Raw genomic sequence first — 57,671 nt, 5'->3', positions numbered from 1 at the left:
CCGTGATCGGGTGGGTGGAGGGCAGCTGGTCGGCGCGGTACGCCCAGGACTTGCGGTTGTTGGCGAAGGTGACCCAGCCGTTGGTGAAGCGGGTCGCCTCGACCATCGAGAACGAGCCCATGAAGTCGGCGAACGACTCCTTCAGCCACAGGTCGTCCCACCACACCATGGTCACGAGGTCGCCGAACCACATGTGCGCCATCTCGTGCAGGATGACGTTGGCCCGCCGCTCGTACGACGCTTGCGTGACCTTGCCGCGGAAGATGAACTCCTCGCGGAAGGTGACCAGCCCGGGGTTCTCCATCGCGCCGAGGTTGTACTCGGGCACGAACGCCTGGTCGTACTTCCCGAACGGGTACGGGTAGTCGAAGTGGTCGTGGAAGAAGTCCAGGCCCTGCTTGGTGATCAGGAAGACGTCGTCGGAGTCGAAGTAGGGGGCGAGACCCTTGCGGCACATCGCGCCGAGCGGGATCTCCAGCCGCGTACCGTCCTCGAAGACCCGCTCGTAGGTGTCCCTGACGTAGTGGTACGGGCCCGCGACGATCGCCGTGATGTACGTCGAGATCGGCTTGGTCTCGGCGAACCGCCACACCCCGTCCGTCCGCTCACCGACGCCGTTGCTCCACACGACCCATCCCTCCGGCGCCCGCACCTCGAAGCGGAAGGGGGCCTTGAGGTCGGGCTGCTCGAAGTTCGCGAAGACCCGGCGGGAGTCGGCGGGCTCGTACTGGGTGTAGAGGTAGACCTCGCCGTCCTCGGGGTCGACGAAGCGGTGCATGCCCTCGCCGGTGCGGGAGTAGGCGCACCGGGCGTCGACCACCAGCTCGTTCTCGGCGGCCAGGTCGTCGAGAACGATCCGGGAGCCGTCGAAGACCTCGCGCGGGTCGAGATCCTTGCCGTTGAGGGAGACGGCCGTCACACTCGGCGCGATCAGATCGGCGAAGCTGGTGGCGCCCGGGTCGGCGCACCGGAAACGGATCGTCGTCACCGACCGGAAGGTGCGCGGCTCGTCACCGGAGTCGCCGACGGCGGACCGCAGGTCGAGCGACACCTCGTACCCGTCGACGGACAGCAGCGCGGCCCGCTCCTGGGCCTCGTCGCGGGACAGATTCTCACCGGGCACGGGCGGCACTCCCTCGGGGGCGGTGTTCAGTATGCGGACAGGCCCGATCCTGCCATGCGCCACGGGAATGGCCGGGTCGGTCCTCGGTGTTGCCGCGTTGTTGCCCTGTAAACCCGTCGCGCACCACCGCCTCCTGAGGAGAACCATGTCCGAGCAGTCCTCGCAGACCTCCGGCAAGACCCCCGTCGACTTCTGGTTCGACCCCCTGTGCCCCTGGGCCTGGATGACCTCGCGGTGGGTCCTGGAGGTGGAGAAGGTCCGGGACATCGAGGTCCGCTGGCACCTGATGAGCCTCGCCGTGCTGAACGAGCCCAAGATCGACGAGCTGCCCGAGGAGTACCGCGAGCTGCTGGAGAAGAAGGCCTGGGGTCCGGTACGGGTCGTCATAGCCGCCCAGCAGGAGCACGGTGCCGAGGTGCTCGGCGACCTCTACACCGCGCTCGGCACGCGCTTCCACAACCAGGGCGAGGGCCCGGAGAAGGAGACGGTCGCCGCCGCCCTGAAGGACGTCGGCCTGCCCGAGTCCCTCATGGACCACTGGGACTCCACCCCGTACGAGGCCGAACTGCGCGCCTCCCACAAGGAGGGCATCGACAAGGTCGGCCAGGACGTCGGCACCCCCGTCATCGCCGTCCCCGGCGCCGACGGCGAGCAGATCGCCTTCTTCGGCCCCGTCGTCACCCCCGCCCCCCAGGGCGAGGAAGCCGCCAGGCTCTGGGACGGCACCCTCCTCGTGGCCTCGGTCCCCGGCTTCTACGAACTCAAGCGCTCCCGCACCCAGGGCCCGGACTTCAGCAACCTGGTCTGACGGCCCGGCTCACCTGAAGGACTCGGGGAGGGAGAACCCCTCGCTCTGGTTGCCGTACGGCTGGACGAACAGGCAGCGGCCCTTCTCGCCATGGTTGCCGCAGCGCCACCAGCCGGCCGGGTTCTTCCCCAGGGACCTCAGGTGCTCCTGCACTTCCTTGTCGACCTCGTGGAACGGCAGGGGCTTGCTTCCTCCGCAAGGGGGGCAGTGCTTGTAACTCGGCATACGACCTCCCGGTCCGGTCGGCCGGATCGGGAATCCGGCCGGAAAACGGGAGCATAGGGCGAAAGTTCGGGAAAGCGTCAGACCGGAATGCGTCCCGCCGTGGCGTTTTCCGGCAACCAGGTAAGGCGAGAACCCCCGCGAGTCACGTCCTCGCGGGGGTTCTTCCTTTTTCCGCCTGCCCGGTGAAGGGTGAGAAGACGATCACGAGCAGGACATCTTCGGTACTGCCTCAGGGGCTGAGCAGCAGCACGTCCGCCCGGGACTTGGCGGCCTGGTGACGCCGGGCCACGTCCTGCCAGTTGACGACGGCCCACATCGCCTCGATGAAGTCGACCTTCTGGTTCTTGTACTGGAGGTAGAAGGCGTGCTCCCAGGCGTCGAAGACGAGGATCGGGATGGAGCCCTGGCCGACGTTGCCCTGGTGGTCGTAGACCTGCTCGACGATGAGGCGCCCGCTGAGCGGTTCGTAGGCGAGGACGCCCCAGCCGGAGCCCTGGGTGGTGGCGGACGCCTTGGTCAGCTGGGCCTTGAACGCGGCGAAGGAGCCGAACGACTCGGCGATCGCGTCCGCCAGCTCGCCCACGCCGTCCTTCTCCAGCGGCTCGCCCCCGCCGTCACCGGTCATGTTCTGCCAGTAGATCGAGTGCAGGATGTGCCCGGAGAGATGGAAGGCCAGGTTCTTCTCCAGACCGTTGATCGCCCCCCAGGTCTCCTTGTCCCGCGCCTCGGCCAGCTGCTCCAGCGTGTCGTTGGCCCCTTTGACGTACGCCGCGTGGTGCTTGTCGTGGTGCAGCTCGATGATCTCGGGGCTGATCACGGGAGCGAGCGCGGAGTAGTCGTACGGCAGTTCGGGCAGCGTGTAGACGGGCATGGGGGTCCCCTCCGCCCTCTTATTGCAAATTACTTGCAAGTGCACGCTAGCAGCAAGAGACTGGGATGGCATGCCCGGACATGCGAAAGGGCCCTCGCGCGAACCGACCGTCCGTCCTCCGCGCGAGGCCCTGCGTCATCGGCGACGCGTCGGCGTGCGACGCGCACCGGCTGTGGCTACGCCGCTACCGCCGTGTAGTGCGTCGCGTCCCCCTCGATCGAGTAGCTCTCCTTGCCCTCGATGCCCACCGGTACGTCACCGGCGAGGGTCACCCGGTGCAGCCGGCGCGGCAGCCCGTCGTAGTTGTCGATGGCGTAGTGCTGGGTGATGCGGTTGTCGAAGACGACCAGCTGATTCTCGGACCAGCGCCAGCGCAGCACGTTCTCCGGCCGGGTCACGTACGACTGGAGCAGATCGAGGACCTTGCGGGACTCGCCCGCGGACAGCCCCACGATCCGCTGCGCGAACCCGCCGATGAACAGCCCCCGTTCACCGGTCAGGGGGTGGACGCGGACCACGGGGTGGACCGTGCGGTACTTGATCGAGGTGAACTGGGCGCGCTGCTCGGCCCGCTCCGCGTCGATCTCCTCGTCGGGCACGGCGTAGTCGTAGTCGTTGGTGTGCTCCGCCCACAGACCGTCGGCCAGCCGCCGCAGCGGCTCGGGCAGGTCGCGGTAGGCCGCCGCCGCGTTCGCGATCAGGGTCTCGCCGCCGTACGGCGGGATCGTGATGCTGCGCAGGGTGGTGGCCTGCGGCGGGTTGAGGACGAACGTGACGTCGGTGTGCCAGTGGTTGGCGCGGCCCCGCTCGCTGTCCACGGGCAGGACGTTCGCGGCCCCCTCGACAGCGGGCACGGTGGGATGGGCGGTGGTGATGTCGCCGAAGTGGCGGACGAAGGCCTGATGGCTCGCGTCGTCGAGGTTCACCTCGTCGAACACGAGGGCCTTGTGGACGTTGAGGGCCTCGCGGACGGCGGCGACCGTCTCCTTGTCGAGGGGCCGGGAGATGTCGACGCCGGCGACACGGGCGCCGATGCGGGCGGTGACCTTCTGGATCTCGATGGACATGCGCGGTCCTTTCAGACGAGGGTCGGTGCGGGTGCGGGTGCGGGTGCGGGTGCGGGTGCGGGTGCGGGTGCGGGTACGGGTACGGGTACGGATGGCGCGGGTGCTGATGCGCTGACGTGCTGGTTCGCGGGGCGTGGGAGGCCGTACCGCTCCCGCAGGGTCCGGCGCGGGCCGTACTCCGTGCGGAGCAGGCCCCGGGTGCGCAGGATCGGGACGACGTGGTCGACGAAGGCGTCGAGGCCGGACGGCAGGACCGCGGGCATGATGTTGAAGCCGTCGGCGGCCCCCCGCGTGAACCAGCTCTCGATCTTGTCGGCGACCTGCTCGGGCGTCCCGGCGAAGGTGAGATGCCCTCGTCCGCCGCCCAGCCGCCCGATCAGCTGCCGCACGGTGAGCCGTTCGCGGCGGGCCAGCCCCACGACGAGCGTGTACCGGCTCTTGGCACCCTCGACGGCGCTCTCGGGCGGCAGATCGGCGGGCAGCGGTGCGTCCAGGTCCAGTGATCCGAGGGGGAGTTGAAGGAGCCGCTCCAGGTTCGCCACCCCGTGCCGGTGCACGATGTGCTCCTCCAGGGCCCGCTCGGCCGCCCGCGCCTCGGCCTGAGTCGACCCGAGCACGGGGACGATCCCGGGCAGCACCTTGATGTGCTCGGGGTCCCGGCCGGCCGCGACCGTACGGGACTTGAGGTCGGCGTAGAAGGCCCGCGCGTCCTCGATGGTCTGCTGCGCGGTGAACACGGCCTCCGCGTACCGCGCCGCGAACGCCTTGCCGTCCTCGCTGGACCCCGCCTGTACGAGCAGCGGGTACCCCTGCGGCGTACGAGGGACGTTGAGCGGCCCCTCGACACTGAAGTACGTCCCCTTGTGCCGGGGCGGATGGATCTTCGTGTCGTCGCCCCAGACACCGGTCTCCTTGTCGGCGACGATCGCGTCGTCCTCCCAGCTGTCCCAGAGCTTCAGGGCCACCTCGACGAACTCGGCGGCCCGCGCGTACCGCTGGGCGTGCGCGGGCTCGGCGTCGAGACCGAAGTTGCGGGCGGCCTCGGCACCGGCGGTGGTGACGATGTTCCAGCCGGCCCGGCCGCCGCTGATGATGTCGAGCGAGGCGAACTTGCGGGCCAGGTTGTACGGGGAGTTGTACGAGGTGGAGGCGGTGGCGACCAGTCCGATGTGCTCGGTGGCCGTCGCCAGCGCGGTCAGCAGGGTGAGCGGCTCAAGGGCGCCCGCCGGACGCTGGCCCACACTGCCCCACAGCTGAGGCCCGTCGGCCAGGAAGAGCGAGTCGAACGTACCCCGCTCCGCGGTCCGCGCCAGCCGTACGTAGTGGTCCAGCTCGACGTGCGCGTACGGGTCGGACTCCGGCAGCCGCCAGGAGGCCTCGTGGTGGCCGGTGTTCATCAGGAAGGCGTTGAGGTGCAGCTGCCTCGTCGGCTGTCTTGTCGTCACTGGTGGTCCTCCGTCACGCCGAGCGCTGCCAGCAGCCGCTCGCGGTACTCGCCCAGCAGGGGGTCCCGGTACGAGCGCGGGTGCGGGCGGTCGATGGTCAGGTCGAGGCCGATACGGCCCTGTTCGAGCACGAGCACCCGGTCGGCGAGCACGATCGCCTCGTCCACGTCGTGGGTGACGAGCAGGACGGAGGGCCTGTGGTGTTCCCACAGCTGCCTCAGCAGGGAGTGCATCCGGATCCGGGTGAGCGCGTCGAGGGCGCCGAACGGCTCGTCGGCGAGGAGCAGTTCGGGCTCCCGGACGAGGGAGCGGGCGAGTGTCGTGCGCTGGGCCTCACCGCCGGAGAGCTCGTTCGGCCAGGCGCGCTCACGGCCCTTCAGGCCCACCTCGGCGAGTGCCGCGCGGCCCTTGTCGGCGGCCTCCTTGCCCTCCGTGCCGAGCAGCACGTTGTCGAGGACCCGGCGCCAGGGCAGCAGCCGGGAGTCCTGGAAGACGACGGACACCCTGCTCGGCGCGGTGAGCCGACCGCTGCCCGCCACCTCGTGGTCGAGCCCGGCCACCGCCCGCAGCAGTGTGCTCTTGCCGGAGCCGCTGTGCCCGAGCAGCGCGACGAACTGTCCGGCCGGGATGTCGAGATCGACACCGTCGAGGATCTTGCGCCCGTCGAACGACCGGGTGAGCTCCCGGAGTTGTACGGCGGGCCGGGCGGCCGTGGTGGTGGCCGTGGCCGTCGCTGTGGCCGTGATCGTCGGCGTGGCCGTCGGCGGCTCGGGGGTGCTCTGCCGCTCGGGGGCGGTCGCCCGCCCGGTGGTCGTCAGCCGCTCAGCGTGCGTCGCCATGACAGCACCCTCCGTTCGATGAGACGGCCCGCGCTGTCGGAGACCAGACCGAAGATCCCGTAGACGACCAGGCCGACGAGGATGACGTCGCTCTGGCCGTAGTTCTGGGCCTGGAACATCATGTAGCCGAGTCCGTTGGTGGCGTTGATCTGCTCCAGGACGACCAGGCCGAGCCAGGAGCCGGTCACCCCGAGCCGCAGGCCCACGAAGAAGCCGGGCAGCGCGCCGGGGATGACGATCCGCCGGACGAACTCCAGCCTCGACGGGCCCTGCACCTCGGCGAGTTCGACGAAGCGGCTGTCGATCCCTGCGAGCGCGGCATGGGTGTTGAGGTAGATCGGGATGTAGACGACGATGGCGATGATCGCGATCTTGAAGGTCTCGCCGATGCCCAGCCAGAGGATGAACAGGGGGATCAGACCCAGGGTCGGGATGGCCCGGTTGAGCTGCACGGTTCCGTCGATCAGCGCCTCGCCGACCCGGCTGAGCCCGGAGGCCAGGGCGAGTACGACACCGGCGGTCAGCCCGATCGCTAATCCGGACCCGGCTCGCTGCAGCGAGGCCACGATGTCGGTCGTCAGTGTCCCCTCGGTCCACAGCCGGATGCCGGCCTCCAGCACCGTCCAGGGCGCCGGCATCGCGGCCGGGTCCAGTTGCCCGGCGGCGGAGGCGACCGCCCACAGGGTGAGGAACAACACCGGACCGACGAGCCGCGAGGCGGGCAGCCTCCTGCCGGGGGAGAGCCGTCGGCGCCTGCGGACCTGGGACATCTTCCCGGTGACGCCGACGGCGGTCGTGGCGACCGGGGCGGCACTCGTGGTCACGGCGCTCACTTCCGGTACTCCACGGTCACGGCCTTCGCCGCGATCCCCTCGAAGCGGCGATCGAAGAGCACGCCGACGTCGAACTTCTTCACGAAGCCGCCCTCCGCCAGCAGATCCGCGGTCTCCTGCTCCCACTCGATCGCCTCGTCCCAACTCGGCGGGAGCAGCGGCTTGTTGGCAAGATCGCTGATCGACTCCGCCTGGGCGAGGGACAGGTTCTGGGTCTTCACGTAGAACTCCTCGTTCCAGATGTCCGGGTTCTCGTACTGCCAGACCGCGCCCTTCGCCCAGTACGGGATGTACGCGGCGACCGCGGCCACCTTCGCCGAGTCGTTCAGCACGGAGGTCGGCGCCCACAGCAGATTGAGCAGGTCCACCACGTCGGTGGTGATCGTGCGGGCGCCCTTGGCTCCGTACTGCTGCAGATAGGCGGGCGCCTGCTGGTTGCCGAGCGGCGCGACGTCCACCTGGCCCGACTGCAGGGCCGTCAGGAACTGGTTGCTGGTCAGCGGGACGAGTTCGACCTCGTCGTGGGCGAGCCCCGCCTTCTTCAACGCCCGCAGAAGTACGACGCCCTGCGCCTGCCCCTGGGAGAAAGCGAGCTTCTTCCCCCGGAAATCCTCGACCGAGGTGATGTCGCTCCCGGGCTTGGTCGCGAAGAGATAGTTTGGCTTACGGGTGATGTTGATCGCGACGATCTTCGCGTCGTATCCCTGGTAATACGCCTGGATGGGCGGGATTCCCGCGTTGTTGGCGACGTCCAGCGAACCCGCCCGGAACGCGTTGATGACATCGGGGCCGGCGCCGATGTTCACCCAACTGCTCACCTTGAAAGGAAGATCTTCGAGTTTCGCCAGCTTGAGCTGCAACTCCTGCTGATTCTGGAACGAGGCGATCTTCAGGCTCGCGCCCGAGGGGATCTTGGTGGGCAGTGGCGCGTCCGCGGCCGTCCGTGCGGTCGCCGCGCTGCTGTCGGCGCAGCCGCTCAAACCGGCAGCGGCGGCCGTGACGCCCAGGAGAGAGGTGAGGAAGAGCCGCCGGTCGAGACCGGGCGCGGCGGACGATGGCATGGGAGAACCCCCTGAGGAAAACGGCGGGAAGGCGCACGGAATCGCGTACGGAATCGTGCACGGAACCGCGTACGGAATCGTGCACGGAACCGCTTACGGAATCGTGCACGGAACCGCTTACGGAATCGCGTACGGAATTACGCGCGAAACCGCGCGCGGAAAAAGTTCCGTGGAAGTGGACGGAAAGAAGCTGCGGAAGGGAGATTCACGCAGGAAGAAGCGCCGCGTCGGCCGGAGTGCGGCGGGCACTCTGGTACGTCAACGTGTCAGCAACAGAGGGTGCGACAGCTCGTGAGCAGCATGAATACGATGTTTCCGGTCTTCGGTCATGCCTGTCAACATTCGGAGTTTCTGAATTAACCAATCTCGGCCGAGACGCGGTCGAGACGCGCCACGGAGCCCAGCGGATCCCGGTAGAGCACATCCAGAGCCACCGCTCCCCCCGCCGTGGCCAGCACGGCATCGGGGAAACTCGTCGGCCCCACGGCCGCCGCCCGCTCCGGCCCGACGACCGCGCGCAGCGCCGCGAGACAGTCCTCCCGGCCGATGACACCGATCTCGGTGACGACCAAGGTCTCCGGGTTCAGCACATCGAGCAGCAGTTCCGCCGCCCGCCCCACCGTCCGCGCCCGCTCCACCAGCAGGCGTACGGCCGCCTCGTCACCGCCCGCCGCCGCGTCAAGGACCCGCATCGGGTTCACCCCGTCCATCACACCGGCCGCCCGAGCCCGCCGGCACAGGGTCCGCTCACTCAACTCGGCCTGGAGGCAACCGGTCCGCCCGCAGTGGCAGGATTCCGTACCGCCGGGCAGCGGCAGATGGGCGATCGCCCCGGCTTGGGAGCGGGGCCCGTGGTGCACCTCGTCGTTGGTCGCGAAGGCCGCGTCGACCACATTGCCGACGAACAGATGCAGCACGCTCCGGCTGCCGCGCGCCCGCCCGAAGAGCTGCTCGGCGGCCACCAACGCCCGCGCGTGTCCGTCCACATGGACCGGCAGCCCCGTACGGGCCCCGATCACCTCCCGCACCGGCACCTCGCGCCAGCCCAGCAGCGGATGCTCGACGACGGCCCCGGTCTCCCGGTCCACCCAGCCACCGGCCGCGAAACCGACGGCCAACGCCCGGCGGCCCGGTGCCGCGTCCAGCAGGGTCACAAGCGTGTCGGCGGCCCGCGCCAACACCAGGGCGGGGTCGGTGGGGCCGTGCTTCAGCCGCCGTTCCACGACCACCCGTCCCCGTAGATCGAGCAGCGCGACCGTGGTGTACGGCACGGCCACATGCACCCCGCCCACCACGAACCGCGAGTCGTCCAGGTCGAGGGGCACGTGCGGGCGGCCCACCCCCTTGGCCTGCCGGGGTGGTTCGGCCTCGCGGATGAGACCGAGCCGTGTGAACCGGGCGCAGTAGTCCGTCACCGAGGCCGGCGACAACCCGGTCACCCGGGCGATCGTGCTGCGCGCCACGGGCCCGTGCTCCAGCACCGACCGCAGGACCACACTCGCGCTGGTCCGCCGCCGGTCGCTGTCGGCGACACGCGGCACGGGAGATGAAGCGACAGGAGATGGGGCAAGGGGAGGCGAAGCGACGGGAGATGAAGGACGAGACGTAGAACGAGACGTGGGACGGGACGTGGGAGATGGAGGAGCGGGGGCGGAAAGGGTAGGTGCTGCCGGGGCACGGGGCATGGCGATCATCCTCGGGAACGGGTCCGACACTGCGTCGTCTCGGAGGGCGAGGCGCGCCGGAGCCGCCTCAGCCGGGACGGCGACAGGTGGCCGCGCCCACGCGTCGCAGGTCGACGTAGCGACGCGACGAGAAGTTCCGGGCCTGGGCAACCATGCGCTCGAAGCTAGCAAAACGGCCCACCGCTGCCCAGACGGCGACCGACGGGCGAGACGGTACCTGTCCACCCCACCGGCCCGATTGGTGAAACCCTACAGATCCGCGTCCGGGGCTCTCCGTGGCCGAAGCCACGTCACCTCCGTGACCGGCATCACGCCGTACCGGGTGTAACCGGCACCCTTTGTGTGAAGCCCACCAAGCCGTCGTCACCCCCTTTGTCGAGCGCTGACGGTGTCCGGTGCGAGGGGCCTGGGATAGCGTCACCGTGTCCCTGCCTTCTTCACCCGCCGGAGTGAGCCCGAACATGAGCACCGCCGCCACCTCAGCCCGCCCCGGCGAGGTCCTCGCCGACCGCCTCCCCGCCGTCGTCGGCGTCCGCTTCCGCGACATCGCGCTGGTGATCGGCGGCGCCGCGCTCACCGGGCTGGCCGCCCAGATCGCTGTGCCCGTGCCGGGCTCCCCGGTCCCGGTCACCGGCCAGACCTTCGCCGCCCTGCTCGTCGGTACCACCCTCGGCGCGGGCCGCGGCGTCGCCGCGCTCGCCCTGTACGCGCTGGCCGGTCTGGCCGGCATGCCGTGGTTCGCGAACGGCACCTCCGGTGTCGGCGTCTCCTTCGGCTACATCCTCGGCATGATCCTCGCCGTCGCGGCCGTGGGCGCCCTGGCCCGCCGCGGTGGCGACCGCTCCACGCTGCGCATGGCGGGCACGATGCTCGTGGGCGAGGCGATCATCTACGCCGTCGGCGTGCCGTACCTCGCCGCCACCGCCGACATCAGCCTGTCCGCCGCCGTCGCGGCCGGCCTCACGCCCTTCCTGATCGGCGACGCCATCAAGGCCGTTCTGGCGATGGGGCTGCTGCCGACGGCGTGGAAGCTCGTGAAGAAGTGACGTCATAGCTCAACACCGTCGTGAGGAGGCGCCGCTCAGGAAGCGGCGCCGTAACCCCCTCCGAAGAGGCTCGCCGGGTCGCACTCCGACCGCGCCACGGCGAGCCTCTTCCGCGTCCGTCATCGCGCTGCGGAGCCGCCGTTCTCGAACCGGGCCCGACGGTGGTTCCACCACAGGCCCGCCGCGCCGGCCGAGATGAGCGCGGCCCCGGCCATGCCGAGCGGCAGGACGCGGTCGGCGGGACCGGTCTGGGGCAGCTCGTCCGGCTTGCCGTCCTTCCCGCCGTCCCCCTTGCCGTTGCCGTCACCGGTGCCGGTGCCGGTGCCGGGGGTGATCGGGCTGTTGTCGGTGCCCAGCAGGAGCGGTGTGGCGGGCTCGTTGGGCGAGGGGTTGGTCGTGCCGAACGGGACCGGCCCCTGCTGCCAGAACGTCTTCGAACCGTCGGAGTTCTGCACCGGCAGACAGATCTTGCCCTGCTCGCTCAGGTCGTACGTGGCCTCGATGGCATAGGTCTTCGACTTTCCGGCCGCCAGATCGTCGATCGCGCACGCGAAACCACTGTTCGCGCCGTCCGGGAGATCCCCTTCAGGGATCGCCGAACACCCTTCGACATTCTTGACCGTCATGCCGTCAAAACCGACCACAAGCAAGCGGATTTCCCCGCTGGCCTTGCTTCCCTCGTTCTTTACGACGCCGGTGATATCCGTTTCCTTGGACTTGTTGTCGACCTTGATCTCCTTGGACAGCAGCGTCGATAGTTTCACTCCTGCCGGCGCCGCGTCCACGGCCTTTCCGCCGTGATTGCTCAATCCTCCCTGGTCATCCGCCGATGCCGTGAAGCCGAGGATCATCACCGACGTGAACGAGGCGGTGAGCAGCGATCCGGCGATGGCGCCCCTGGCCGTCCTGCGACAAGAACTCATGTTCCATCCCCCTTGCGTCCCCCTGGCCGTGCCTGAATTCACGGCCTATGAAGAGGTACCACAAGATTTCTCGGCACTATGCTGGTGCGGCGCGAAGTGTGACCGATGCGCGACTTTTTGGTTCGTCTGTGGCACGTGCGGTCAGTTGTGGAAGGGGGGCATGGGGGTGCCGGAAATAACGCGGGGCGGTGTTCCGGGGCTTATGGTGACCGGCCGTTATTGCCTGGTCGAAAGCATTGGCCAAGGCGGAATGGGCCGGGTCTGGCGGGCCGCCGACGAAATACTCGACCGGCAGGTCGCCGTCAAGGAAATGCGCATCGACGGCCTGGACCCGGAGGACACCCGCACCCGACGCGAGCGAACCCTGCGGGAGGCCAGGGCCACGGCCCGTATCGATCACCCCAACGTCGTACGCATCTACGACGTGGTCGACGAGGGCGAGCGCCTCTGGATCGTCATGGAACTGGTCGACGGCCGCTCCCTGGAACGGCTTCTGATGGAGGACGGCCCCCTCGACGTGCGCGACGCGGCCCGGATCGGACTCGAACTCGCCGACGCGCTGGGCCAGGTGCACGACCAGGGTGTCCTCCACCGCGACATCAAACCGGCCAACGTGCTGATCCAGCGCACGGGCGCCCACCGGGCCGTCCTCACCGACTTCGGCATCGCCGCCATTCAGGACGCCGAGGCCCTGACCATGGCCGGCATGCTCGTCGGCTCGCCCGACTACATGGCGCCCGAGCGCGTCTCCGGCCGCCCCCAGGGCCCACCCTCCGACCTCTGGTCCCTCGGCGCCACCCTCTGCGCCGCCCTCGGCGGACGTTCGCCTTTCTCCCGCGCCACCACCCTCGCCACCCTCCACGCCGTCCTCTACGAGGAGCCGGAACTCCCCGCCACCGCGGGCGCCCTCCACGACGTCCTAGCCGCCCTCCTGCGAAAGCAGCCGGAGTCCCGCCCCGGCCTGCCAGAACTCACCGACACCCTCCGCACCATCAAGACGGCGCCCCGGGTCACCGGGGCGACGAGCCCCCAACCTGGGGCAACGGCCCGGAATCCGGAGGTGACGAGCCCCCAACCCAGGGCGGCGCCACCGAAGCCCGAGGCGGCGAGCCCTCAACCCGGGACGGTGGTCCCGAAACTCGGAGCGGGGAGCAGGCATCATCCCGGGGCCACATCCCCGGACCCCCGAGGGGTGAACCCAGGCCCCGCAAGGGCGAACCCAAGCCCCGAGGCGGCGCCCCCGCCCCCCGAGGCGGCGCCGCCGGACGCCAACGCGGCGCCTCCGCCCCCTGGGCCCGCCCCCACCGCAGCCCCCACCCCGGTGCAGCCGACGCCGACGCTGCGGACCCAGCCCGACCCCGCGCCCGAAGCCCATCCATGGCCCGAGCCGGCCCCAGTCACCGGCAACCCCTACCTCAGCCCCCCGCCCGAGAGCACCTCTCGCCGCTCCTCAAAAGCCCCGCCCGCACGCACCCCTGACTCCCCCTCGGAGGCAGGGCCACCGCCCCCCGCCGGAAGCGACCTGCCCACCCAGCCCAGGCCCAGCCCCATCCCGCCGCTGGAAGCGCCGGAAGCGCCGGAAGCGCCGGAAGCGCCGGAAGCGCCGGAAGCGCCGGAACCGGCAGAATCGTCAGACCCGCCGGAGCCCACAGCCACCCGGCGGAACAAACGCCGCACAGGCCTCCTCGCGGCAGCCGCCGTGGCCGTGACCACCCTGGTCGCCGCAGTCGTCGTACCCCTGATGGGCGGCTCGCCCGACGGCAAGGGCGACAAGGGCGACAAGACGGCGTCCTCGACATCACCGTCCGCCTCCTCCCCGACCGTCGCCGGAACCTCCCGCCCGCCCACGCTCCCGCCCGGCGCCCGCACGGAGGCCGGGGTGTTCGCGTGGGTCCCGCCGGACGGGTTCTCGCGCGAGGTGCACGCCGGCGCGGAGGTGCACTACACCTCGCCGGACGCGCGCCAGGAGATCGTCGGCAAGGCCTCCCTCGCGCGCGGGGACCTCCTGGAGCAGTGGCGGAAGACGGAGGAGAGCACCAGCGAGGGACCGGGATACGAGCGGATCCGTCTGGAGGAGACCGAGTTCCGCGGCAAGCCGGCCGTCGTATGGGAGTACACCGTCACGGCCCAGGACCTGCCCTGGCACGTCCGCTCCCTCGGCTTCAACACCGGCGGCAAGTCCTACCAGCTCACCACCTGGTACCACCCCGACATCGAGGACCGAGCCCTCCCGGTCTACGAGAAGGTGGAGAAGAGCTTCACACCCCTGTGAGGCCCCAAGCCCCAAGCCCCAAGCCCTCGCCCCAAGCCTCCCCACCCCTGGCCCCGGCCCCCTGACCCAGCCACCCCCCGGACGACGGTCCGGGGCCCGGCGGCGTACGACGCCCCCGGACCCCGGACCTCTGATGCGCGGCCGACCGACCCCGCTCAGTGAACCTTGTCGGAGACCTCGGCCGCGGCCTTCCCGCCGCCGACCTTCTCCTTGACCAGCGCGATACCGACGACGATGGCCGCGACCAGCAACGACAGCAGCAGGATCTCCTGGTTGCCGTGCTCGGTGTCGGTGAGCATGTAGCCGAGGACGAAGAGGATCAGCCCGATGGTGGCCCACGTCAGATAGGGATACAGCCACATCTTCACGACGAGCTTCTCCGGCGTCTCCCGCTCGATGATCCTGCGCATCCGGAGCTGCGAGAAGCAGATGACCAGCCACACGAACAGGGCGACCGCACCGGAGGAGTTGACCAGGAAGAGGAAGACCCCCTCGGGGAAGAAGTAGTTGAAGATGACCGCGACGAACCCGAAGACGACCGAGGCGAGGATCGCGGTCATCGGCACACCCCGGCCGTTCGTACGGCCGAACGCACGCGGCGCGTCCCCGCGCTCACCCAGCGAGAAGGCCATGCGGGAGGCCGTGTACAGACCGGAGTTGAGACAGGACAGCACCGAGGTGAGCACGATGAAGTTCATGATCTGCCCGGCGTGCGCGATCCCGAGGGAGTCCAGGGCGGCGACGTAGGAGCCCTTCTCCTTGATCGACGGGTCGTTCCACGGCAGCAGCGCCACGACGACGAAGATCGAGCCGAGGTAGAAGACACCGATCCGCCAGATGATGCTGTTGGTGGACTTGGTGACAGCCTTCTGCGGGTTCTCCGTCTCCCCGGCGGCCAGCGTGGCGATCTCGCTGCCCATGAAGGAGAAGACGACCAGCAGCACGCCGATGAGGATCGCGCCCGCCCCGTTCGGCAGGAACCCGCCGTGGTCGGTCAGATTGGCCAGTCCGGCCTTCTCGGAGTCGGCGCCCGGCAGCAGCCCGAAGACCGCCAGCCCGCCCACCACGATGAACGCGGCGATCGCGACGACCTTGATCCCGGCGAACCAGAACTCGAACTCACCGTAGGAACCGACCGACACCAGGTTCGTGGCGGTCAGCACGACCATCACGATCAGCGCCCAGCCCCACTGCGGCACGGCCGGGATCCAGCCCTCCAGGATCACCGCACCCGCGGTCGCCTCGACCGCGAGCACGACGACCCAGAAGAACCAGTACAGCCAGCCGATGGAGAACCCGGCCCAACGCCCGAGCGCTCGGTCGGCGTGCGCGGAGAACGATCCCGAGGTCGGGTTCGCGGCGGACATCTCACCGAGCATCCGCATCACCAGCACCACCATCGTGCCGACGAGCGCGTACGACAGGAGGATGCCGGGACCGGCCGTGGCGATACCGGAACTCGACCCGACGAACAGGCCCGCGCCGATCACACCACCGATCGCGATCATCGACAGATGACGGTTCTTGAGACCGGCGTGCAGTCCGGGGGAGGGGGGTGAGGAGGAGCCTGAGGTGCCCGTCGGGGACGGGAGAGTCGGCTGCGAGGTCATGGGGGGAGTTTCCTTTGCGCCGTTGTGGGGACTTCCGTGCGTCTGCCCAGCGACTCCCCGATCGACTCTCGTAAGAGGGGGAACGAGAATCGACAACTGAGGGCCGGGTGAACCGCTGTAAAGATCGATCCAGTGAATCGGAGGTAAATGGATTCCTGAACCTTTGAATCCAGATCGTTACTTGAGGTTTACTTGAGGTTCCGTGGTGCAGCTCACGGTTTCATGTGCCCGCACCCCGTCGCGCCGCGCCGAAACGCGCGTGTCACACTCGGACCATGCGCGTCTACCTCGGCTCGGATCACGCCGGCTACGAACTCAAGAACCACCTCGTCGAGTGGCTGAAGGCCGCCGGCCACGAGCCCGTGGACTGTGGGCCCCACATCTACGACGCCCAGGACGACTACCCGCCGTTCTGCCTCCGCGCGGCGGAGCGTACGGCCGCCGACCCCGGCTCCCTCGGCATCGTCATCGGCGGCTCCGGCAACGGGGAGCAGATCGCCGCGAACAAGGTGGCCGGGGTGCGCGCGGCCCTCGCGTGGAGTGCCGAGACCGCGGCGCTCGGGCGCGAGCACAACAACGCGAACGTCGTCGCCGTCGGTGCCCGGATGCACTCCCAGGAGGACGCGACGAAGTTCGTCGAGACGTTCCTCAACACGCCGTTCTCCGGTGACGAGCGTCACATCCGCCGCATCGACATGCTCGCGTCGTACGAGACGACCGGCGACCTGCCGCCGATCCCGGCGCACCACCCCCAGGCGTAGGTTTTCGCGCCCAAGAGCACGGAAGACCTAGCTCGTAGGGCGGCCACCATGGCGCGGGCCGAGAAGCAGGGGCGCAGCCCCTGCTTTTCAGGGGCGCGGGGAACTGCGCGAGCAACCCCCACCCACCCGCACCCGAAAACACACCCCGGACCACCCCCCGACCACCCTGCCGAACCGCCGGAGGCCCCCGTGCCGGAGGGGCACACCATCCACCGCCTCGCCGAGGACTACCTCGCACACTTCGGCGGCCGGAACGCCCACGTCACGAGCCCCCAGGGCAAGTTCGCCGACGCGGCGGCCCTCCTCACGGGCACCCCGCTCACCACGGCCGAGGCCCACGGCAAGCACCTCTTCCTGCACTTCGGCGACGCGGACGCCGAGGAATGGGTCCACATCCACCTGGGCCTCTTCGGCAAGGTGAACTTCGGCGACGCCCCCGCGCCCCCGCCCACGGACACCGTCCGCCTCCGCCTGCGCAACGACACCTCGTACGTGGACCTCCGCGGCCCGACGACCTGCGCCCTCATCACCGACGCCGAGAAGCAGGCCGTACACGCCCGCCTCGGCCCGGACCCCCTACGCCCCGACGCCGACCCCGCCCGCGCGTACGCCCGTGTCTCCCGCAGCCGTACGACGATCGCCGCGCTCCTGATGGACCAGAAGATCATCGCGGGCGTCGGCAACGTCTACCGCGCGGAGGTCCTCTTCCGGCACGGCATCGACCCGTACCGCGCGGGCAAGGACATCACCCCGGCCGAATGGGACACGATCTGGGCCGACCTCGTCGGCCTCATGCGCGAGGGCGTCCGCGACAACCGCATCGACACCGTCCGCCCGGAACACACCCCGCAGGCCATGGGCCGGCCGCCCCGCGTCGACGACCACGGCGGCGAGGTGTACGTGTACCGCAGGGCCCATCTCCCCTGCCACATCTGTGGCGGCGAGATCCGCACCGCCGATCTCGCCGCCCGCAACCTCTTCTGGTGCCCGACCTGCCAGCAGCGCTGAAGCGCTAGAACCCGTGCGGAAGCCAGGGCGCCTGCCCCGGCGCGAAGAACGCCGTGGACGCCTCCGCCAGCGCCCCCTGCCGCGACTCCCGCACCCGCCCGGCCGCCGCCAGGGACGCGAGGCTCACACCACCCAGATAGGCCGACCCCAACTCCCGTACGGATAGGGAGAGATCGGCGGCATCGGCGGTCCGCTCGCAGGTCGCACCCTTCGAGTCGCCGGTGAGCCGCCAACGCCCCTCGTTCCACGGGCAGAAGGAGTCCTCGACCTCGAACACCACGTCCAGCGGCGCCTGATAGGTCCGCGCCCGCAAGGCCGCGCCGACGTCCACGAGCCGTACGTGCAGGTCGTCCTTGATGTGCAGCCCGCAGCGGCGGACGTCCGACACCAGATGCAGCGCCGGCTCGTCGACGGGCAGCCGGTGGGCGACGACGCACTGCGTGAGGTCGATGTCGAAGAGGAACCGCCACAACGCGGCGCGCGCGGCGGGATCCACGGCCTCCAGCACACTCAGCATGACGACCCCCTGCGGCCCGGCCGGCCCCCAGTCGGGCTTGACGCGGAACCGCGCGTACCCGACCACCTCGGAACCGGAACCGTCTCCGTCGACCCGCTCGGCCACCACGCACTGCAACGGCGACGCCCCGTCCCGATGGCGCTCCGTGTCGAGCAGGTCCACCCGCTCCCAGCCCGGCTGCCGCGCGAGCATCCCCGGCCGCTCCGGCACCCGGCGGGCGTACACCGCCTCGCACAGGTCGAGCACTTCGGCCGGGTCCGCGTACCGCAGCCGTACGTCATCGGTGCCCGGCGGTACGGACAGCCGTACCCGGGTGGTGTCGATGTCGGCGCTGAGCCGGTGGGTCGCGATGCCGTACCCGAACCGGCCGTAGATCGCCGGCTCGGACGCGGTCAGCACCGCCAGCGGCTCGCCCCAGGAACGGATGTCGTCCAACTGCCGCCGCATCATGGACGTCAGGACGCCGCGCCGCCGGTGCGTGGCCGCGACGCCGACCATCGTGACGCCCGCCGCCGGGACGACGGCACCGCCCGGGACCGTGATGCGGAAGTCGAACGCCCCCGCCGTACCTACGCATTGGTCGCCGTCCCACACACCGACGGAGCGGTCGTACGGCGTGAGTGCCTGCCATAACTCCCGTTCCTCGGCCGGTTCCGGGACTCCGCCGAAGGCGCGGATGAAGTTCTCGTACCAGACGTTCCAGTCTTCCTTGCGCAGCGCCCGCAGCTCAGTCGTCATGCGCCATGCCTAGCAGGGCGATCCGGTACGGGCGAGCGAATTTCCCCCTCGCGTCGAGGAGTGCCGTGGGATCCTTCCCAGGTGCCGCACGGAGGGCGCACGGGGGCGGCAGGACGCGTTCCGGTGTGAGATCTGTGTGAGATTCGTCGTGAACCGGACCTCGGAAGGGGGACAAGTGGGACCTCCTGTGCACAGGGGCTGGTCCGATGGATAAGGTCCCGAACAATGGCAGCAGGACGAGAGCGGCGCGCGGCGGCCGATACGTTCACGGCCCGGATGAAGAAGCTGGTTCACCGGGCCCGCACCGGCGTGCGCAAATCCGCCGTCGACTACTTCCGCGGGGACGGCTCCGACTGGATCGCCCTGGCCGGTCTGCTGCTGATGATCCCGCTGATCGCCTGCCTCACGATGGTCAACGCGGTCTGGTTCTCACCCGCCGTCCTCGTCCTCCCCATCGTCGCGGGCGGCCTGCTGCTCCGCCCGGCCAGCCTCCTCGGTCTGTACGCGGCCGCCGCGACCGCGCTGATCGTGGAGTCCGTGCGGCTCGGCCCCTACACCGAGGGCCCGGCCCGGGTGACGCCCGGCATAGTGCTCGTGGTCGCCGCCTGCGGTTTCTTCGGTCTCCTCATCGCCCAGTTCCGCAGCCGCGTCGGCGTCCCCTGGCGGCGCGGCGGCACCATGCTCTTCGACCTGCGTGAACGCATCCGTGTGCAGAGCAAGTTGCCGCAGCTGCCGGCCGGCTGGCACCGCGAGATGGCCCTGCGTCCGGCGGGCGGCCAGTCCTTCTCGGGCGACTTCGTCGTGGCCGCCCGTACGAACGGCGGTCGCACCCTCGAAGTCGTCCTCACCGACGTCTCCGGCAAGGGCATGGACGCGGGCTCCCGCGCCCTGCTCCTCTCCGGTGCCTTCGGCGGTCTGCTGGGATCGCTCCCACCGCACGCGTTCCTCCCGGCGGCCAACGGTTATCTCCTGCGCCAGGACTGGGACGAGGGCTTCGCGACCTCCATCCACCTCGTCCTCGACCTCGACTCCGGCGACTACGAACTCTTCTCCGCCGGCCACCCGCCGGGCCTCCAGCTCAGCGCGGGCACCGGCCGCTGGGAGGAGAAGGCCGCCGAGGGCCCCCTCCTGGGTGTCTACGACGGCGCCCAGTTCGACCCCGTCAAGGGCTCTTTGCGCCCCGGCGACGTGCTGATGCTCTTCACCGACGGCCTCGTCGAGACCTCCGACCGGGACATCGTCGAAGGCATCGACCGCCTCACCGGCGAGGCCGACCGCTATGTCGCCGGAGGCTTCCACGGCGCCGCCTGGCACCTCATCGAGGCGGTCGCCAAGGACGTCAACGACGACAGGGCCCTCCTCCTGATCAGCCGAGAGGGCTCTACGCCCACCAGGTAGCGGGGGCGCAGCCCCTGCTTTTCAGGGGCGCGGGGAACTGCGCGAGCAACCACGACAGGAGCTGACCCCGATGCCAACCCCCCTCTCCCTCCCCGAAGTAGAGACCCTCGCCCGCACCGCCCACGCCACCCAGACCGACAAGGCGGGCCGCCCCTACACCGAGCACCTCCAGGCGGTGGCCCACGGCGTCATGGCGAGAGGCGGCGACACGGACCAGATCGCCGCAGCCTGGCTGCACGACGCGGTGGAGGACAACGCCCTCACCGAGCACTGGTTGGCCGAGGCACCCCTGACCCCCCGCACGAAGGCCATCGTGCTGGCCCTCACCAAACGCCCCGGCGAGCCCCCGGAGGCGTACGCCGCCCGTATCCTCGCCACCCCGGGCGCCCTCCTCGTCAAACAGTCGGACCTGGCGCACAACGCGAACCCGGCCCGCCTCACCGTCCTGGACGAGCCCACCCGCACCCGGCTGACCCACAAGTACGCCCACATGCGAAACCTCCTCGGCCTGCCGGACGAACCGGCGGCCGAGGAGGCGAGGTGACGCACCACGGAGGTGAACGGGGCCACGCCCCGCGAGGCTAGGCCTTGGCCCCGACCTTCCCTCGCTCGCGGGCCAGCTCGGTGGCGTCCCGCTTGAACGCCCACTCCATCTTGGGCTCCATGGCGAACCGGAACATCCGCTGCACCGGCGGGGCGCACAGCACGGTGATGACGGCCGCCGCGAGGAGCGTGACGAAGAGCTCGCCGAGCGGCTGGTACACCCACGCGTTGGCGTCGTACCAGTCCCAGAAGCGCGAGCCCTTCGCGAGGAACCCGTGCAGCAGGTAGCCGTACAGCGTGCCCGCGCCCAGGACGGTGAACCACATCTTCCGCCGGGGCACCCAGGCGAAGAAGCACGTGGTGAGCGCCATGGAGCAGCCGAACAGAGCGAAGGTCATGACGACCCCGGCCCACCAGGGCGCGCCCAACTCCTGTGCGCTGTCGCGGTGGTAGAACCAGGCGGAGTTCATGTGCGGGCCCACCCAGTACGCCAGCGCCAGCGCGCTCGCGGCCACCGGCACCGACAGGATCCGCACCTCACGGCGCCGCATGAACTGGAAGTGCGCGGGCTTCATGAAGAGACCGACGACAAAGAACGGCAGGAACTGCAGCGCGCGTTGCAGATCCAGGTCGTCGCCGATGTCGGGGGAGACGGAGGCGAGCGCCGCGATGCCCAGCGCCACCGGGATCGGCCAGCGCACCACCTTCCACAGCGGCGTCGTCAGCCGCCACACGAACAGCGCGATCAGGAACCAGGTGAGATACCAGGGGTCCAGCAGGCTGATCGGGTGCGAGGGGTCGTCGTCGGCGTACCGCTTGAAGAGGGAGTACGCGACCTCGAAGAGGACGTACGGCACGGCTATGCCGGTGATCAGCCGACGCAGCCGGTCGGGGCGCATGTCGAAACTGCGCGAGAAGTAGCCGGAGATGATGATGAACGCCGGCATGTGGAACGTGTATACGACCATGTACAGCGCCTCGGCGGCACGGCTGTGGTCCGTCAGCGGCTGCCACGCGTGTCCCATCGCGACGAGCACGATGGCGAGGTACTTGGCGTTGTCGAAGAACGCGTCACGTTGTTTGGCCGGCCTGGCCTCCGGGGAGGCGCCACTCGGCGTCGGGTGGGGGGACGAGGACTTCAGCGAGCGCGGACTCGGCACTCCGTCCGTCGGCGACTGTGGTGCGTGTGCCGGGGGGAGCGGCGCCCTGGGCTGGCCGTGCGGTCGCAGCGAGTTCGTCACAGACCCTCCCGCCGGAGACTCCGGGGGACGGTCCGAGCACTCGCTGCGCAAGTGGGGGACGAGGCAGCGGTGAACATCTGAGGCACCCTAGCGTTGTCTGTGCGATTCCGTAAAACCACCGACGTGAATCCTGTATTGAGGGGTACGTGTCACCTGCGAGTACCCCGGATTCGGTGAAGTTTTCCTCGGGCAGAGCATCACCGTGCGTACACCGCAGGGCATATGACGTGCGATGACACGCGGCGACATGCGACCCTTCTGTCCGTATTCATCCCGACTAAATGGTGCATAACATGCGCAGGCGACTCCGGTGAAATGTCCGGTTAATTGCGCGCCTGACTGCGGCAGTTGGTGTGTCCGTGGCAACAATTCGGATTACCTGCGGACGCGATGTGTGTGCACTGCAATGATCACGTCGAATTCGCCCTCGGCACCCACTCGTTGACCGAAGGCGCACGCGGGCGCGCCGGTCGCCGTGGCCGACGTTGTCCCACCGGCCGCATACGAAGGCCTGGTTGGTGGCACGATGGTTCTGGCGGGGTGCGCGTGGGGTCGGCGCCCCGGGCCGGGAGTGCGGACCGACCGAGGGTGTGATCTGTGTGGCCATTTCGCTGTCAGTGGTGCTCTTGCTGGGGATCATCCTGGTGGTTCTGATGCGAGGAGGGACGATCAAGGCCGGACCGGCGGTCGTCGCCATCCTCTTCGGCTTCTTCCTCGCCTCGACGGGCATGGCCGACGACATCCAACGCTTCCTGAACTCGATAGCGGACACGATCAACTCGATCCAGTTCTAGTGACCGCCCGGACGCGTAGCGTGCTCGGACCGTGTCGTCCGCCCCTCGGCGAGGCGACACCGCGAAGCGACGAAAAAACCTCCGGCCCGGTTTCGAGGAGTCCCTCGAAACCGGGCCGGAGGCCGTTGGAGCGGGCGACGGGAATCGAACCCGCGTAGCTAGTTTGGAAGACTAGGGCTCTACCATTGAGCTACGCCCGCACAGCGCGCCGCAGGTCGCAGGACCGCGGCACAGAAGGCATCGTAGCGGGTCGGGTGCCCCCGCCGCACACCCCTTCCGGGCCGCGCCCGTCGCCCGCCGTCGCACGCGCCCGCGCACTCGGTAAATGCGGCAACCGCACGGCCTGCGGGCATGTACCCTACGTGTCGCACCAGACGGGGTGTGGCGCAGCTTGGTAGCGCGTCCGCTTTGGGAGCGGAAGGCCGTGGGTTCAAATCCCGCCACCCCGACCACCGTGCCGGACGGCGCGCCCGCCACCGGCAAGATCACCTTTTGGGGCGTGTACCGCCTGCGGTTACTATGCAAGCTGCGCGCCCGTGTGTCTGCACTCTCACGTCTCTCAAGGGCCGCGAATCCGCTGAGGCCCTGCCGCATCCGGCAGGGGACCACCCAGCAGAACCCGAAGAAGTCAGCCCCCAAGGAGACCGAACCGTGAAGAGCGCCGTGGAGACCCTGAACCCGACCCGGGTTCGGCTCAGCATCGAGGTGCCCTTCGAGGAGCTCAAGGACAGCCTCGACGCGGCGTACAAGAAGATCAACCAGCAGGTCACGGTGAAGGGCTTCCGCAAGGGCAAGATCCCGGCCCGCGTCATCGACCAGCGGTTCGGCCGCGGTGCGGTCCTGGAGGAGGCGGTCAACGACGCGCTTCCGAAGTTCTACACCGACGCGGTCAACGAGGCCGAGCTCAACGTCCTGGGCCAGCCCGAGGTCGACATCACGGAGCTGAAGGACGGCGAGACGCTGAACTTCACCGCCGAGGTCGACGTCCGCCCGACCATCGAGATCCCGGACTACTCCGGCATCGAGGTCGAGGTCGACGCCGTCGAGGTCACCGACGAGGACATCGACAAGGCGGTCGAGCAGCTGCGCGAGCGCTTCGCCTCCACCTCCCCGGTCGAGCGCGCCGCCGAGGACGGCGACGTCGTCACCATCGACCTGCAGGCCAAGGTCGACGGCGAGATCCTGGAGGACGGAGTCGCCGAGGGCGTCTCCTACACCATCGGCTCCGGCGAGCTGCTGGACGGCATCGACGACGCCGTGAAGGGACTGGAGGCCGGGGCCGAGACCACCTTCACCTCCGAGCTCAAGGGCGGCTCGGCGGCCGGCAAGGAGGCCGAGGTCACCGTCAAGGTCACCCAGGTCGCCGCCCGCGAGCTCCCGGAGCTGGACGACGAGTTCGCCCAGCTCGCCTCCGAGTTCGACACCCTCGAGGAGCTGCGCGCCGACAGCCGCAAGCGCCTGGAGGACATGAAGCAGTACGACCAGGCCACGCAGGCCCAGGAGCGCGTCCTGGAGAAGCTGCTGGAGCTCGTCGAGGTGCCCGTCCCCGAGAAGCTGCTCGAGGACGAGATCAACACCCGCAAGCACAACCTGGAGCACCACCAGCTCGGCCAGATGGGTCTCGACCTCGAGAAGTACCTCGAGATCCAGGGCAAGACGGTCGAGGAGTTCGACGCCGAGACCAAGGAAGCGGCCGTCAAGGGCATCAAGACCCAGTTCGTCCTCGACGAGCTGGTGTCCAAGGAGAAGCTGAACGTCAACCAGGAGGAGCTCACCGAGCACCTCATGCGCCGCGCGGCCTCCTCCGGCATGTCCCCGGACCAGTTCGCCCAGGCCGTCGTCCAGAACAACCAGGTCCAGCTCCTCGTCGGCGAGGTCGCCCGCGGCAAGGCCCTGGCCCTCGTCGTCGAGTCCTCCACGGTGAAGGACACCAACGGCGAGCTCGTCGACCTGGACGACGAGGAGGAAGAGGGCACCGAGGAGACCCCGGCCGCGGCCGAGGCCGCCGAGGAGGCCCCCGACGCCGCCGCCGAGGCCGAGGACAAGAACGAGGCCTGATCACCCCCGGTAGTCGGATGGCTTTCGACGGGCCCCTGGATCACTTGTGACCCAGGGGCCCGTCGGCCTACCCAGGGGCGCGGGGAACTGCGCGACCAGCCATGTACGAGCCGCAGACGCGTCTGCCACGCCAGGTGCGTCGGCGGTGCGCCTTGTTCGTGGCCGGTCGCGCGGTTCCCCGCGCCCCTTCGGCGTGCCGATGGCGACGAGGCGCCCCCTGCTCGGCCCAGCGGAGCGCATGCGCTGACAGCGAACAGTTCCCCCTGCGGGATTCACCGGCGGAGCCACCGCGTTAGGGTCCATGAATACGAGGGCGGAGCCGTCGGCGAAACGGCTCGGCCCCCGGAAGGGAAACGTGAAGACGGCCCGGCGCCGTCGTAAGACGAGCAGGTGGATACGTGACGAATCTGATGCCCTCCGCCGCCGGCGAGCCTTCCATCGGCGGTGGCCTCGGCGACCATGTCTACAACCGGCTGCTCAACGAGCGGATCATCTTCCTCGGCCAGCCGGTCGACGACGACATCGCGAACAAGATCACCGCACAGCTGCTGCTCCTTGCCGCCGACCCGGACAAGGACATTTACCTGTACATCAACAGCCCGGGCGGTTCGATCACGGCCGGCATGGCGATCTACGACACCATGCAGTACATCAAGAACGACGTGGTGACCATCGCCATGGGTCTCGCGGCCTCGATGGGCCAGTTCCTGCTCAGCGCGGGCACTCCGGGCAAGCGCTTCGCCCTGCCGAACGCCGAGATCCTGATCCACCAGCCCTCCGCGGGCCTGGCCGGCTCCGCCTCGGACATCAAGATCCACGCCGAGCGGCTGCTGCACACCAAGAAGCGCATGGCCGAGCTCACGTCCCAGCACACGGGCCAGTCGGTCGAGCAGATCACCCGTGACTCGGACCGTGACCGCTGGTTCGACGCCTTCGAGGCCAAGGCCTACGGCCTCATCGACGACGTCATCGCCACCGCGGCGGGCATGCCGGGCGGCGGCGGCACCGGGGCCGGGCAGGCGTGACGGCACCCGCCGGCACGCACACCCCCGTAACGCTCCCAGCCGACCGCCTCAGCCCCTCTCAGGCTCCCAGGAGACCACAGTGAACGACTTCCCCGGCAGCGGCCTCTACGAAAGCGCACGCTCCCAGTACGCGGGCCCCACGGCCGAGTCCCGCTATGTCATCCCCCGCTTCGTCGAGCGCACCTCGCAGGGCATCCGCGAGTACGACCCGTACGCGAAGCTCTTCGAAGAGCGGGTGATCTTCCTCGGCGTGCAGATCGACGACGCCTCCGCCAACGACGTCATGGCGCAGCTGCTGTGCCTGGAGTCGATGGACCCCGACCGGGACATCTCGGTCTACATCAACAGCCCCGGCGGCTCCTTCACGGCGCTCACGGCCATCTACGACACGATGCAGTTCGTGAAGCCCGACATCCAGACGGTCTGCATGGGCCAGGCGGCCTCCGCCGCCGCGATCCTGCTGGCCGCAGGTACGCCGGGCAAGCGCATGGCCCTGCCGAACGCCCGCGTCCTGATCCACCAGCCGTACAGCGAGACGGGCCGCGGTCAGGTCTCCGACCTGGAGATCGCCGCCAACGAGATCCTCCGCATGCGCGCGCAGCTGGAGGAGATGCTGGCCAAGCACTCGACCACGCCGATCGAGAAGATCCGCGAGGACATCGAGCGCGACAAGATCCTCACGGCCGAGGACGCCCTGTCGTACGGCCTGATCGACCAGATCATCTCCACGCGGAAGATGAACAACGCAGACGTCCGCTGACGGCGGAAAGGCTGTATTGTCTGCCGCCCCTTGGCATGGTTGGCACCGTTCGACCCAGTGCACTACAAGGCGCACGACCAAGCGAACCATGCCAAGGGGGGCCCGAACGGGGGGCCCGGCAAGGTACCGTCGACATAAGGCAGCACCAGGAGTCGCTGGACAGCAACTGTCCAGTCCTCTCCCAGGCGAAGGGGAAGCACACCGTGGCACGCATCGGTGACGGCGGCGATCTGCTCAAGTGCTCGTTCTGCGGCAAGAGCCAGAAGCAGGTCAAGAAGCTCATCGCAGGGCCCGGTGTGTACATCTGCGACGAGTGCATCGACCTCTGCAACGAGATCATCGAAGAGGAGCTCGCGGAGACCAGCGAGGTCCGCTGGGAGGAGCTCCCGAAGCCCCGCGAGATCTACGAGTTCCTCGAGGGCTACGTGGTCGGCCAGGAGCCGGCCAAGAAGGCCCTCTCCGTCGCGGTGTACAACCACTACAAGCGGGTCCAGGCCGGTGAGAACGGCGGCGGCCAGAGCCGCGAGGACGCCATCGAGTTGGCGAAGTCCAACATCCTGCTGCTGGGCCCGACGGGCTCCGGCAAGACCCTCCTCGCCCAGACGCTCGCCCGCATGCTGAACGTCCCGTTCGCCATCGCCGACGCGACGGCGCTCACGGAGGCGGGCTACGTCGGCGAGGACGTCGAGAACATCCTGCTGAAGCTCATCCAGGCGGCCGACTACGACGTCAAGAAGGCCGAGACGGGCATCATCTACATCGACGAGATCGACAAGGTGGCCCGAAAGAGCGAAAACCCGTCCATCACCCGCGATGTATCGGGCGAGGGCGTCCAGCAGGCCCTGCTGAAGATCCTGGAAGGCACGACGGCCTCCGTCCCGCCGCAGGGCGGGCGCAAGCACCCCCACCAGGAATTCATCCAGATCGACACCACGAACGTCCTCTTCATCGTCGGCGGCGCCTTCGCCGGTCTGGAGAAGATCATCGAGTCCCGGGCCGGCGCGAAGGGCATCGGCTTCGGCGCGACGATCCGCTCCAAGCGCGAGCTGGAGTCCAAGGACCAGTTCGAGGACGTCATGCCGGAGGACCTGGTCAAGTTCGGCATGATCCCGGAGTTCATCGGCCGTCTGCCCGTCATCACCTCGGTCCACAACCTGGACCGCGAGGCCCTCCTCCAGATCCTCATCGAGCCCCGCAACGCCCTGGTCAAGCAGTACCAGCGCCTCTTCGAACTCGACGGCGTGGAGCTGGACTTCGAACGCGAGGCCCTGGAAGCCATCGCCGACCAGGCCATCCTCCGCCAGACCGGCGCGCGCGGCCTGCGCGCCATCATGGAGGAAGTCCTGATGTCGGTGATGTACGAGGTCCCGTCCCGCAAGGACGTGGCCCGAGTAGTCATCACGGCGGACGTCGTCCACTCGAACGTGAACCCGACGCTCATTCCCCGCGACGCGCGCGGGCGGGGCCCGGGGGAGCAGAAGACGGCGTAAACAGTCGGGCAGGACGACGGGAAGGGGCGCCCCACCGGGCGCCCCTTTTTGGCTGTCTGTCGCTCGCCTATGACAGGGACAGGCACCCTACTCGGCTAGCGAACGCAGGTCCCTGCAATCCACTTCGGGGGGACCACGAAACCGTTCGATATGCGCACCCATTGCCTAGAACGGGTGCCGCATGCTGTATAGGTGCTGCCGGTATTTGTGGTGAGATAGATGCAGACCAGGCTGCTCCGCGCGCGGGTCCCGATCGACGGCCATTCAGTGCCTGGGCCGGTTCGCACCTGGACGGTCTCAAGTACCATGTGCTCACAGCTTACCGCCCCCGCCGGTGATGCCGTCAGGCCGACCATGCCGGTTGCGGCGATTACAGCCGCCATGACCCCAGCCATGCGTTTACGCATTACGGTCTCCATGTTTGATTGTCGTGGTCATGATCAATCCAGCATGGGCGAGTGGGTGCCTTTGGCAGGAGCTTGCCACTGGTGCCATGTCGGTGCATGACGGCCAACGCTGTTGTCTCACCCGGTGCGACAGCGGAGCCCCGGTCGTGATCGACCGAGGCTCCTCCGAGCATGGGAAGTCCTACGCCTTGACGCGCACGTCCTTGCGGAAGTTGGCGGCCTTGTCGGCGGCGCCGCTCAGGTCCGCGCCCTTGCCGGCCATCGCGGACGCCATGTCGGCGTAGATCACGACGCCGATCGTACTGTGGTCGCCCCAGATGCAGATCGGCACACTCATCTTGCTGGGGCCGCCAGACGAGGAGTCGCCCTCGAACTTGGTCTCCTGGCACTTGAGGACCGCGCCGTCCAGAGCGCTGGGCGTGAACGCCTCAGGGCTGCCCACGAGTTCACCGGTGTCCGAGGAGTCCTTGCTCGCCTCCTTCTTCATGTCGGCGAACATGGCGTCGACGACCGACTCGGGGTCGTCGATCTCGCCGTAGACGCCCATGAAGTTAATCATCTGTGCGGAGAGCGGGTTGCTCTCGTCCCCGGCCTGGTATCCAGCGCTCACGTCCTTGGCGTTCTTCACGCCGTGGTCTTCGGCTTCCTTGACGTCGTCCTCGCTGAAGCCACCGCTGTCGGCGCTGTCGGACTTCTTGAACTCTTCGTTGAGCACCTTCGCCGGCGTAGTCAGCTTGTGCGGCCCGTCGTCCGCGATGTCCGATCCACCGCTCCCGCCGAGCACGAAGTACGCGCCCACCGCGACCGCCGCCACCACGGCGACCGCGCCCAGGATGATGCCGACCTTCTTGCCGCCGCCGCCGGAGACGACCGGCGGCTGCGGCACCGTCGGGTAGGGCTGCTGGCCGTACGGGGCCTGCTGGCCGTACGCCTGCTGCTGGCCGTACGGCGGGGTCTGGGGCGGAGCGCCCTGGGGGGACTGCTGGGGGTACCCGTAGCCCGGCTGCTGCGGCGGCGCCTGCTGCGGGTAGCCGTAGCCGGGCTGGGGGGCGGCCTGCGGCGGCTGCTGGCCGTAGGGGCCCGGCTGGCCGTACGGTCCGGGCTGCTGGGGCTGCCCGCCGTACGGGCCCGGCTGGTTGTAACTCATGGTCTGGGTTCCCCTCCAGATGCTTATGTGTTTCAGACATCCTGGCGCAGACCTGAGGTGCACAACGCATCGGGGGTGGTGAGCAGGTAGCCGTCAGGGACACGCGAGTGTGTTCTGGCGTGCAGGAGTGAGTCTCCGGCCAGCGGCAGGAGCGCTCCCGGGGGAAGGGAACGGAAGTTCTTGCATCGAATGCGTGACCTTTGCAGGTGGTGGTCGTTGGGTGTGGTGACGGGCTTTTGCGGTACTGGGGTGGGGGTGACGGGGTGGGTGGTCTGCGGGAGTTGGCGGCGCCGTTCGTGGTGCCCGGCCCCTCGGGGGTTGCGGTCCGTACCCGGCTCAAGGGTCTGTCCGCCGGGGACGAGAAGGTTCTCCGGCTGGTCGGTGACCATCTGGGGTCGCTGGCCTCCCGAGATCTGAAGGCGCGGTGCGCGGCTGGGCTGGAGCACGATGCCGAGGCGTGGGCGGAACGCAAGCGGGTCCTGACGGCCGAGTCGTCCTCGCGCTGGGCGGGCTCGGTCACGAAGGCCACCCATGACCAGTGGGCGCTGGCCCGGGGTGGTCAGCTCGCGCACATCCAGAGCCTGGAGGCGGGCGTGCGGACCGTCGCCGACCGGCTGTCCCTGCCGGTCGGACAGAAGGGCAGCAAGCGTGCTCCGGGCGGCTACCACAGCAAGCAGGAGTGGTTCGCCAAGTCCCGGCGTCTGCATGTGCTGGAAGACCGGCTTCAGGCGGTGCGGGCCGACCGGGAGGCCGGGATGGTGCGTGTGGTGCGCGGCGGCAAGCGGCTGCTGAACACCCGCCACCACCTGGGGCAGGCGCAGCTCACCGAGGAGCGGTGGCGTGCGCGGTGGCAGGCGGGGCGCCGTTTCCTCCAGGCCGACGGGGAGTCCGGCAAGCGGTACGGCAACGAGACCATCCGGGTCACTCCCGGCGGCGAGGTGTCCATCAAGCTGCCCGCGCCGCTGGCGCACCTGGCCAATGCCCCGCACGGCCGGTACGTGCTCACCTCGCGTGTGGGGTTCGCGCACCGGGGCGAGCAGTGGGCCGACCGCATCACCGCGAACCGGGCCGTCGCGTACCGCATCCACGAAGACGTGGGCCGGGGCCGCTGGTATGTGACCGCCTCGTGGACGATCCCCCCGGCCCGGACCATGCCGCTGGAGGCAGTCCGAGCGGGCGGCCTGGTCGGGGTGGACACTAACGCCGATCACCTCGCCGCCTGGCGCCTCGATGCCCATGGCAACCCCGTCGGCGCACCACTGCGCTTCGACTACGACCTGTCCGGCACTGCCGATCACCGCGATGCCCAGATCCGGCACGCCCTGATCCGTCTGCTGCACTGGGCAAGACGTCACCACCTCGCCATCGCGGTCGAGGACCTCGACTTCGCCGCGGACAAGACCCGGGAGAAACACGGCCGCCAGAAGCGGTTCCGCAAGCTGATCTCCGGCCTGCCCACCTCCAGGCTGCGAGCCAGACTCCTCAGCATGGCGGCCGAACTCGGCATCCCTGTCATCGCCGTCGACCCCGCCTACACCTCCCGCTGGGGCGCCCAGCACTGGCACAAGCCTCTCACCCACAAGACCAGGAAACCCACTCGTCACCATGCGGCAGCGGTGGCGATCGGAAGGCGCGCCCTGGGGCACCCGATCCGGCGACGGACGACACCGCCCCGTACCCACCAGAGTGATGGGTACGGGCATCGGACCGTCCAGGCCGAACCGGTGGCCCCGGGGCGTGAGGGAACCCGCCCCCGCGTCCCCGGACCACGGACCACGGACACGATCCGTGCGCGCCGGACGCGGACCGAAAGCGGTCGACCAGAACGCCCAACACCGTTCGGGGCGTCCGGCTGAGCATGAGCTCCGGGAACAGGACTCATTCCCTCAGTCTTTAGGAACGGTCACACCGTTACCGAAGAATCCGGTTTCGGGACCACCCCGTGACACCTCTAAACTGAGCGCGTGACCGAGAACGCTCAGCAGCAGCCTCCAGCGCCCGCCACCGATCTGCCGACCCAGTACGCGCCGGCCGATGTAGAGGGGACGCTGTACGAGCGCTGGGTGGACAAGGGTTACTTCGCGGCCGACGCCAAGAGCGACAAGCCCGCGTACACCATCGTCATCCCGCCGCCGAACGTCACCGGCAGCCTGCACCTCGGGCACGCCTTCCAGCACACCCTCATGGACGCCCTGACCAGGCGTAAGCGCATGCAGGGTTACGAGTCCCTGTGGCTGCCCGGCATGGACCACGCCGGCATCGCCACCCAGAACAAGGTCGAGCAGCAGCTCGCCGAAGAGGGCAAGTCCCGCCACGACTTGGGGCGCGAGGAGTTCGTCGAGCGCGTCTGGCAGTGGAAGGAGGAGTACGGCGGCAAGATCCTCGGCCAGATGCGTCGGCTGGGAGACGGCGTCGACTGGAGCCGTGAGCGGTTCACCATGGACGAGGGCCTGTCCCGCGCCGTCCAGACCATCTTCAAGCGGCTCTACGACGACGAGCTGATCTATCGCGCCGAGCGCATCATCAACTGGTGTCCCCGCTGTCTCACCGCGATCTCCGACATCGAGGTCGAGCACCAGGAGGACTCCGGCGAGCTGGTTTCCATCCGGTACGGCGAGGGCGAGGACAGCCTCGTCGTCGCCACCACCCGCGCGGAGACGATGCTCGGTGACACCGCCGTCGCCGTCCACCCGGACGACGAGCGGTACAAGCACCTCATCGGCAGGCAGATCAAGCTGCCGCTGACCGACCGCTCCATCCCGGTCGTCGCCGACACCCACGTCGACCCGGAGTTCGGTACGGGCGCGGTCAAGGTGACCCCGGCGCACGACCCGAACGACTTCGCGATCGGCCAGCGCCACGACCTGCCCTCCATGACGATCATGGACGAGCACGGCGTCATCACCGTCCATGGCCCCTTCCTCGGCCAGGACCGCTTCGAGGCCCGCTCCGCCGTCGTCGGCGCGCTGCGCTCGCAGGGCCGGATCGTCGCCGAGAAGCGGCCGTACACCCACTCCGTCGGCCACTGCTCGCGCTGCAAGACCACGGTCGAGCCGCGGCTGTCCATGCAGTGGTGGGTCAAGGTCGCGCCCCTGGCAAAGGCGGCCGGTGACGTGGTCCGCGACGGCCGGGTCAAGATCCACCCCGAGGACATGTCGAAGCGCTACTTCGACTGGGTCGACAACATGTTCGACTGGTGCATCTCGCGCCAGCTCTGGTGGGGACACCGCATCCCGGTCTGGTACGGCCCGAACGGCGAGACGGTCTGCGTCGGCCCCGACGAGGAGCCGCCCACCGGCGAGGGCTGGATCCAGGACACCGACGTCCTGGACACCTGGTTCTCCTCCGGCCTGTGGCCGTTCTCCACGCTCGGCTGGCCCGAACAGACCGAGGACCTGCGGAAGTTCTACTCCACCGACGTCCTGCTCACCGGCCACGACATCATCTTCTTCTGGGTCGCCCGGATGATGATGTTCGGCCTCTACGCCATGGACGGCGAGGTCCCCTTCAAGACCATCGCGCTGACCGGTCTGGTCCGCGACGAGCGCGGCAAGAAGATGTCGAAGTCCTTCGGCAACGTCGTCGACCCGCTCGACTGGATGGACAAGTACGGCTCCGACGCGCTCCGCTTCACCCTCGCGCGCGGTGCCAACCCCGGTACCGACGTCCCGATCGGCGAGGACTGGGTCCAGGCCTCCCGCAACTTCGCCAACAAGATCTGGAACGCCACGCGCTTCGCGCTGATGAACGGCGCCACGGTGGAGGGTCCGCTGCCGGAGGCGTCGAAGCTCTCGGCGACCGACCGCTGGATCCTCGCCCGCCTCAACGAGACGGTCGAGCAGGTCGACGCGTACTACGAGGACTTCCAGTTCGCCAAGCTCAGCGATGCCCTGTTCCACTTCGCGTGGGACGAGGTCTTCGACTGGTACGTCGAGCTGTCCAAGACGACGTTCCAGGCGGGCGGCGAGCCGGCCGAGGTCAGCAAGCGGGTCCTGGGTGAGGTCCTGGACGTCACCCTGCGCCTCCTCCACCCGGTCATCCCGTTCGTCACGGACACCCTCTGGACGACGCTGACCGGCGGCGAGTCCCTCGTCATCGCCGACTGGCCGAAGGACAGTGGCTTCCGCGACGACGCCGCCGAGCGCGAGATCGAGCTGGTCCAGCAGGTCGTCACCGAGGTCCGCCGGTTCCGCGCCGACCAGGGCCTCCAGCCCGGCCAGCGCGTCCCGGCCCGCCTCTCCCTCGACGGCACGGCGCTGGCTCCGCACGAGGCCGCGATCCGTCAGCTCCTGCGCCTCCAGCCCGAGGGCGAGGGCTTCGCGGCCACCGCGACCCTGCCGGTGGCGGGCGCCGAGGTCGCCCTGGACCTCTCCGGCGTCATCGACGTCGCCGCCGAGCGCAAGCGCCTCGCGAAGGACCTCGCGGCGGCCGAGAAGGAGAAGGCCCAGGCCACGGCCAAGCTCGGCAACGAGGCGTTCCTGGCGAAGGCCCCGGACCAGGTGGTGGACAAGATCCGCGGTCGCCTCGCCAAGGCGGACGAGGACATCGCGCGCATCGCCGCGCAGCTGGACCGGTTGCCGAAGGCGTAGCCGTTGGCAGGCAGGCGAAGGCCCCGGTGCTCCTTCTTGGGCGCCGGGGCCTTCGGCCGGCCTGGGCGGGGTTTCGCTCACCGGTGCTTGCCGGGTGGGCGCAGCTGAGTAGGGGCGACTTGAAGCCGCCGGATACCGAAGGGGCGCGAGGAACTGCGCGAGCAACCGCCACGCACCCTCAGCCGCCACACAACCCGCACCCACGAGCTACAAGGCGCCCCGGCCCGGCGGAGCCCCACCCGTAGACTGGCCCCGTGAGCGAACGCAGTGACCAGCAGCCCGACCCGATCGACCCGATCGACCCGTTCGAGGAGATCATCGCCGCGGAGACCGACCGGGATCCGGACCTCGCGGTGATCGAGGCCGGCAGCCGCACCCTGCGTGCCCAGGGCGGCGCCCCGCAGGCCGACGTACCGGCGCGCCCCACGGACCCCGCCGTCGACAAGGCGCTGCGCGAGGTCGAGACCGACCTCGCGACCCGCTGGGGCGAGACCAAGCTGGAGCCCTCGGTCACGCGGATCGCCGCGCTGATGGATGTCCTGGGCGAGCCGCAGCGGTCGTACCCCTCCATCCACATCACCGGCACCAACGGCAAGACCTCCACCGCCCGCATGATCGAGGCCCTCCTCGGCGCCTTCGAACTGCGCACCGGCCGGTACACCTCCCCGCACGTCCAGTCGATCACCGAGCGGATCAGCCTCGACGGCGCGCCGATCTCGGCGGAGCGGTTCATCGAGACGTACGAGGACATCAAGCCGTACGTCGAGATGGTCGACGCGAGCCAGGAGTACCGGCTCTCCTTCTTCGAGGTGCTGACGGGCATGGCGTACGCCGCCTTCGCCGACGCGCCCGTCGACGTTGCCGTCGTCGAGGTCGGCATGGGCGGCACCTGGGACGCCACCAACGTCATCGACGGCGACGTCGCCGTCGTCACCCCCATCGACCTCGACCACACGGACCGGCTGGGTACGACGCCCGCCGAGATCGCCGTCGAGAAGGCCGGGATCATCAAGCAGGACGCGACGGTGATCCTGGCGCAGCAGCCCGTGGACGCGGCGCAGGTGATGCTGAAGAAGGCCGTGGAGGTCGACGCGACGGTGGCCCGGGAGGGCCTGGAGTTCGGCGTCGTCTCGCGGCAGGTCGCCGTCGGCGGGCAGATGCTCACCCTGCGCGGCCTCGGCGGCGAGTACCCCGAGGTCTACCTCCCGCTGCACGGCCCGTACCAGGCGCACAACGCGGCGGTCGCCCTCGCCGCGGTCGAGGCGTTCTTCGGCGTCGGTTCGCAGCGCCCGGAACCGCTCGACGTGGACACGGTCCGCAAGGCCTTCGCCGCCGTGTCGTCGCCGGGCCGGCTGGAGGTCGTACGGCGGTCCCCGACCGTCGTGCTCGACGCCGCCCACAACCCGGCGGGCGCCCGGGCCACGGCCGAGGCGGTCGGTGAGGCGTTCGACTTCAGCCGGCTGATCGGTGTGGTCGGGGCGAGCGGCGACAAGAACGTACGCGGTCTCCTGGAGGCCTTCGAGCCGATCTTCGCCGAGGTCGTGATCACACAGAACTCCAGCCATCGGGCGATGGACGCCGACGAGCTGGCAGGGATCGCGGTCGAGGTGTTCGGCGAGGAGCGGGTGCAGGTCGAACCGCGGCTGCCCGACGCCCTGGAGGCGGCGATCACACTCGCCGAGGAAGAGGGCGAGTTCGCGGGCGGCGGCGTCCTCGTCACCGGTTCCGTCATCACCGTCGGCGAAGCCCGGCTGCTGCTGGGGAAGGGCTGAGTTCCAAGACATGCGTACCCTCTGTGCTTCGACCCTGATCGGCGAGTTCTTCGTGATCGGCTTCGCAGGTCTGGTCGCCATGAAGGATCCGGACCTGACCATGTCGACGGTCTGGACGGTCAGCGGCATCGCCATGGGGCTGTGCCTCCTGCTGTGCGGCCTGATCACCCGGCCCGGTGGTATCCAGCTGGGCTGGGTGCTCCAGATCGGCCTGATCGCCTCCGGGTTCTTCGTCCCGACCATGTTCTTCATGGGCGCGCTCTTCGCCGTCCTGTGGTGGGCCTCGATCCACTTCGGACGGAAGATCGACGAGGCGAAGGCCCGGTTCGCGGCGCAGGCCTCCACCGGCAGCGAGGCCGAGGCCGGCGCCGGAGCCTCTTGAGGCCGAGCCCCGGCCTGGGCTTCCTGACGCTGCGTAACACACTGTCGGACTCGCCCTGTAGCCTCTGAGCTCCGCACCCTTGTGAAATGAAGGAGTCACCACCGTGAGCCAGCGCACCCTCGTCCTGCTCAAGCCCGACGCCGTCCGGCGTGGCCTGACCGGCGAGATCATCAGCCGTATCGAGCGGAAGGCCGGCTGGCAGATCACCGCGCTGGAGCTGCGGACCCTGGACCAGGACACGCTGGAGCAGCATTACGGCGAGCACAAGGGCAAGCCGTTCTACGAGCCGCTCGTCGAGTTCATGGCCTCCGGGCCGGTCGTCGCGCTGATCGTCGAGGGCGAGCGCGTCATCGAGGGTGTGCGGGCGCTGGCCGGTCCCACCGACCCGATCGCCGCCGCGCCCGGCTCCATCCGCGGTGACTACGGCGTGATCGTGCGGGAGAACCTGATCCACGCGTCGGACTCCGAGGAGTCGGCCGAGCGCGAGGTGAAAATCTTCTTCCCCGGGCGCGCGTAGGCACGTTCGCGACGGCGGGGCCGGTGCGTTCGCCCGCCCCCGCCGCACTTATTCTTCTGGAACATTCGGCCAACACCCGGCCACCACCCACACGGCCTACCCCCGCCTGACCTGCCGATCCCGCTGAAAACCCGGCCGTACGACGGCATATGCGCGGCGATCGGGGGAACGCGAACCCCTGATGGAACGTCTCCAGAGGCGAGGCGACGCATCGCATGCTCACAATGGCGAAGACCCTCGCGCAGTGTTCGTGCGGGCGAGACTACGATGTAAGCCTTCACGTCACAGCACCCACTTCGCCGACCCTAAAAAGCCTGAAACGCCCTCAAAAGCCGTCAGTGCTCCAGTTGGGAAGGCCAGACGAATCCTGATGGGGAACTCAATGTCGTTCATCGGCCGTGACATGGCTGTCGACCTCGGGACCGCCAACACGCTGGTGTACGTCAGGGGTCGCGGGATCGTACTGAACGAGCCGTCCGTCGTCGCGATCAACACCAACACCGGTGGCATCCTCGCGGTCGGCGCGGAGGCGAAGAAGATGATCGGGCGGACGCCGGGCAACATCGTTGCCGTGCGTCCGCTGAAGGACGGTGTCATCGCCGACTTCGAGATCACCGAGCGGATGCTCCGCTACTTCATCCTGAAGATCCACAAGCGGCGGTATCTCGCCCGCCCTCGGGTCGTCGTCTGCGTGCCGTCCGGCATCACCGGTGTCGAGCGTCGCGCCGTCATCGAGGCGTCCTCCCAGGCCGGCGCCCGTCAGGTGCACATCATCGAGGAGCCCATGGCCGCGGCCATCGGCTCCGGCCTGCCGGTCCACGAGGCCACGGGCAACATGGTGGTGGACATCGGCGGCGGCACCACGGAGGTCGCGGTCATCTCCCTCGGCGGCATCGTCACCGCCCAGTCCATCCGCGTCGCGGGCGACGAGTTGGACAACGCGATCATCCAGCACATCAAGAAGGAGTACTCGCTCCTCCTCGGTGAGCGGACGGCCGAACAGATCAAGATCACGATCGGTTCGGCGTACGACCTCGACGCTGACGAGCACACCGAAATCCGTGGCAGGGACCTGGTGTCCGGGCTGCCCAAGACCGTCGTGATCTCCGCGGGCGAAGTGCGGAAGGCGATCGAGGAACCCGTCAACGCCATCGTCGATGCCGTCAAGACGACCCTCGACAAGTGCCCGCCGGAGCTCTCCGGCGACATCATGGACCGCGGCATCGTCCTCACCGGCGGCGGCGCCCTGCTGCGCGGTCTCGACGAGCGGCTGCGCCGCGAGACCGGAATGCCGATCCATATCGCCGAGGACCCGCTGGACAGCGTGGCGCTCGGCTCGGGCAAGTGTGTCGAGGAGTTCGAGGCGTTGCAGCAGGTGCTCGACGCCCAGCCCCGCAGATGACGTAACACTTCGATTCCGCCGTACGGGACGTTCTCCTCTCGTGCGGCGGATCGTTGATATCGAGGCATAAGCTCCCACAAAGCGCCCCTGTCGTTCCCGTCTCGGGATTCCCAGGGGCTACCCGAATTCCCCAATTCCTGTCGAATTCCTATGAGGAAGGCACGGCCGCCGCACGTGAGGGACACACGAGAGAGCCGGCTGCTCCTGGTGCTGCTGATCGCCGTCGCGTTCGCGCTGATCACGGTGGACATCCGTGGCGGGGAGGACTCACCGGTCGACGGTGCCCGACGTGCCGCGGCCACCGTCTTCGGCCCGATCGAGGACGGGATGGCGACCGCCGTCGACCCGATCGGCAACGCCATAAGCGCCGTCCGTGACTCCGGCTCCCGCCACGACCGGCTCGCCGCGCTGGAGAAGGAGAACGCCGAACTGAAGGCGTCCCTCGGCAGCGACGACCGCAACAACAGCAGAGTCGAACAGCTCGACAAGATGCTGAAGACCGCCGCGAACGGGCAGTACGGCATCAAGGGCGCCGAGGTCATCGCCATAGGAGCGGCCCAGGGCTTCTCCTGGACCGTCACCATCGACATCGGCACCGACGACGGCATCACCCGCGACATGACCGTCCTCAACGGCAACGGGCTCGTCGGTCGCGTCACCACCGTCGGACCGAACACCGCGACCGTGCTCCTCGCCAACGACCCCGACTTCACCGTCGGCACCCGCATGGAGGCCACCGACGAACTCGGCTTCGCCTCCGGCCAGGGCGACCGCCCACTGCGCGTCGAACTCCTCAACGGCAAGGCCAAGGTGAAGGCGGGCGACCGCCTCGTCACCTTCGGCTCGCAGGCCGACAAGCCGTTCGTCCCGGGCGTCCCCGTCGGTGTCGTCTCACGCGTCGACCCCTCCGGCGGCGACCTCACCCGCACGGTCTACGTCAAGCCGTTCGTGGCCTTCACCCAGCTCGACATCGTCGGTGTCGTCGTCCAGCCGCCCCGCAAGGACCCGCGCGACACCGTCCTGCCGAACAAGCCCAAGGCCACGCCCACGCCGACCGTGACCGTGACGGTCACACCGGGCGCGGACGCACCGGGCGACGGCACCGACGGCCAGCCGCAAGAGCAGTAGGACGTAGGACAGTAGGAGCTGAACCCCTCATGCGCTTCAACCGGATGCTGCTCTCCACCACCCTGGTGATCGTCGCCCTGGTGCTCCAGGTGAGTGTCCTCGCCCGCCTCCATCTCCCGGGCGCCGTACCCGACCTGGTGCTCCTCACCGTGCTCGGCCTCGCCCTGGTCTACGGCCATGTCGGCGGCGCCCTGATCGGCTTCGGCGCCGGACTGCTGTCCGACCTCGTGCCACCCGCCGACCACGCGGCCGGACGGTACGCCCTGGTCCTCTGCGTCATCGGCTACCTCGCGGGCCTGGCCAAACCCGAGACCGGCCGCCTGAAGTCGGCGACCGGCCCGATGGCCGTGGTCGTCGTCGCCGCGCTCGGCTCCACGCTCCTGTACGCCGGTGTCGGCGCCCTCGTCGGTGACGACGCGGCCCGCCATGTCGGCCTGCCCAGCCTGCTGTTCACGGCCGCGTTGTACGACCTGCTGCTCGCGCCCTTCGTCGTCCCCGGCGTCATGGCGCTCGCCCGGCGTGCCGAGAACGACCCGCTCGGCGAGACCAACAGCGCCAGCAAGGCGTCCGACGTCTCCTCCGGCTGGCTCTCCTCCGGCACCGGCCTGCGCATCGGCAACCAGCGCGGGGGACTCCGCCTCAAGGCCGCGCGATCACGGATGGCGAGGGCGGGGCGCATCAAGGGGGTCAAGCGGCTGTGACGGCACGGCACATGACACCTGGGGCGGATGCGGGAACGGACGTGGGAACCGATCACTGCCGAGCGGTGTACCCCATGTACCAGCACACTGCACACGACTCACAGACGCTCCACCCGTACATGCACCACCCGTACATGCACCACCCGTACACGCACCACGCGCACACGCACTGAGAGGGGGAGGCAGGCAGTGACCAACATCCCGGAGACCGGGCGGACCCCACGGGTCCAGATCCGGCTCATCATCATCCAGATCCTCGTCTTCTCCCTCCTCGGTACCCTCGGCGGCCGCCTGTGGTACCTCCAGATCCGCGAGGGCGACGCCTACGCCAAGGAGGCCTCCGGCAACCACGTCCAGCAGGTCGTGCAGCCCGCCGTGCGCGGCTCGATCCTGGACGCGCGCGGAGTGCCGATCGCCGACAATGAGACCCGCCTCGTGGTCTCCGCCTCCCGCACGGACCTGCTGAAGATGGACGACGACGGCAAGGCCGTCCTCACCAAGCTCGCCGGCGTCCTGGACATGAAGCCCAAGGACGTCATGGACAAGGTCCGCCTCTGCGACTCCGAGACGCCCCAGCCCTGCTGGAACGGCTCGCCCTACCAGCCGATCCCCATCACCGACGAGGCCACCCCCAAGCAGGCCCTGCAGATCCGCGAACGCTCCGAGGACTTCCCCGGCATCACCGCCGAGCCGCAGGCCGTCCGCCGCTATGCGAGCCCCGGCGGCTCCAAGACCTCGCAGGTCCTCGGCTATCTCTCGCCGGTCACGGACGAGGAGATCACCAAGGCGCAGGACACCGACTCGCCGTACCTGCGCTCCGACCAGGTCGGCCGCTCCGGCCTGGAGCGCCAGTACGACAAGGAGTTGCGCGGCAAAGCCGGCGTCACCCGCTACGAGGTCGACAACCTCGGCCGGGTCATCGGCGAGGCCGAGGCGGACCCCGCGCAGCCTGGCGCCAACCTCGTCACCAGCATCGACGCCCGCGTGCAGCGCATCGCCGAGTACGAACTCAACGAGGCGATGAAGGAAGCCCGCAAGCAGAACGACCGCAACACCGGGACGAACTACAAGGCGGACTCCGGCGCGGTCGTCGTGATGGAGGCCAAGACCGGCCGTGTCGTCGCCATGGCCTCCAACCCGGACTACGACCCCAACGCCTGGGTCGGCGGCATCTCCGCCAAGGACTACGCCAAGCTCACCGGCAAGAAGTCCAACTACCCGCTGCTGAACCGCGCGATCCAGGGCCAGTCGGCCCCCGGCTCCGTCTTCAAGGTGATCCCGACGGCCGCCGCGGTGAACGCCGGCTACTCCTTCAACGGCCCGTACGAATGCTCCAGTTCGTACTCGATCGGCGGCCAGGTCTTCAAGAACTTCGAGTCCCAGAGCCATGGCGCGATCAGCCTCGGCAAGGCGCTGGAGGTCTCCTGCGACACCGTCTTCTACCGCCTCTCCCACGAGGAGTGGAAGCGCGACGGAGGCATCAAGCCCAAGAAGGGCGCCAACGACTGGTTCTACAAGACCGCCCATCAGTTCGGCCTCGGCGCCGAGACCGGCATCGACCTGCCGAACGAGGTCACCGGCCGCATCCCGGACCGCCAGTGGAAGCAGAAGTACTGGGAGGACAACAAGGACGCCTGGTGCAAGTACGGCAAGAAGGGCGGCTCGTACGCCGAGCAGATCGCGTACGAGAACTGCCTCGAAGGCAACCGCCTGCGTGCCGGTGACTCCGTCAACTACTCCATCGGCCAGGGCGACACCCTCGTCACCCCCATCCAGATGGCCACCATCTACGCGGCCATCTCCAACGGCGGCACTCTCTACGACCCCACCGTCGGCAAGGCGATCATCAGCGCCGACGGCAAGAACGTGCAGGAGATCGCGCCCAAGTCGCACGGCAAACTGCCGATGACGAAGAAGACCCTCAACGAGATAGACGAAGCCCTTGAGGGAGTCGCGACCCGGGGTACGGCAGCCTGGCGCTTCCAGGGCTGGCCGCAGGACGAGATCCCGATCCACGCCAAGACGGGTACGGCCGAGGTCTACGGCAAGCAGACGACCTCCTGGTTCACCACGTACACCAAGGACTACTCGATCGTGATGACGATCTCCCAGGGTGGTACGGGTTCCGGCGCCTCGGCGCCCGCCGTGCGCAAGCTCTACAACGCGCTCTACGGCGTCTCCGAGGACGGCAAGATCGACAAGAAGAAGGCGCTGCTGCCGACCCCGCAGAAGGGCCTGCCGAAGATCGAGTCCGACGGCTCGATCGACGCCCCGAAGCTGGAGAACTACCCGCCGAAGAAGTCGAAGAAGGAGGCCGCCGAGGACGACACCCAGGCGGTCGCCGCAGGGTCCGGCGCCCGGCCGGTGTCCTTCGACATCCCGGCGGCGATCCTCGACACGCGTGGCGGCGGCACCAACCGCGCCGCACGCCGACGCGAGGATCGCGGTCGACGGCGTACGGGCGGCGGCGGAGGCCGTTGTGGCAGTGGCAGTGGCAGTTGCGGTGTGAGGGGACGGAGGAGGTCCGGATGACTGGCAACACCTTCTCCGTCTCCGGGTACGGGCCCGAACGCACCGGCTGGACCCGGCTGTTCGCCCGTGACTCGCTCGCCCGCCGGCTCGACTGGCCGATACTGCTCTCGGCCCTCGCGCTCTCCCTGATCGGCGCGGCCCTCGTCTACTCGGCGACCCGCAACCGCACCGAGCTCAACCAGGGCGACCCGTACTACTTCCTCCTCCGGCATCTGCTCAACACCGGTATCGGCTTCGCCCTGATGGTCGGCACGGTCTGGCTGGGCCACCGCACCCTGCGCACGGCCGTGCCGATCCTGTACGGCATCTCGGTACTGCTGATCCTGCTGGTGCTCACCCCGATGGGCGCGACCATCAACGGCGCGCACGCGTGGATCGTCGTCGGCGGCGGATTCTCGCTCCAGCCCTCCGAGTTCGTGAAGGTCACGATCATCCTGGGTATGGCGATGCTGCTGGCGGCCCGGGTGGACGCCGGCGACAAGCTCCACCCCGACCATCGCACGGTCGTCCAGGCCCTCGGTCTGGCCACGGTCCCGATACTGATCGTGCTGCTCATGCCCGACCTCGGGTCGGTCATGGTCATGGTGGTCATCGTGCTGGGCGTCCTGCTCACCTCCGGCGCGTCCAACCGATGGGTCTTCGGCCTCATCGGGACCGGCGCGATCGGCGCGATCGCCGTCTGGCAGCTCGGAGTGCTCGACGAGTACCAGATCAACCGCTTCGCGGCCTTCGCCAACCCCGAGCTCGACCCGGCCGGTGTCGGCTACAACACCAACCAGGCCCGGATCGCCATCGGCTCCGGCGGGCTGCTCGGCACCGGGCTGTTCAAGGGCTCGCAGACCACCGGGCAGTTCGTGCCGGAGCAGCAGACCGACTTCGTCTTCACGGTGGCGGGAGAGGAGCTGGGGTTCGTGGGCGCCGGGCTGATCATCCTGCTGCTGGGTGTCGTCCTGTGGCGGGCCTGCCGGATCGCCCGCGAGACCACCGAGCTGTACGGCACGATCGTCGCCGGCGGCATCATCGCCTGGTTCGCCTTCCAGTCCTTCGAGAACATCGGCATGACCCTCGGCATCATGCCGGTGGCGGGCCTGCCGCTGCCGTTCGTGTCGTACGGCGGCTCGTCGATGTTCGCGGTGTGGGTGGCGGTGGGGTTGCTGCAGTCCATTCGGGTACAGCGCCCCATGTCCGCGTAGGGCTCCGCGCCCCGGGAAGGGGCGCGGTGGTCTGCCGCTTTGCTGAATATGCGACTAGATTCAGTTCATGGCGGACACCAAGCGTGAGATCGAGCGGAAGTACGAGTCCGACGAGAGCGGCCTGCCGGACCTCACCGGTGTGGCCGGGGTCGCGACCGTCATCGACAAGGGCGTGGCGGAGCTGGACGCCGTCTACTACGACACCTCGGACGAACGTCTGGCCGCCGCCTCCATCACCCTGCGTCGCCGCACGGGAGGCAAGGACGCGGGCTGGCATCTGAAGTTCCCCGTCTCCTCGGGCGTACGGGACGAGATCCAGTCCCCGCTGTCCGACACGCTGCCCGACGATCTCGCGGGGCTCGTGCGTTCGCGGGTCAGGGGGGCCGAGCTGGTCCCACGGGTTCGTCTGCTCTCCACACGCGACGTCAGGGACCTGCTCGACGCCGACGGAGCCCTCCTCGCCGAGGTCAGCGTGGACGCCGTCGTCGCCGAACGGCTGACCGAGGACGGCCGGACCGCCCAGTGGTCCGAGATCGAGGTGGAGCTCGCCGACGACGGCGACCCGGCCTTCCTCGAGAAGATTGACAAGAAGCTGCGCAAGGCGGGGGTGCGGCCGTCCGACTCGCCGTCGAAGCTGGCCCGGGCCCTGCGGGAGACGGCTCCCAAGAAGGGCAAGAAGGGCCAGAAGAGCAAGGAGGGTAAGCAGCGGGGGAAGCAGGGTGGCGAGCGCGGCACGGCCGAGGAGCCGGTCGGCGAGCCCGTCACCCCCGGGGACCACGTTCTCGCTTATGTCCGCGTCCAGCGTGACGCCATCGTGGAGCTCGATCCCGCTGTCCGCCGTGACGTCTTCGACTCCGTCCACAGCATGCGGGTCGCCACGCGCCGGCTGCGCAGCACCTTCAAGTCGTTCGGGAAGGTCCTGGACCGGGCCGTCACGGATCCGATCGGCGAGGAGCTGAAGTGGCTGGCGGGGGAGCTGGGCGTCGACCGTGACCAGGAGGTGCTGACGGAACGGCTCATCGAGGCCCTGGACGACCTCCCCGAAGGCCTGGTGACGGGCCCGGTCCGCACACGGCTGCGTACCTGGGCGGAGAAGGACGGCGGCAGCGGCCCCCGGCCCGAGCTGATCGAGGCACTGGACGGGCAGCGGTATCTGGAGCTGCTGGAGTCCCTCGACGCCGTGATCAAGGACCCGCCGCTGCTCAAGGCCGCCGGGGGCGATCCCGAGAAGGTGATCACCAAGGCGGTCAAGAAGGACTTCGCCAAGGTGGCGGCCCTGGTCGAGGAGGCCCTGGCACAGCCGTCGGGCGCCGACCGGGACGTAGCCATGCACGAGGCCCGCAAGAAGGCCAAGCGCACCCGGTACGCGGCCGAGGCGGCGGGCCCTCTCCTCGGCAAGCCGGCCAAGGAGATCGTCAAGGACATGAAGTCCCTGCAGACCCTCCTCGGCGACCACCAGGACAGCGTGATGACCCGCGAGGCCCTGCGCGAGATCGCCTTCCAGGCACAGGAGGCGGGGGAGAGCGCCTTCACGTACGGGCTGCTGTATGGCAGGGAGGAGCGGCGGGCGGAGCTGGCGGAGGGGGCGCTGCCGGAGACGTGGGCGAAGATCAGCGCCGACATGCCGTTCTGACGGCCGGGTGGGACGGGAAGCCGGGCGTACGAGGGGTGTCTCCGGGGGCGTTACGCTAGATGGTCACCCCTGTCAGCTCACGAAGGTAATCCCCGCGATGTCTGTCGAGTCGGTCTTCCCACAGCTTGAGGCCCTGCTCCCGCATGTGCAGAAGCCGATCCAGTACGTGGGCGGTGAGCTCAACTCCACCGTCAAGCCCTGGGAGTCCTGCGACGTCCGCTGGGCGCTCATGTACCCGGACGCGTACGAGGTCGGGCTGCCCAACCAGGGCGTCATGATCCTCTACGAGGTGCTGAACGAGCGCGAGGGCGTGCTCGCCGAGCGCACGTACAGCGTGTGGCCGGACCTGGAGGCGCTGATGCGGGAGCACGGCGTTCCGCAGTTCACCGTCGACAGCCACCGCCCCGTGAAGGCCTTCGACGTGTTCGGCCTGTCCTTCTCCACGGAGCTGGGCTACACCAACATGCTCACCGCCCTGGACCTGGCCGGGATCCCCCTGGAGTCCAGGGACCGCACGGTCGACGACCCGATCGTGCTGGCCGGCGGTCACGCTGCCTTCAACCCCGAGCCGATCGCCGACTTCATCGACGCGGCGATCATCGGCGACGGCGAGCAGGCCGTGCTCGACATGACCGAGATCATCCGCGCGTGGAAGGCGGAGGGCCGGCCGGGTGGCCGCGAGGAGGTCCTGTTCCGCCTCGCGAAGACCGGCTCCGTCTACATCCCGGCGTTCTACGACGTCGAGTACCTCGCGGACGGCCGTATCGGCCGCGTCGTACCGAACAGGTCGGGTGTCCCGTGGCGGGTGTCGAAGCACACCGTCATGGACCTGGACGAGTGGCCGTACCCCAAGCAGCCGCTGGTCCCGCTCGCCGAGACGGTCCACGAGCGGATGTCGGTGGAGATCTTCCGCGGCTGCACGCGCGGCTGTCGCTTCTGCCAGGCGGGCATGATCACCCGCCCGGTCCGTGAGCGTTCCATCACCGGCATCGGTGACATGGTCGAGAAGGGCCTCAAGGCGACGGGCTTCGAGGAGGTCGGCCTCCTCTCGCTCTCCTCCGCCGACCACAGCGAGATCGGCGACATCGCCAAGGGCCTGGCGGACCGGTACGAGGAGGACAAGATCGGTCTGTCCCTCCCCTCGACGCGTGTCGACGCCTTCAACGTGGACCTGGCGAACGAGCTGACCCGCAACGGCCGTCGCTCCGGCCTCACCTTCGCGCCCGAGGGCGGCTCCGAGCGCATGCGCAAGGTCATCAACAAGATGGTCTCGGAGGAGGACCTGATCCGGACCGTCTCCACCGCGTACGGCAACGGCTGGCGCCAGGTGAAGCTGTACTTCATGTGCGGCCTGCCGACGGAGACCGACGAGGACGTCCTCCAGATCGCCGACATGGCGACCCGAGTGATCCAGAAGGGCCGTGAGGTCTCCGGTTCCAACGACATCCGCTGCACGGTCTCGATCGGCGGCTTCGTCCCCAAGCCGCACACCCCGTTCCAGTGGGCCCCGCAGCTCTCCGCCGAGGAGACGGACGCCCGCCTGGAGAAGCTCCGCGACAAGATCCGCGGCGACAAGAAGTACGGCCGCTCCATCGGCTTCCGCTACCACGACGGCAAGCCGGGCATCGTCGAGGGCCTGCTCTCGCGCGGTGACCGCCGTATCGGCGCCGTGATCCGCGCGGTCTACGAGGACGGCGGCCGCTTCGACGGCTGGCGCGAGCACTTCTCGTACGACCGCTGGATGAGCTGCGCGGACAAGGCGCTGGCGGACTTCGGCGTGGACGTCGACTGGTACACCACCCGCGAGCGCACCTACGAGGAGGTCCTCCCCTGGGACCACCTCGACTCCGGCCTCGACAAGGACTGGCTCTGGGAGGACTGGCAGGACGCCCTCGACGAGACCGAGGTCGAGGACTGCCGCTGGACCCCGTGCTTCGACTGCGGCGTGTGCCCCCAGATGGACACCCACATCCAGATCGGCCCCACGGGGAAGAAGCTGCTGCCGCTGTCGGTCAAGCAGCCGGCGGGAAGCGGGCACAGCCACTGACCGCTCGCTGTCCCATGCCTTGAGCGGCCGTGGCTGTGAAGGGCTCGGGCGACGAGTGGCTCGGGCCATGAGTGGCTCGGTTCATGAGGGGTGCTCGGAGGGCCGGTCGGCCTTCTCCGGGCACCCCTTTCAGCGTGCTATCGCTTGGTCACGCGGGGCGTGACGCTGGTGCCGCCATTGGTGATGTTGTCCGACGGCTGGAGGTCGACCCTGAGCCAGGGCTGCGGGTTGCCCTGCTCGTCGTCGCAGTCCAGCGTGGCGTGGGGCTGCGTGTCGACCGGCACGCAGGTGGTCTCCCAGATCTGGCCCACGGTGGTGACGACGTTGAACTTGACGAGGCTCTTGTGGTCGCTCTTGTGCTGGCCCTTGTTCTCGCCGTTGTCCTTGGCCGTGTTCGTGCCCGTGTTCGTGCCGTGGTTGTGGCCCGTGCTCTGAGCGTGGCCTTGGCCGTTGTTCTGGGCGGCGTCCTGGGTCTGGCCCTGGCCGTTGGTCTGGCTTGTGCCTTGGCTGTAGTCCTGGGTGTGGCCTTGGCCGTTGGTCTGGCTTGTGCCTTGGGCGTGGCCTTGGCTGTAGTCCTGGCCGGCGTCCTGGGTCTGGCCTTGGGTGTTGCTCTGGCCCGTGTGCTGGTTGTTGTTCTGACCCGTGCCCTGGTTGTTGTTCTGACCCGTGTGCTGGCTGTTGTTCTGACCCGTGCCTTGGCTGGTGCCCTGGTTCTGGTTCTGGCCGTTGCCCTGGCCGTTCTCCTTGCCCGTCTCCTTGTGACCGTGTCCGTAGCCGGACCCGTGGGTGTTGACGGAGACGCCGCAGACGAAGCCCACGGGGCGGCCTCGTGAATCAGTGCCGCCTGAGGGGAAGTTGGGGTGGCTGCTGAGGTCGGTCCACAGGAACGGGTGGTCGACCGTGCCCTGGAGATCGCGGATGCCCGCGAAGACCCGTCCCTCGGTCAGTACGGCCCGGAACTCGAACTTCTTCGAGTCCTGCACCGCGTCGATGTCGGCGCAGGGGCCCGTGGCGCCGGTCGTGCCGGGGGCTCCCGTGGCTCCCGTGACGCCGTTTGCTCCTGCGGGGCCGGTGGGGCCAGTGGGGCCGACGATGCCCTCGGGACCAGCGGGTCCGGTCGGGCCGACGATGCCGTCCGCCCCCGTGGGGCCGGTCGGGCCGGTGATGCCCTGAGGGCCGGTGGCACCCGTCAAACCTGTCGCGCCCGTGGCGCCGGTCACCCCCGGCGGACCGGTCTGACCGTTCGGCCCTTCCTCGCAGTGGTGGCCGCCGTCGCCGAGTGCCGCGGCGCGGTTCTCGTGCTCCGCGTCCACCCAGCCGGACTGCGATCCGTCCTGCCCGCCCTGCTGCTGCTCGCCCTGCTGCTGGTTGTGCTGCTGCCCGTCGTGCTGCTCGCCGTGCTGCTGTCCGTTGTGGTGCTGGTTGCCTTCCTCGTCGGCGGGAGGGCACCTGTCGTCGCCGACCCTCGTCACGGCGGAGGGCTCGGTCACGCTTCGCGCCGCCGCGGTCGCGGGGCCGGCCATTCCGGCCGTGACTACCAGCGCGAGCGAGGCAAACGTGCTGACCTTGGTGATCCTGTCGCGGGCCAGCGGGCCTATCAGCGAGATCGTCCTGCGCTCAGGACTCATCTATATGCTCCTTGTTTCAACCGGTTTGGGGCTTTTCCCCGCACTCGATCGTGAGCCTCGCCTCTGCCCATCGAGCCGACCAGCGCGCTGGCCCGGACGTGGACGTAGATCATCAAATCGGCCTAAGCGGGTGTCACGTGTGGGCTAATGCGGCGTTGCCGTCGGTCATTTGTGAGATATGAGGGGGTATGTCGCGCGCCCGCTCGGGTGGCGCTCCAACTTCCCCGGGACCGGTGAGGCCGTGAAGCCGCAGACCATCTGCCTCTGCATGATCGTCAAGAACGAGGCGCGGGTGATCGAGCGGTGCCTCGCCTCCGTCCGCCCCCTGATCGACACCTGGGTCATCTCCGACACCGGCTCGACGGACGGCACCCAGGACCTGATCCGCAAGGCGCTGGACGGCATCCCGGGCGAACTGCACCAGGACACCTGGGTCGACTTCGGGCACAACCGGACGCGGAACATCCAACTCGCCCGCGGAAAGGCCGACTTCCTGCTCACCATCGACGCCGACCACGTACTGCGCCAGGACGCGCCGCTGCCCCTGCTGACGGCCACCTCGTACATGCTGCGCTACGACACCCCGGGTACCCAGCACCGCTTCAAGCACCTGATGCGGGGGGACCGGCTCTGGCGTTACGAAGGCGTCACCCATGAGTACCCGTGTACCGACGAGCCCGATGTGCAGGAGAACCTGGACGCGATCGTCATCGAGGACCACGCCGACGGCGGTTGCCGGGCCGACAAGTTCGAGCGTGACGCACGCCTGCTCAGACGGGAGCTCCAACGCGACCCCGCCAACCCCCGCACCGTCTTCTACCTGGCCAACACCGAACGTGACCTGGGCCACGCACGGGAGGCGATCGAACTGTACGAGCGGCGCGCGGCGATGGGCGGCTGGGCCGAGGAGGTCTACTGCTCGCTCCTCGAGGCGGGAATCCTCAGGGCGGAGCAGGAGGACGACTGGCCGGGGGCCATGGACACGTTCTCCCGAGCCTGGGAGTCGCGTCCCGTGCGACTCGAGGCCTGCTACGAGTTGGCCTCCCGTCTGCGCCTCCGCCGCCGCTATCACACCGCGTACGCACTTCTCGTCGACGTCGTGGGCCGGCGCGCACCGGACGATCTGCTCTTCACCAAGCCCTGGATCTATCGGTGGGGACTGCTCTTCGAGTTCTCCATCACCGCCCACTGGGTGGGTGACCACGCAGCCGCCCTCCAGGCGTGCGACAGCCTCCTGGCCATGAGGGACCTGCCCGAACGCGTCCGCCGCCAGGTGGAGATCAACCGCGAGTTCTCCGCACCGCACGCCGCGTCCCTCCCGAAGCTGTCCACCGTGGTGCGCCGCCCCAAGGCCGCACGGGCCGACAAGCCCGCCCAGTCCGCGCAGTCCGTCAAGTCGGCCAAGTCGGCCAAGTCCGGGAAGACTTCCGGGCGCAGGCGGTAGGAGCGTCGGCTGATTCGACGGCGCGGAGCCGCATCCACGCACGTCGCTGAGGCGTCCCCGTAGGCATGGACCTGGAGAAGCGGCCCACCCGGCACCCTGCGCCGCAGCAGACGGCGCAGCAGCAGACGATGCAGCGGCACACGGCGCGGCAGCAGACGGCGCAGACGCCCGAGGGGTGTCTCACCGTCGCGATCCGGATTCCCGTGCGGATCGTCGTGCTCGTGCTGGTCGTGCCGGTGCGGATGGTGTGGGACGCGCTGGTGGTGATCGGGCGGTTCCTGATGGACACCGTCCTGCGGCCGGTGGGGCGGGCGTTGCTGTGGGTCGGCAAGGCCGTCTTCGTATGGCCGTGGGTCGCGCTGTGGCGGTACGTCGTCGTGCCGGTCGCCCAGGGGCTCGGGTGGCTCGGGTACCGGCTGCTGGTCGTGCCGGTCGTGTGGGTGTACCGGTACGCCCTGACGCCCGTGGGGCATGCGATCGCCTGGGCGGCGGCCGGGCTCTGGGCCGGAGTGGTGTGGGCCGCCACCGGGCTCTGGGCCGGAATGGTCTGGGTCGCCACCGGCGTAGGAGCCGGGCTCGCCTGGCTGTACCGGTGGACGCTGGCGCCGCTCGGGCGTGGCCTCGTCTGGCTGGCCAGGGCCGTCGGCACCGGGATCGCCGCCGTCGCGGTCGCGCTGTTCACGGCTGTGGCCTGGCTGGTGCGGTACCTCCTCGTCGTACCGGCGGTGTGGCTGTACCGGTACGTGCTGACGCCCGCGGGGCACGCGATCGCGTGGGTGGCCCGAGGTGTCGTGTGGCTCGTGCGGATGATCTTCACCGGGCTCTGGCTCGGCATCTACTGGACCGTGCGTGTTCTGCTCGTGCTGCCCGCGCTCGCCGTGTGGCGGTGGGTGCTCACGCCGATCGGGCGGTTCCTCGCCGTCGTCGGCCGGGAGATCCGGGACGCCCTCGGCCACGCGTGGCGGGTGGCCGGGCGGCTCTCGCTCGCCGTCGGACGCTTCCTGGCGAGTCTCCTGCGATGGATCTTCGTCGAGCCGACCCGCTGGGTGTACCGGACCGTCCTCACCCCCGCCGGTCACTTCGTACGGGACGTGGTGTGGAAGCCGGTCGCGGAGCTCGGGCGCGGTGTGGGCCATACCACCCGGCAGGTCCTGGACACCGCCCGTCAGACCGTCCGCCAGGCCCGTGCCAGTGTGCGGTCGGCGCTCTTCGGGCAGCCGGCCGAGCCGGTGCCCGTCCACAGGCGGGAACCGCAGGCCGCCGAGACACGTACTCTTGGTAGCAGTACGACCGCTCTCACGAAGGACTAGGACACTGGGCAAGCGACAGCCCGAAGGCCCGCCGCCCGCACCCGCGGTGCAGCGCATCCGACTGCGCTACACCAAGCGCGGCCGCCTCCGGTTCACCAGCCACCGTGACTTCCAGCGCGCCTTCGAGCGTGCGCTGCGCCGTGCCGAGGTGCCGATGGCGTACTCGGCGGGGTTCACGCCGCATCCGAAGGTGTCGTACGCCAATGCCGCACCCACCGGCACGGGCAGTGAGGCGGAGTACCTGGAGATCGCGCTCACCGACGCGCGCGACCCCGAGAAGCTCAGGATTCTGCTCGACGAGTCGCTGCCCACGGGCCTCGACATCGTCGACGCGGTCGAGGCCCGGACCTCCGGGCTCGCCGACCGGCTCACGGCCTCCGTATGGGAGCTGCGCCTGGACGGCGTGGACCCCGTCGACGCCGGGCGCGCGGTCGAGGCCTTCAAGGCGGCGGACCTCGTCGAGGTCCAGCGCAGGACCAAGAACGGCGTACGGACCTTCGACGCCCGGGCCGCCGTGGTCGATCTCGACAGCCGTGACGGACGTGGTGCAAGCGCCGGAGCGGACGGTTCTGAGACGCACAGTCCACAGGCTGATAGGCCGACGGACCAGCCCTGTGCGATACTGCGGCTGGTTGTTCGGCACGTGACGCCTGCCGTACGACCCGACGACGTCCTGTCCGGTCTCCGCGCCGTGGCCGACCTGGCGCCGCCGGTCCCCGCAGCGGTGACCAGGCTGGCGCAGGGGCTGTTCGATGAAGAGACCGGCACGGTGACCGACCCGCTCGCGCCCGACCGCGAGGCAGCGCCGGCCCTCTCAACGGCCGAACCCGCTGCCGCCGCGAAGGCGTCGGCGCCGGTAGGTCCCGCGTAGGGACGGACGTCGTAGCGCCGCCCTCGGATCCGGGAGCCACCTGGGTCGGGCAGCGCACCGACCACAAGACTTTCGCCAGGCCGTACGCAACATGGCGTACGGAACCGGCGAGACAGGACACAGAGAGCTCCCGTGCGGCGCCCGCGCCCCGGACGGCGGCAGTCGCGCACGACGCGAGCCGCGGACGTCACCGGCCACGCCGGACCGGGTGCGGCGCCCGGGAGCCTGACGGGAGAAACGCCCGCATGCCCGAAACGATCGAACCCGCAGAGCCCGCGCAGGGCTCCGAACACACCACGCCGAGCGACACCCTGCCTCCGCGCCGTCGCCGCCGTGCCGCGTCCCGCCCGGCGGGACCCCCCTCCGCCGCCTCCGAAGCGGCCGCGGAGACCACCGCGCCGGCCATACCGGCCGCCGAGTCCGACGACCTCGCGGCCGCCGAGCCGGACGAGATCACCGAGGGCGCCGTGAGTGCCGAGACCGGTGAGGCGGCGCAGGCCGTCGAGACCGACGCCACCGCGGAGGCCGCGGAAGCCGACGAGGCCGAGGCCACTGCTGTCGCCCCTGAGGAAGCCGCGCCCGCCGGGCGTACGCGCCGTCGTGCGACCCGTCGGGCCTCCGCGCCCGCCGGTACGCCCGAGGGTGCCGAGGCCGCCGCGACCGTGGTGCCGGCCGCCGCCCCCGGTGAGGGCGCCGTCGCCGAGGTGACCGAGACCGCCGCCGCCGTCGAGGAGGCCCCGTCGGCCGGTCGTACCCGTCGGCGCGCGACCCGCAGGGCTTCCGCGCCCGCCGGAGCGCCCAAGGCGGCCGAGGCCGGCGAGAGCGCCGCGTCCACCGAGCCCCAGGTCGCCGCCGAGGCCCCCGCTGTCGCCGAGACCGTCGCCGTCGCTGAGGCGGCTGCCACTACCGAGGAGACCGCGCCCGCCGGGCGTACGCGCCGTCGTGCCACGCGCCGCGCGGCCGCGCCCGCCGGTGAGCCGAAGGCCGCTGAGGTCGTGGAAGCTCCGGCGGAGGCCGTCGAGAGCGCAGCCGTCGCGGTTCAGGAGGCCACGCCGGTCGCCGCCCAGGAATCCGCGCCCGTCGAAGAGGCGGCCGAGGAGGCCGCGCCGCGCCGTACGCGTCGCCGCGCCACCCGCCGGGTGTCCGCGCCGACCGGTGCGCCGGCGGGTGAGGCCGCCGAGGAGACCGCGGCCGCCGAGACCGCGCCGGCCCAGGGCGCGGAGGCGCCCGCCGCCGCCGAGACCACGTCCGCCCCGGCCGTGAAGGCCTCCGCCGCCGAGAGCGAGCCCGTCAAGGCGCCGCAGCCGCAGGCCGCTGCCGAGACCGAGGAGGCCGGCCCGCGCCGTGCGAGGCGTCGGGCCACGCGCAAGGCCGCCGTCGGTTTCTCCGAGCCCGCCGCGCCGGCCGGCGACGACGCTCCCGCGCGGCCCGCACGGCCCACTGTGGCCGTGTTCCAGGCGCCGGTGTTCACCGAGCCGATGTTCCAGACGCCGGAGCGTGCCGCCGCGCAGGCCGCCGCCGAGGCGGAGACCGTGCCCGCCGAGGTCGAGGAGACCGCCGAGACCACCGAGGTCGGCGGGTTCGCCCAGGAGGAGAGCACCGGCGGGTCGCGGCGTCGCCGCCGCCGTCGGGGCGAGTCCGCCGAGGCTGAGCAGCCCGTCGCCGCCACCGTGGTGGCCGACGAGCCGGAGGAGCCCGAGGAGCCCGAGGAGCCCGAGGACGCCGCCGAGGGCGACGAGTACGGCGAGGAGGAGTCCACCGGGTCGCGGCGTCGCCGTCGCCGGGGTGGCCGCCGCCGCCGTCGGGGCGAGTCCGCCGATGCCGAGGACGCCGCCGAGGGTGACGAGCTCGCCGCCGAGCAGGCCGCGCAGGACGCCGAGGACACCGCCGAGCAGGTGGACGAGGACGCCGAGGACGAGGGCGACGAGCGCGAGGAGTCCGGTTCGGGCTCCAGCAGCAGCCGCCGGCGCCGGCGCCGCCGTCGTCGCGCCGGTGACTCCGGCACCGAGGCCGAGCCGACGTCCGACGACCCCGAGCGCACGGTCGTCAAGGTCCGTGAGCCGCGCGAGCGGCGAGCGAAGGACACCGAGCTGTCCGACGAGGTGCAGTCCATCAAGGGCTCGACCCGTCTGGAGGCCAAGAAGCAGCGTCGCCGGGAAGGCCGTGAGCAGGGCCGCCGTCGCGTCCCGATCATCACCGAGGCCGAGTTCCTGGCCCGTCGTGAGGCCGTCGAGCGCGTCATGGTCGTGCGCCAGAGCGGTGAGCGCACCCAGATCGGCGTCCTGGAAGACAACGTGCTCGTCGAGCACTACGTCAACAAGGAGCAGTCGACCTCGTACGTCGGCAACGTCTACCTCGGCAAGGTGCAGAACGTGCTGCCGTCGATGGAGGCCGCCTTCATCGACATCGGCAAGGGGCGCAACGCCGTCCTGTACGCCGGTGAGGTCAACTTCGAGGCGCTGGGCATGGCCAACGGCCCGCGCCGCATCGAAAGCGCGCTCAAGTCCGGCCAGTCGGTCCTCGTCCAGGTGACCAAGGACCCGATCGGCCACAAGGGCGCGCGTCTGACCAGCCAGGTCTCGCTGCCCGGCCGCTACCTGGTCTATGTCCCCGAGGGGTCGATGACCGGCATCAGCCGCAAGCTGCCCGACACCGAGCGGGCCCGGTTGAAGACCATCCTCAAGAAGATCGTCCCCGAGGACGCGGGCGTCATCGTGCGCACCGCCGCCGAGGGCGCGAGCGAGGACGAGCTGCGCCGCGACGTCGAGCGACTGCAGGCGCAGTGGGAGGACATCCAGAAGAAGGCCAAGAACGGCAACGCGCCGACGCTGCTGTACGGCGAGCCGGACATGACCGTCCGGGTCGTCCGCGACATCTTCAACGAGGACTTCTCCAAGGTCATCGTGAGCGGCGACGAGGCGTGGGGGACCATCCACGGATACGTCTCCCATGTCGCGCCCGACCTCGCGGACCGGCTGCAGAAGTGGACCTCCGAGGTCGACGTCTTCGCCACGTACCGCATCGACGAGCAGCTGATGAAGGCGCTGGACCGCAAGGTGTGGCTGCCCAGCGGTGGTTCGCTGGTGATCGACAAGACCGAGGCCATGATCGTGGTCGACGTCAACACCGGTAAGTTCACCGGCCAGGGCGGCAACCTGGAGGAGACGGTCACCAGGAACAACCTGGAGGCGGCCGAGGAGATCGTCCGTCAGCTGCGGCTGCGCGACCTCGGCGGCATCGTCGTCATCGACTTCATCGACATGGTCCTGGAATCGAACCGGGACCTGGTGCTACGGCGCCTGCTGGAGTGCCTGGGACGCGACCGTACGAAGCACCAGGTCGCCGAGGTCACCTCGCTGGGCCTGGTCCAGATGACCCGGAAGCGGGTCGGGCAGGGCCTCCTGGAGTCCTTCTCCGAGACCTGTGTCCACTGCAACGGGCGCGGCGTGATCGTGCACATGGACCAGCCGACCGCTGTCGGCGGTGGCGGCAAGCGCCGCAAGCGCGGACGTGGTGGTGCCGAGCACGAGCACGACCACGAGCACGTGTCCGCTGCCGAGGCCGTCGAGCCGGTGGAGCCGGTTGAGCTGGTCGAGGCCGAGGTGGCCGCCGAGGTCGCCGAGCCCGTGGCGCTGCCCGCGCCGGAGTTCGAGCCGGACGAGGAGCTGTACAGCAGCGTCGCCGAGGCGGAGGCTGCTGTCGGACGCAGCCGTTCGCGCCGTCGTGCGACCCGGCGGGCGTCCGCGCCCTCCGGCGCGCCGAAGCAGCGCGAGACCGTGGTCACCACAACCTCCGAGGACCGTGCCCCGAAGTCGCGGGAGGCCGCCGAGGCGGAGCCCTTCGCGGTGGAAGACCCGGTCGTCGAGATGCCGGCCGCCGCGCCGAGCACCGAGGAGGCCGCGCCCAAGGGCCGTACGCGTCGCCGGGCGACCCGGAAGGTGTCCGCTCCGGCGGGCGCGCCGGCCGGAGCGGCGGCGGAGGAGGCCGTGGTGACGGTGTCCGAGCCGGTCGTGGAAGCGGACGAGACCACGGTGACAGTGACGGTGAGCGAGCCGGCCGTGGCCGACCGGGCCGCCCAGCCCGAGGCTGCCGACGCTGCCGAGAGCGCGGCTCCGGCCCGTCCGCGTCGGCGTGCGGTGCGCAAGGCGACGGCGCCCACCGCGCCCGCTGAGGACGCTGTGGTCGTCGTGCCGGCGGCTACCGCCGAGGGCACGGCCGAGGCGCCGGTCGAGGAGGCCGCTCCGGCCGCCGAGGAGACCGAGTCCGAGGCGCCCGCCAAGAAGACGGCGGCGCGGAAGACGGCCAAGAAGGCGACGGCGAAGAAGGCCGCCACCAAGAAGACGGCGGCGGCCAAGAAGACGGTCGCGAAGAAGGCCACGGCCAAGAAGGCGGCGACGAAGAAGTCGGCCACGAAGAAGAGCACGGTGGCCGCCGAGCAGACGTCGGCCACGGTCACGGCTTCGACCGACGAGAGCTGAGCCCCGGGGCGGGCGCATGGCCCGCTCCCACCGGTGCCCCTGCCGGGCGGTTTCACCGTCCGGCAGGGGCACCGGTGCGTCTCAGGAGAGCAACTTCACACCGGGTGAAGAGATTTGGGGGGTTTCACCCTCTCTGTCGTCTCACCGGCACCCCCACCCTCTCGCGGCGCGATGAGCGCCTGTAAGACTCCCGTAGTCATACGAATCACGGTCAGGGTGGGAACGGGGAGGGGATCGCATGGCGCGCGTGCGCATGCGCGGGGCGGTGGCACTGGCCACCGTGCTGTCGGCGGCCGGGGTGCAGGCGGCGATGTCCGCGGGCACCGCGCAGGCCGCCCCGACCTGGACC

43 protein-coding genes, 2 tRNA genes and 1 pseudogene (2 of these 46 cut by a window edge) are annotated in these 57,671 nt (G+C 69.6%); 30 read left to right on the top strand and 16 right to left on the bottom strand.

Annotated features, from left to right (window positions below; all coding sequences use genetic code 11):
* Positions 1 to 1,123, bottom strand: the 5' end (the start) of a protein-coding gene (gene pepN, locus ACWD26_RS26285; RefSeq protein ID WP_451274090.1) for an aminopeptidase N. It extends 1,454 nt beyond the left edge of the window; 1,123 of the gene's 2,577 nt are visible here — the first part of the coding sequence; it begins with the start codon at positions 1,121 to 1,123; its stop codon lies off the left edge, out of view.
* 145 nt (positions 1,124 to 1,268) lie between these two features.
* On the opposite strand from pepN, the gene ACWD26_RS26280 reads away from it, so the two are divergent.
* On the top strand, positions 1,269 to 1,931 hold the full coding sequence (locus ACWD26_RS26280) for a mycothiol-dependent nitroreductase Rv2466c family protein (protein ID WP_451274088.1): 663 nt from the start codon (positions 1,269 to 1,271) through the stop codon (positions 1,929 to 1,931).
* Positions 1,932 to 1,940: 9 nt separating this feature from the next.
* Here the strand turns inward: ACWD26_RS26280 and ACWD26_RS26275 are convergent, their stop codons facing one another.
* From ACWD26_RS26275 to ACWD26_RS26240, 8 genes are all read right to left on the bottom strand, one after another.
* Positions 1,941 to 2,156: a hypothetical protein gene (locus ACWD26_RS26275; RefSeq protein ID WP_451274086.1), complete on the bottom strand. Its 216-nt coding sequence runs from the start codon at positions 2,154 to 2,156 to the stop codon at positions 1,941 to 1,943.
* Between the two features lie 229 nt (positions 2,157 to 2,385).
* A complete protein-coding gene (locus tag ACWD26_RS26270; RefSeq protein WP_451274084.1) occupies positions 2,386 to 3,027 on the bottom strand; it encodes a superoxide dismutase in 642 nt (213 codons plus the stop codon).
* Positions 3,028 to 3,203: 176 nt separating this feature from the next.
* Positions 3,204 to 4,094: a TauD/TfdA dioxygenase family protein gene (locus ACWD26_RS26265; protein WP_451274082.1), complete on the bottom strand. Its 891-nt coding sequence runs from the start codon at positions 4,092 to 4,094 to the stop codon at positions 3,204 to 3,206.
* 11 nt (positions 4,095 to 4,105) lie between these two features.
* Positions 4,106 to 5,539, bottom strand: coding sequence for an LLM class flavin-dependent oxidoreductase (locus ACWD26_RS26260; protein WP_451274080.1), 1,434 nt, complete (start codon positions 5,537 to 5,539; stop codon positions 4,106 to 4,108).
* Complete coding sequence (locus ACWD26_RS26255) at positions 5,536 to 6,378, bottom strand: ABC transporter ATP-binding protein (protein ID WP_451274078.1); 843 nt, start codon at positions 6,376 to 6,378, stop codon at positions 5,536 to 5,538. The genes ACWD26_RS26260 and ACWD26_RS26255 overlap by 4 nt, the downstream gene beginning before the upstream one ends.
* Entirely contained in the window at positions 6,354 to 7,211 is an 858-nt protein-coding gene (locus tag ACWD26_RS26250; protein ID WP_451274076.1) for an ABC transporter permease, read from the bottom strand. Before ACWD26_RS26250 ends, ACWD26_RS26255 begins: the two co-directional genes overlap by 25 nt.
* Positions 7,208 to 8,272: an ABC transporter substrate-binding protein gene (locus ACWD26_RS26245; protein ID WP_451274074.1), complete on the bottom strand. Its 1,065-nt coding sequence runs from the start codon at positions 8,270 to 8,272 to the stop codon at positions 7,208 to 7,210. Before ACWD26_RS26245 ends, ACWD26_RS26250 begins: the two co-directional genes overlap by 4 nt.
* 356 nt (positions 8,273 to 8,628) lie before the next feature.
* Entirely contained in the window at positions 8,629 to 9,957 is a 1,329-nt protein-coding gene (locus ACWD26_RS26240; protein WP_451274072.1) for an ROK family protein, read from the bottom strand.
* 461 nt (positions 9,958 to 10,418) lie between these two features.
* Between ACWD26_RS26240 and ACWD26_RS26235 the strand changes: the two genes are divergently transcribed.
* Positions 10,419 to 11,003 carry a biotin transporter BioY gene (locus ACWD26_RS26235; RefSeq protein WP_451274070.1) on the top strand — a complete coding sequence of 195 codons (585 nt, stop codon included), beginning with the start codon at positions 10,419 to 10,421 and terminating at the stop codon, positions 11,001 to 11,003.
* A 119-nt stretch (positions 11,004 to 11,122) separates the two neighbouring features.
* Here the strand turns inward: ACWD26_RS26235 and ACWD26_RS26230 are convergent, their stop codons facing one another.
* On the bottom strand, positions 11,123 to 11,926 hold the full coding sequence (locus ACWD26_RS26230) for a cell wall protein (RefSeq protein WP_451274223.1): 804 nt from the start codon (positions 11,924 to 11,926) through the stop codon (positions 11,123 to 11,125).
* A gap of 250 nt (positions 11,927 to 12,176) precedes the next feature.
* Here ACWD26_RS26230 and ACWD26_RS26225 point away from each other — a divergent pair, with 250 nt between their 5' ends.
* Positions 12,177 to 14,198 carry a protein kinase domain-containing protein gene (locus ACWD26_RS26225; RefSeq protein ID WP_451274068.1) on the top strand — a complete coding sequence of 674 codons (2,022 nt, stop codon included), beginning with the start codon at positions 12,177 to 12,179 and terminating at the stop codon, positions 14,196 to 14,198.
* A 155-nt stretch (positions 14,199 to 14,353) separates the two neighbouring features.
* On the opposite strand, the gene ACWD26_RS26220 is transcribed toward ACWD26_RS26225, so the two are convergent.
* Positions 14,354 to 15,808 (bottom strand): amino acid permease, encoded by a 1,455-nt coding sequence (locus ACWD26_RS26220; RefSeq protein WP_451274066.1) that lies wholly within the window; start codon positions 15,806 to 15,808, stop codon positions 14,354 to 14,356.
* A gap of 275 nt (positions 15,809 to 16,083) precedes the next feature.
* Between ACWD26_RS26220 and ACWD26_RS26215 the strand changes: the two genes are divergently transcribed.
* Both ACWD26_RS26215 and ACWD26_RS26210 read left to right on the top strand, forming a co-directional pair.
* Positions 16,084 to 16,569 (top strand): ribose-5-phosphate isomerase, encoded by a 486-nt coding sequence (locus ACWD26_RS26215; protein ID WP_391802707.1) that lies wholly within the window; start codon positions 16,084 to 16,086, stop codon positions 16,567 to 16,569.
* Positions 16,570 to 16,758: 189 nt separating this feature from the next.
* Complete coding sequence (locus tag ACWD26_RS26210; RefSeq protein WP_451274063.1) at positions 16,759 to 17,577, top strand: Fpg/Nei family DNA glycosylase; 819 nt, start codon at positions 16,759 to 16,761, stop codon at positions 17,575 to 17,577.
* A gap of 4 nt (positions 17,578 to 17,581) precedes the next feature.
* Here ACWD26_RS26210 and ACWD26_RS26205 read toward each other — a convergent pair whose 3' ends face one another.
* Positions 17,582 to 18,832, bottom strand: coding sequence for a GNAT family N-acetyltransferase (locus ACWD26_RS26205; protein ID WP_451274061.1), 1,251 nt, complete (start codon positions 18,830 to 18,832; stop codon positions 17,582 to 17,584).
* Positions 18,833 to 19,057: 225 nt separating this feature from the next.
* Between ACWD26_RS26205 and ACWD26_RS26200 the strand changes: the two genes are divergently transcribed.
* On the top strand, positions 19,058 to 20,230 hold the full coding sequence (locus ACWD26_RS26200; RefSeq protein ID WP_451274059.1) for a PP2C family protein-serine/threonine phosphatase: 1,173 nt from the start codon (positions 19,058 to 19,060) through the stop codon (positions 20,228 to 20,230).
* 70 nt (positions 20,231 to 20,300) lie between these two features.
* Positions 20,301 to 20,774, top strand: a complete 474-nt coding sequence (locus tag ACWD26_RS26195; protein ID WP_451274057.1) for an HD domain-containing protein — start codon at positions 20,301 to 20,303, stop codon at positions 20,772 to 20,774.
* Between the two features lie 37 nt (positions 20,775 to 20,811).
* Here ACWD26_RS26195 and ACWD26_RS26190 read toward each other — a convergent pair whose 3' ends face one another.
* On the bottom strand, positions 20,812 to 22,014 hold the full coding sequence (locus ACWD26_RS26190) for an acyltransferase family protein (protein WP_451274055.1): 1,203 nt from the start codon (positions 22,012 to 22,014) through the stop codon (positions 20,812 to 20,814).
* Between the two features lie 599 nt (positions 22,015 to 22,613).
* On the opposite strand from ACWD26_RS26190, the gene ACWD26_RS26185 reads away from it, so the two are divergent.
* On the top strand, positions 22,614 to 22,808 hold the full coding sequence (locus ACWD26_RS26185; RefSeq protein WP_033526477.1) for a hypothetical protein: 195 nt from the start codon (positions 22,614 to 22,616) through the stop codon (positions 22,806 to 22,808).
* Positions 22,809 to 22,934: 126 nt separating this feature from the next.
* Here the strand turns inward: ACWD26_RS26185 and ACWD26_RS26180 are convergent.
* Positions 22,935 to 23,008 (bottom strand) — tRNA-Gly (locus ACWD26_RS26180).
* 175 nt (positions 23,009 to 23,183) lie between these two features.
* On the opposite strand from ACWD26_RS26180, the gene ACWD26_RS26175 reads away from it, so the two are divergent.
* The 5 genes from ACWD26_RS26175 (at position 23,184) to clpX (ending at position 28,141) form a co-directional block, all read left to right on the top strand.
* A tRNA-Pro gene (locus ACWD26_RS26175) sits at positions 23,184 to 23,260 on the top strand.
* A 199-nt stretch (positions 23,261 to 23,459) separates the two neighbouring features.
* Positions 23,460 to 24,866, top strand: a complete 1,407-nt coding sequence (gene tig / locus ACWD26_RS26170; RefSeq protein ID WP_451274053.1) for a trigger factor — start codon at positions 23,460 to 23,462, stop codon at positions 24,864 to 24,866.
* A gap of 410 nt (positions 24,867 to 25,276) precedes the next feature.
* The gene (locus ACWD26_RS26165; protein WP_239760336.1) at positions 25,277 to 25,891 is read left to right on the top strand and encodes an ATP-dependent Clp protease proteolytic subunit; all 615 of its coding nucleotides are present in this window, start codon (positions 25,277 to 25,279) and stop codon (positions 25,889 to 25,891) included.
* 79 nt (positions 25,892 to 25,970) lie between these two features.
* Positions 25,971 to 26,651 carry an ATP-dependent Clp protease proteolytic subunit gene (locus ACWD26_RS26160; RefSeq protein WP_451274051.1) on the top strand — a complete coding sequence of 227 codons (681 nt, stop codon included), beginning with the start codon at positions 25,971 to 25,973 and terminating at the stop codon, positions 26,649 to 26,651.
* A 203-nt stretch (positions 26,652 to 26,854) separates the two neighbouring features.
* Positions 26,855 to 28,141, top strand: coding sequence for an ATP-dependent Clp protease ATP-binding subunit ClpX (gene clpX, locus ACWD26_RS26155; protein ID WP_451274049.1), 1,287 nt, complete (start codon positions 26,855 to 26,857; stop codon positions 28,139 to 28,141).
* A 588-nt stretch (positions 28,142 to 28,729) separates the two neighbouring features.
* Here clpX and ACWD26_RS26150 read toward each other — a convergent pair.
* Positions 28,730 to 29,695, bottom strand: coding sequence for a hypothetical protein (locus ACWD26_RS26150; protein WP_451274047.1), 966 nt, complete (start codon positions 29,693 to 29,695; stop codon positions 28,730 to 28,732).
* 263 nt (positions 29,696 to 29,958) lie between these two features.
* Here ACWD26_RS26150 and ACWD26_RS26145 point away from each other — a divergent pair.
* The 12 genes and pseudogenes from ACWD26_RS26145 to ACWD26_RS26090 all read left to right on the top strand — a co-directional run bounded on the left by ACWD26_RS26145 (position 29,959) and on the right by ACWD26_RS26090 (position 47,591).
* Positions 29,959 to 31,592: pseudogene (locus ACWD26_RS26145) on the top strand (IS200/IS605 family accessory protein TnpB-related protein).
* 67 nt (positions 31,593 to 31,659) lie between these two features.
* Positions 31,660 to 34,284, top strand: coding sequence for a valine--tRNA ligase (locus tag ACWD26_RS26140; protein ID WP_451274045.1), 2,625 nt, complete (start codon positions 31,660 to 31,662; stop codon positions 34,282 to 34,284).
* Positions 34,285 to 34,538: 254 nt separating this feature from the next.
* Positions 34,539 to 36,056, top strand: coding sequence for a bifunctional tetrahydrofolate synthase/dihydrofolate synthase (folC, locus tag ACWD26_RS26135; protein WP_451274043.1), 1,518 nt, complete (start codon positions 34,539 to 34,541; stop codon positions 36,054 to 36,056).
* Positions 36,057 to 36,066: 10 nt separating this feature from the next.
* Positions 36,067 to 36,438 carry a DUF4233 domain-containing protein gene (locus tag ACWD26_RS26130; RefSeq protein ID WP_451274042.1) on the top strand — a complete coding sequence of 124 codons (372 nt, stop codon included), beginning with the start codon at positions 36,067 to 36,069 and terminating at the stop codon, positions 36,436 to 36,438.
* A gap of 103 nt (positions 36,439 to 36,541) precedes the next feature.
* Positions 36,542 to 36,955, top strand: a complete 414-nt coding sequence (gene ndk / locus ACWD26_RS26125; RefSeq protein WP_057615965.1) for a nucleoside-diphosphate kinase — start codon at positions 36,542 to 36,544, stop codon at positions 36,953 to 36,955.
* 382 nt (positions 36,956 to 37,337) lie between these two features.
* A complete protein-coding gene (locus ACWD26_RS26120; protein ID WP_005479350.1) occupies positions 37,338 to 38,357 on the top strand; it encodes a rod shape-determining protein in 1,020 nt (339 codons plus the stop codon).
* Positions 38,358 to 38,531: 174 nt separating this feature from the next.
* Positions 38,532 to 39,485, top strand: a complete 954-nt coding sequence (mreC, locus tag ACWD26_RS26115) for a rod shape-determining protein MreC (protein ID WP_451274039.1) — start codon at positions 38,532 to 38,534, stop codon at positions 39,483 to 39,485.
* Between the two features lie 29 nt (positions 39,486 to 39,514).
* Positions 39,515 to 40,186 carry a rod shape-determining protein MreD gene (mreD, locus tag ACWD26_RS26110; RefSeq protein ID WP_451274037.1) on the top strand — a complete coding sequence of 224 codons (672 nt, stop codon included), beginning with the start codon at positions 39,515 to 39,517 and terminating at the stop codon, positions 40,184 to 40,186.
* Positions 40,187 to 40,375: 189 nt separating this feature from the next.
* Positions 40,376 to 42,718, top strand: coding sequence for a penicillin-binding protein 2 (gene mrdA / locus ACWD26_RS26105; protein WP_451274035.1), 2,343 nt, complete (start codon positions 40,376 to 40,378; stop codon positions 42,716 to 42,718).
* Positions 42,715 to 43,911, top strand: a complete 1,197-nt coding sequence (gene rodA / locus ACWD26_RS26100) for a rod shape-determining protein RodA (RefSeq protein WP_451274033.1) — start codon at positions 42,715 to 42,717, stop codon at positions 43,909 to 43,911. The genes mrdA and rodA overlap by 4 nt, the downstream gene beginning before the upstream one ends.
* Positions 43,912 to 43,978: 67 nt before the next feature.
* Positions 43,979 to 45,544, top strand: a complete 1,566-nt coding sequence (locus ACWD26_RS26095; protein ID WP_451274031.1) for a CYTH and CHAD domain-containing protein — start codon at positions 43,979 to 43,981, stop codon at positions 45,542 to 45,544.
* 97 nt (positions 45,545 to 45,641) lie between these two features.
* On the top strand, positions 45,642 to 47,591 hold the full coding sequence (locus tag ACWD26_RS26090) for a TIGR03960 family B12-binding radical SAM protein (RefSeq protein WP_451274029.1): 1,950 nt from the start codon (positions 45,642 to 45,644) through the stop codon (positions 47,589 to 47,591).
* A 137-nt stretch (positions 47,592 to 47,728) separates the two neighbouring features.
* On the opposite strand, the gene ACWD26_RS26085 is transcribed toward ACWD26_RS26090, so the two are convergent.
* Positions 47,729 to 49,219, bottom strand: a complete 1,491-nt coding sequence (locus tag ACWD26_RS26085; protein WP_451274027.1) for a collagen-like protein — start codon at positions 49,217 to 49,219, stop codon at positions 47,729 to 47,731.
* A 241-nt stretch (positions 49,220 to 49,460) separates the two neighbouring features.
* On the opposite strand from ACWD26_RS26085, the gene ACWD26_RS26080 reads away from it, so the two are divergent.
* From ACWD26_RS26080 to ACWD26_RS26060, 5 genes are all read left to right on the top strand, one after another.
* Positions 49,461 to 50,663: a glycosyltransferase gene (locus tag ACWD26_RS26080; RefSeq protein WP_451274025.1), complete on the top strand. Its 1,203-nt coding sequence runs from the start codon at positions 49,461 to 49,463 to the stop codon at positions 50,661 to 50,663.
* 65 nt (positions 50,664 to 50,728) lie between these two features.
* Positions 50,729 to 51,973, top strand: a complete 1,245-nt coding sequence (locus ACWD26_RS26075; RefSeq protein ID WP_451274023.1) for a hypothetical protein — start codon at positions 50,729 to 50,731, stop codon at positions 51,971 to 51,973.
* Positions 51,974 to 52,019: 46 nt separating this feature from the next.
* Complete coding sequence (locus tag ACWD26_RS26070; protein WP_451274021.1) at positions 52,020 to 52,844, top strand: TIGR03936 family radical SAM-associated protein; 825 nt, start codon at positions 52,020 to 52,022, stop codon at positions 52,842 to 52,844.
* Between the two features lie 245 nt (positions 52,845 to 53,089).
* The gene (locus ACWD26_RS26065; RefSeq protein WP_451274019.1) at positions 53,090 to 57,322 is read left to right on the top strand and encodes an Rne/Rng family ribonuclease; all 4,233 of its coding nucleotides are present in this window, start codon (positions 53,090 to 53,092) and stop codon (positions 57,320 to 57,322) included.
* 238 nt (positions 57,323 to 57,560) lie between these two features.
* Positions 57,561 to 57,671: the start of a phospholipase D-like domain-containing protein gene (locus tag ACWD26_RS26060; protein WP_451274017.1), read on the top strand. The gene runs 1,191 nt beyond the window's last position; 111 of the gene's 1,302 nt are visible here — the first part of the coding sequence; the start codon lies at positions 57,561 to 57,563; the stop codon falls past the right edge of the window.

The organism is Streptomyces sp. NPDC002787, assembly GCF_053592095.1.
Note: the sequence above shows the minus strand (reverse complement) of the source record. Positions and strands in the feature narration are given on the sequence as shown.

Excerpts from the sequence above, each read along its gene's own strand:
- ACWD26_RS26280 (WP_451274088.1), top strand. The coding sequence starts at position 1,269 with ATGTCCGAGCAGTCCTCGCAGACCTCCGGCAAGACCCCCGTCGACTTC.
- ACWD26_RS26275 (WP_451274086.1), bottom strand. The coding sequence starts at position 2,156 with ATGCCGAGTTACAAGCACTGCCCCCCTTGCGGAGGAAGCAAGCCCCTG.
- ACWD26_RS26270 (WP_451274084.1), bottom strand. The coding sequence starts at position 3,027 with ATGCCCGTCTACACGCTGCCCGAACTGCCGTACGACTACTCCGCGCTC.
- ACWD26_RS26265 (WP_451274082.1), bottom strand. The coding sequence starts at position 4,094 with ATGTCCATCGAGATCCAGAAGGTCACCGCCCGCATCGGCGCCCGTGTC.
- ACWD26_RS26255 (WP_451274078.1), bottom strand. The coding sequence starts at position 6,378 with ATGGCGACGCACGCTGAGCGGCTGACGACCACCGGGCGGGCGACCGCC.
- ACWD26_RS26245 (WP_451274074.1), bottom strand. The coding sequence starts at position 8,272 with ATGCCATCGTCCGCCGCGCCCGGTCTCGACCGGCGGCTCTTCCTCACC.
- ACWD26_RS26240 (WP_451274072.1), bottom strand. The coding sequence starts at position 9,957 with ATGCCCCGTGCCCCGGCAGCACCTACCCTTTCCGCCCCCGCTCCTCCA.
- ACWD26_RS26235 (WP_451274070.1), top strand. The coding sequence starts at position 10,419 with ATGAGCACCGCCGCCACCTCAGCCCGCCCCGGCGAGGTCCTCGCCGAC.
- ACWD26_RS26230 (WP_451274223.1), bottom strand. The coding sequence starts at position 11,926 with ATGAGTTCTTGTCGCAGGACGGCCAGGGGCGCCATCGCCGGATCGCTG.
- ACWD26_RS26225 (WP_451274068.1), top strand. The coding sequence starts at position 12,177 with ATGGGCCGGGTCTGGCGGGCCGCCGACGAAATACTCGACCGGCAGGTC.
- ACWD26_RS26220 (WP_451274066.1), bottom strand. The coding sequence starts at position 15,808 with ATGACCTCGCAGCCGACTCTCCCGTCCCCGACGGGCACCTCAGGCTCC.
- ACWD26_RS26215 (WP_391802707.1), top strand. The coding sequence starts at position 16,084 with ATGCGCGTCTACCTCGGCTCGGATCACGCCGGCTACGAACTCAAGAAC.
- ACWD26_RS26205 (WP_451274061.1), bottom strand. The coding sequence starts at position 18,832 with ATGACGACTGAGCTGCGGGCGCTGCGCAAGGAAGACTGGAACGTCTGG.
- ACWD26_RS26200 (WP_451274059.1), top strand. The coding sequence starts at position 19,058 with ATGGCAGCAGGACGAGAGCGGCGCGCGGCGGCCGATACGTTCACGGCC.
- ACWD26_RS26195 (WP_451274057.1), top strand. The coding sequence starts at position 20,301 with ATGCCAACCCCCCTCTCCCTCCCCGAAGTAGAGACCCTCGCCCGCACC.
- ACWD26_RS26165 (WP_239760336.1), top strand. The coding sequence starts at position 25,277 with ATGCCCTCCGCCGCCGGCGAGCCTTCCATCGGCGGTGGCCTCGGCGAC.
- ACWD26_RS26150 (WP_451274047.1), bottom strand. The coding sequence starts at position 29,695 with ATGAGTTACAACCAGCCGGGCCCGTACGGCGGGCAGCCCCAGCAGCCC.
- ACWD26_RS26130 (WP_451274042.1), top strand. The coding sequence starts at position 36,067 with ATGCGTACCCTCTGTGCTTCGACCCTGATCGGCGAGTTCTTCGTGATC.
- ACWD26_RS26120 (WP_005479350.1), top strand. The coding sequence starts at position 37,338 with ATGTCGTTCATCGGCCGTGACATGGCTGTCGACCTCGGGACCGCCAAC.
- mreD (WP_451274037.1), top strand. The coding sequence starts at position 39,515 with ATGCGCTTCAACCGGATGCTGCTCTCCACCACCCTGGTGATCGTCGCC.
- rodA (WP_451274033.1), top strand. The coding sequence starts at position 42,715 with ATGACTGGCAACACCTTCTCCGTCTCCGGGTACGGGCCCGAACGCACC.
- ACWD26_RS26095 (WP_451274031.1), top strand. The coding sequence starts at position 43,979 with ATGGCGGACACCAAGCGTGAGATCGAGCGGAAGTACGAGTCCGACGAG.
- ACWD26_RS26090 (WP_451274029.1), top strand. The coding sequence starts at position 45,642 with ATGTCTGTCGAGTCGGTCTTCCCACAGCTTGAGGCCCTGCTCCCGCAT.
- ACWD26_RS26085 (WP_451274027.1), bottom strand. The coding sequence starts at position 49,219 with ATGAGTCCTGAGCGCAGGACGATCTCGCTGATAGGCCCGCTGGCCCGC.
- ACWD26_RS26075 (WP_451274023.1), top strand. The coding sequence starts at position 50,729 with ATGGACCTGGAGAAGCGGCCCACCCGGCACCCTGCGCCGCAGCAGACG.
- ACWD26_RS26065 (WP_451274019.1), top strand. The coding sequence starts at position 53,090 with ATGCCCGAAACGATCGAACCCGCAGAGCCCGCGCAGGGCTCCGAACAC.